Origin of the sequence: Micromonospora reichwaldensis, assembly GCF_031845925.1 — a bacterium.
Taxonomy (GTDB): Bacteria; Actinomycetota; Actinomycetes; order Mycobacteriales; family Micromonosporaceae; genus Micromonospora; species Micromonospora reichwaldensis.
Genome location: NZ_JAVRFL010000004.1, coordinates 112,350 through 167,291, shown reverse-complemented (window position 1 = coordinate 167,291; position 54,942 = coordinate 112,350). Strand labels below are relative to the sequence as shown.

Annotated in this window: 58 protein-coding genes and 1 riboswitch (2 of these 59 running past the window's edge); of the genes, 27 read left to right on the top strand and 31 right to left on the bottom strand. The window is 75.0% G+C overall.

The genetic code is table 11. From position 1 onward, the window contains the following. The 4 genes from RM555_RS04565 to RM555_RS04550 all read left to right on the top strand — a co-directional run. Positions 1-462 carry the 3' portion of a sigma-70 family RNA polymerase sigma factor gene (locus RM555_RS04565; protein WP_311410589.1) on the top strand. It extends 105 nt beyond the left edge of the window, so the window shows 462 of its 567 coding nt (coding positions 106-567); its start codon lies off the left edge, out of view; the stop codon is at positions 460-462. A gap of 87 nt (positions 463-549) precedes the next feature. Further along, on the top strand, positions 550-1,305 hold the full coding sequence (locus tag RM555_RS04560; protein ID WP_311410588.1) for a zf-HC2 domain-containing protein: 756 nt from the start codon (positions 550-552) through the stop codon (positions 1,303-1,305). A 51-nt stretch (positions 1,306-1,356) separates the two neighbouring features. Continuing rightward, positions 1,357-1,992, top strand: coding sequence for a copper resistance CopC family protein (locus RM555_RS04555; protein WP_311410587.1), 636 nt, complete (start codon positions 1,357-1,359; stop codon positions 1,990-1,992). An 81-nt stretch (positions 1,993-2,073) separates the two neighbouring features. Further along, a complete protein-coding gene (locus RM555_RS04550) occupies positions 2,074-4,218 on the top strand; it encodes a bifunctional copper resistance protein CopD/cytochrome c oxidase assembly protein (RefSeq protein ID WP_311410586.1) in 2,145 nt (714 codons plus the stop codon). Positions 4,219-4,251: 33 nt separating this feature from the next. Here the strand turns inward: RM555_RS04550 and RM555_RS04545 are convergent, their stop codons facing one another. The 6 genes from RM555_RS04545 to RM555_RS04520 all read right to left on the bottom strand — a co-directional run bounded on the left by RM555_RS04545 (position 4,252) and on the right by RM555_RS04520 (position 10,199). After that, positions 4,252-4,980: an ABC transporter ATP-binding protein gene (locus RM555_RS04545; protein ID WP_311410585.1), complete on the bottom strand. Its 729-nt coding sequence runs from the start codon at positions 4,978-4,980 to the stop codon at positions 4,252-4,254. Then, positions 4,977-6,032: an ABC transporter ATP-binding protein gene (locus RM555_RS04540; protein WP_311410584.1), complete on the bottom strand. Its 1,056-nt coding sequence runs from the start codon at positions 6,030-6,032 to the stop codon at positions 4,977-4,979. The genes RM555_RS04545 and RM555_RS04540 overlap by 4 nt, the downstream gene beginning before the upstream one ends. Next, positions 6,029-6,898, bottom strand: coding sequence for an ABC transporter permease (locus tag RM555_RS04535; RefSeq protein WP_311410583.1), 870 nt, complete (start codon positions 6,896-6,898; stop codon positions 6,029-6,031). The genes RM555_RS04540 and RM555_RS04535 overlap by 4 nt, the downstream gene beginning before the upstream one ends. Beyond that, positions 6,891-7,955: an ABC transporter permease gene (locus RM555_RS04530; RefSeq protein ID WP_311410582.1), complete on the bottom strand. Its 1,065-nt coding sequence runs from the start codon at positions 7,953-7,955 to the stop codon at positions 6,891-6,893. Before RM555_RS04530 ends, RM555_RS04535 begins: the two co-directional genes overlap by 8 nt. Then, complete coding sequence (locus tag RM555_RS04525) at positions 7,952-9,547, bottom strand: ABC transporter substrate-binding protein (RefSeq protein ID WP_311410581.1); 1,596 nt, start codon at positions 9,545-9,547, stop codon at positions 7,952-7,954. Before RM555_RS04525 ends, RM555_RS04530 begins: the two co-directional genes overlap by 4 nt. A 247-nt stretch (positions 9,548-9,794) precedes the next feature. Then, positions 9,795-10,199 (bottom strand): winged helix-turn-helix transcriptional regulator, encoded by a 405-nt coding sequence (locus RM555_RS04520; protein ID WP_311410580.1) that lies wholly within the window; start codon positions 10,197-10,199, stop codon positions 9,795-9,797. Positions 10,200-10,275: 76 nt separating this feature from the next. On the opposite strand from RM555_RS04520, the gene RM555_RS04515 reads away from it, so the two are divergent. Then, a complete protein-coding gene (locus RM555_RS04515; RefSeq protein WP_311410579.1) occupies positions 10,276-11,208 on the top strand; it encodes an NADP-dependent oxidoreductase in 933 nt (310 codons plus the stop codon). A 125-nt stretch (positions 11,209-11,333) separates the two neighbouring features. Here the strand turns inward: RM555_RS04515 and RM555_RS04510 are convergent, their stop codons facing one another. From RM555_RS04510 to RM555_RS04495, 4 genes are all read right to left on the bottom strand, one after another. Further along, positions 11,334-12,092, bottom strand: a complete 759-nt coding sequence (locus RM555_RS04510; RefSeq protein WP_311410578.1) for an SRPBCC family protein — start codon at positions 12,090-12,092, stop codon at positions 11,334-11,336. A 1-nt stretch (position 12,093) separates the two neighbouring features. Beyond that, positions 12,094-12,702 (bottom strand): ArsR/SmtB family transcription factor, encoded by a 609-nt coding sequence (locus RM555_RS04505; protein WP_311410577.1) that lies wholly within the window; start codon positions 12,700-12,702, stop codon positions 12,094-12,096. Between the two features lie 65 nt (positions 12,703-12,767). Beyond that, positions 12,768-14,876 carry a heavy metal translocating P-type ATPase gene (locus tag RM555_RS04500; protein ID WP_311410576.1) on the bottom strand — a complete coding sequence of 703 codons (2,109 nt, stop codon included), beginning with the start codon at positions 14,874-14,876 and terminating at the stop codon, positions 12,768-12,770. Positions 14,877-14,988: 112 nt separating this feature from the next. Continuing rightward, the gene (locus RM555_RS04495; protein WP_311410575.1) at positions 14,989-15,396 is read right to left on the bottom strand and encodes a four-helix bundle copper-binding protein; all 408 of its coding nucleotides are present in this window, start codon (positions 15,394-15,396) and stop codon (positions 14,989-14,991) included. 178 nt (positions 15,397-15,574) lie between these two features. Here RM555_RS04495 and yidD point away from each other — a divergent pair, with 178 nt between their 5' ends. The 4 genes from yidD to RM555_RS04475 all read left to right on the top strand — a co-directional run bounded on the left by yidD (position 15,575) and on the right by RM555_RS04475 (position 18,428). After that, a complete protein-coding gene (gene yidD, locus RM555_RS04490; protein ID WP_311410697.1) occupies positions 15,575-15,991 on the top strand; it encodes a membrane protein insertion efficiency factor YidD in 417 nt (138 codons plus the stop codon). 9 nt (positions 15,992-16,000) lie between these two features. Further along, positions 16,001-16,456, top strand: coding sequence for an ATP-binding protein (locus RM555_RS04485; protein WP_311410574.1), 456 nt, complete (start codon positions 16,001-16,003; stop codon positions 16,454-16,456). A 164-nt stretch (positions 16,457-16,620) separates the two neighbouring features. After that, positions 16,621-17,454, top strand: a complete 834-nt coding sequence (locus RM555_RS04480; protein WP_311410573.1) for an MEDS domain-containing protein — start codon at positions 16,621-16,623, stop codon at positions 17,452-17,454. 14 nt (positions 17,455-17,468) lie between these two features. Beyond that, the gene (locus RM555_RS04475) at positions 17,469-18,428 is read left to right on the top strand and encodes a sensor histidine kinase (protein ID WP_311410572.1); all 960 of its coding nucleotides are present in this window, start codon (positions 17,469-17,471) and stop codon (positions 18,426-18,428) included. On the opposite strand, the gene RM555_RS04470 is transcribed toward RM555_RS04475, so the two are convergent. After that, on the bottom strand, positions 18,388-19,245 hold the full coding sequence (locus RM555_RS04470; protein WP_311410571.1) for a cytochrome c oxidase assembly protein: 858 nt from the start codon (positions 19,243-19,245) through the stop codon (positions 18,388-18,390). The genes RM555_RS04475 and RM555_RS04470 overlap by 41 nt on opposite strands. Next, positions 19,242-19,727 carry a DUF2243 domain-containing protein gene (locus RM555_RS04465; protein ID WP_311410570.1) on the bottom strand — a complete coding sequence of 162 codons (486 nt, stop codon included), beginning with the start codon at positions 19,725-19,727 and terminating at the stop codon, positions 19,242-19,244. Before RM555_RS04465 ends, RM555_RS04470 begins: the two co-directional genes overlap by 4 nt. 209 nt (positions 19,728-19,936) lie before the next feature. Between RM555_RS04465 and RM555_RS04460 the strand changes: the two genes are divergently transcribed. From RM555_RS04460 to RM555_RS04450, 3 genes are all read left to right on the top strand, one after another. Next, entirely contained in the window at positions 19,937-21,175 is a 1,239-nt protein-coding gene (locus RM555_RS04460; protein WP_311410569.1) for a DUF2786 domain-containing protein, read from the top strand. Positions 21,176-21,273: 98 nt separating this feature from the next. After that, positions 21,274-21,642: a YciI family protein gene (locus tag RM555_RS04455; RefSeq protein ID WP_311410568.1), complete on the top strand. Its 369-nt coding sequence runs from the start codon at positions 21,274-21,276 to the stop codon at positions 21,640-21,642. Further along, entirely contained in the window at positions 21,639-22,910 is a 1,272-nt protein-coding gene (locus tag RM555_RS04450) for an RNA polymerase sigma factor (RefSeq protein WP_311410567.1), read from the top strand. The genes RM555_RS04455 and RM555_RS04450 overlap by 4 nt, the downstream gene beginning before the upstream one ends. Positions 22,911-23,000: 90 nt before the next feature. On the opposite strand, the gene RM555_RS04445 is transcribed toward RM555_RS04450, so the two are convergent. From RM555_RS04445 to RM555_RS04425, 5 genes are all read right to left on the bottom strand, one after another. Then, on the bottom strand, positions 23,001-23,498 hold the full coding sequence (locus RM555_RS04445; protein ID WP_311410566.1) for a hypothetical protein: 498 nt from the start codon (positions 23,496-23,498) through the stop codon (positions 23,001-23,003). Positions 23,499-23,681: 183 nt separating this feature from the next. Next, entirely contained in the window at positions 23,682-23,855 is a 174-nt protein-coding gene (locus tag RM555_RS04440) for a CsbD family protein (RefSeq protein ID WP_132231820.1), read from the bottom strand. A 162-nt stretch (positions 23,856-24,017) separates the two neighbouring features. Then, the gene (locus RM555_RS04435) at positions 24,018-26,270 is read right to left on the bottom strand and encodes a heavy metal translocating P-type ATPase (protein WP_311410565.1); all 2,253 of its coding nucleotides are present in this window, start codon (positions 26,268-26,270) and stop codon (positions 24,018-24,020) included. 8 nt (positions 26,271-26,278) lie between these two features. Then, entirely contained in the window at positions 26,279-27,277 is a 999-nt protein-coding gene (locus tag RM555_RS04430; protein ID WP_311410564.1) for a hypothetical protein, read from the bottom strand. 29 nt (positions 27,278-27,306) lie between these two features. Further along, a complete protein-coding gene (locus tag RM555_RS04425; RefSeq protein ID WP_311410563.1) occupies positions 27,307-27,516 on the bottom strand; it encodes a heavy-metal-associated domain-containing protein in 210 nt (69 codons plus the stop codon). A gap of 150 nt (positions 27,517-27,666) precedes the next feature. On the opposite strand from RM555_RS04425, the gene RM555_RS04420 reads away from it, so the two are divergent. The 3 genes from RM555_RS04420 to RM555_RS04410 all read left to right on the top strand — a co-directional run bounded on the left by RM555_RS04420 (position 27,667) and on the right by RM555_RS04410 (position 30,953). Then, on the top strand, positions 27,667-27,969 hold the full coding sequence (locus RM555_RS04420) for a metal-sensitive transcriptional regulator (RefSeq protein WP_132231828.1): 303 nt from the start codon (positions 27,667-27,669) through the stop codon (positions 27,967-27,969). Between the two features lie 316 nt (positions 27,970-28,285). Further along, positions 28,286-29,635 carry a YibE/F family protein gene (locus tag RM555_RS04415; RefSeq protein WP_311410562.1) on the top strand — a complete coding sequence of 450 codons (1,350 nt, stop codon included), beginning with the start codon at positions 28,286-28,288 and terminating at the stop codon, positions 29,633-29,635. Between the two features lie 166 nt (positions 29,636-29,801). Next, positions 29,802-29,933: riboswitch (cyclic di-AMP (ydaO/yuaA leader) on the top strand. A gap of 3 nt (positions 29,934-29,936) precedes the next feature. Further along, a complete protein-coding gene (locus RM555_RS04410; RefSeq protein WP_311410561.1) occupies positions 29,937-30,953 on the top strand; it encodes a coiled-coil domain-containing protein in 1,017 nt (338 codons plus the stop codon). Between the two features lie 98 nt (positions 30,954-31,051). On the opposite strand, the gene RM555_RS04405 is transcribed toward RM555_RS04410, so the two are convergent. Continuing rightward, positions 31,052-31,804 (bottom strand): carbonic anhydrase, encoded by a 753-nt coding sequence (locus RM555_RS04405; protein WP_311410560.1) that lies wholly within the window; start codon positions 31,802-31,804, stop codon positions 31,052-31,054. A 211-nt stretch (positions 31,805-32,015) separates the two neighbouring features. Here RM555_RS04405 and RM555_RS04400 point away from each other — a divergent pair, with 211 nt between their 5' ends. Both RM555_RS04400 and mycP read left to right on the top strand, forming a co-directional pair. Continuing rightward, positions 32,016-32,357 carry a helix-turn-helix transcriptional regulator gene (locus RM555_RS04400; RefSeq protein ID WP_311410559.1) on the top strand — a complete coding sequence of 114 codons (342 nt, stop codon included), beginning with the start codon at positions 32,016-32,018 and terminating at the stop codon, positions 32,355-32,357. Between the two features lie 53 nt (positions 32,358-32,410). Then, on the top strand, positions 32,411-33,658 hold the full coding sequence (gene mycP, locus RM555_RS04395; RefSeq protein WP_311410558.1) for a type VII secretion-associated serine protease mycosin: 1,248 nt from the start codon (positions 32,411-32,413) through the stop codon (positions 33,656-33,658). Positions 33,659-33,745: 87 nt separating this feature from the next. Here mycP and RM555_RS04390 read toward each other — a convergent pair whose 3' ends face one another. From RM555_RS04390 to eccCa, 10 genes are all read right to left on the bottom strand, one after another. Further along, entirely contained in the window at positions 33,746-35,071 is a 1,326-nt protein-coding gene (locus RM555_RS04390; RefSeq protein ID WP_311410557.1) for a WXG100 family type VII secretion target, read from the bottom strand. A gap of 16 nt (positions 35,072-35,087) precedes the next feature. Next, positions 35,088-35,669 carry a hypothetical protein gene (locus RM555_RS04385; RefSeq protein ID WP_311410556.1) on the bottom strand — a complete coding sequence of 194 codons (582 nt, stop codon included), beginning with the start codon at positions 35,667-35,669 and terminating at the stop codon, positions 35,088-35,090. Between the two features lie 33 nt (positions 35,670-35,702). Then, positions 35,703-37,118, bottom strand: a complete 1,416-nt coding sequence (locus RM555_RS04380; RefSeq protein WP_311410555.1) for a S8 family serine peptidase — start codon at positions 37,116-37,118, stop codon at positions 35,703-35,705. 82 nt (positions 37,119-37,200) lie between these two features. Then, positions 37,201-37,479, bottom strand: coding sequence for a WXG100 family type VII secretion target (locus RM555_RS04375; protein ID WP_101413905.1), 279 nt, complete (start codon positions 37,477-37,479; stop codon positions 37,201-37,203). A 28-nt stretch (positions 37,480-37,507) separates the two neighbouring features. Beyond that, positions 37,508-37,816, bottom strand: a complete 309-nt coding sequence (locus tag RM555_RS04370; RefSeq protein ID WP_089002280.1) for a WXG100 family type VII secretion target — start codon at positions 37,814-37,816, stop codon at positions 37,508-37,510. Between the two features lie 167 nt (positions 37,817-37,983). Further along, complete coding sequence (locus RM555_RS04365; protein ID WP_311410554.1) at positions 37,984-38,232, bottom strand: hypothetical protein; 249 nt, start codon at positions 38,230-38,232, stop codon at positions 37,984-37,986. A gap of 40 nt (positions 38,233-38,272) precedes the next feature. After that, positions 38,273-39,001, bottom strand: a complete 729-nt coding sequence (locus RM555_RS04360) for a hypothetical protein (protein ID WP_311410553.1) — start codon at positions 38,999-39,001, stop codon at positions 38,273-38,275. 31 nt (positions 39,002-39,032) lie between these two features. After that, on the bottom strand, positions 39,033-39,326 hold the full coding sequence (locus RM555_RS04355; protein ID WP_121396953.1) for a hypothetical protein: 294 nt from the start codon (positions 39,324-39,326) through the stop codon (positions 39,033-39,035). 16 nt (positions 39,327-39,342) lie between these two features. Beyond that, the gene (locus RM555_RS04350; RefSeq protein ID WP_311410552.1) at positions 39,343-39,765 is read right to left on the bottom strand and encodes a YbaB/EbfC family nucleoid-associated protein; all 423 of its coding nucleotides are present in this window, start codon (positions 39,763-39,765) and stop codon (positions 39,343-39,345) included. Between the two features lie 96 nt (positions 39,766-39,861). After that, the gene (eccCa, locus tag RM555_RS04345) at positions 39,862-43,824 is read right to left on the bottom strand and encodes a type VII secretion protein EccCa (RefSeq protein ID WP_311410551.1); all 3,963 of its coding nucleotides are present in this window, start codon (positions 43,822-43,824) and stop codon (positions 39,862-39,864) included. A gap of 168 nt (positions 43,825-43,992) precedes the next feature. Between eccCa and eccD the strand changes: the two genes are divergently transcribed. Further along, a complete protein-coding gene (eccD, locus tag RM555_RS04340; RefSeq protein ID WP_311410550.1) occupies positions 43,993-45,390 on the top strand; it encodes a type VII secretion integral membrane protein EccD in 1,398 nt (465 codons plus the stop codon). A 23-nt stretch (positions 45,391-45,413) separates the two neighbouring features. Here the strand turns inward: eccD and RM555_RS04335 are convergent, their stop codons facing one another. After that, complete coding sequence (locus tag RM555_RS04335) at positions 45,414-46,595, bottom strand: type VII secretion protein EccE (protein ID WP_311410549.1); 1,182 nt, start codon at positions 46,593-46,595, stop codon at positions 45,414-45,416. A 151-nt stretch (positions 46,596-46,746) separates the two neighbouring features. Between RM555_RS04335 and eccB the strand changes: the two genes are divergently transcribed. The 9 genes from eccB to RM555_RS04290 all read left to right on the top strand — a co-directional run bounded on the left by eccB (position 46,747) and on the right by RM555_RS04290 (position 54,199). Continuing rightward, a complete protein-coding gene (eccB, locus tag RM555_RS04330; RefSeq protein ID WP_311410548.1) occupies positions 46,747-48,288 on the top strand; it encodes a type VII secretion protein EccB in 1,542 nt (513 codons plus the stop codon). Positions 48,289-48,394: 106 nt separating this feature from the next. Further along, positions 48,395-48,763 (top strand): hypothetical protein, encoded by a 369-nt coding sequence (locus RM555_RS04325; protein WP_151456012.1) that lies wholly within the window; start codon positions 48,395-48,397, stop codon positions 48,761-48,763. Then, the gene (locus RM555_RS04320; RefSeq protein WP_311410547.1) at positions 48,756-49,994 is read left to right on the top strand and encodes a WXG100 family type VII secretion target; all 1,239 of its coding nucleotides are present in this window, start codon (positions 48,756-48,758) and stop codon (positions 49,992-49,994) included. Before RM555_RS04325 ends, RM555_RS04320 begins: the two co-directional genes overlap by 8 nt. 189 nt (positions 49,995-50,183) lie before the next feature. Beyond that, positions 50,184-50,582, top strand: coding sequence for a hypothetical protein (locus tag RM555_RS04315; RefSeq protein ID WP_311410546.1), 399 nt, complete (start codon positions 50,184-50,186; stop codon positions 50,580-50,582). Positions 50,583-50,813: 231 nt separating this feature from the next. Beyond that, on the top strand, positions 50,814-51,632 hold the full coding sequence (locus RM555_RS04310; protein ID WP_311410545.1) for a hypothetical protein: 819 nt from the start codon (positions 50,814-50,816) through the stop codon (positions 51,630-51,632). Between the two features lie 46 nt (positions 51,633-51,678). Continuing rightward, on the top strand, positions 51,679-52,011 hold the full coding sequence (locus tag RM555_RS04305; protein WP_311410544.1) for a YkvA family protein: 333 nt from the start codon (positions 51,679-51,681) through the stop codon (positions 52,009-52,011). A 31-nt stretch (positions 52,012-52,042) separates the two neighbouring features. Beyond that, on the top strand, positions 52,043-52,450 hold the full coding sequence (locus RM555_RS04300; RefSeq protein ID WP_132231872.1) for a pyridoxamine 5'-phosphate oxidase family protein: 408 nt from the start codon (positions 52,043-52,045) through the stop codon (positions 52,448-52,450). 298 nt (positions 52,451-52,748) lie between these two features. Then, positions 52,749-53,420 carry a C39 family peptidase gene (locus RM555_RS04295; protein WP_311410543.1) on the top strand — a complete coding sequence of 224 codons (672 nt, stop codon included), beginning with the start codon at positions 52,749-52,751 and terminating at the stop codon, positions 53,418-53,420. A 176-nt stretch (positions 53,421-53,596) separates the two neighbouring features. Further along, the gene (locus RM555_RS04290; protein WP_311410542.1) at positions 53,597-54,199 is read left to right on the top strand and encodes a hemerythrin domain-containing protein; all 603 of its coding nucleotides are present in this window, start codon (positions 53,597-53,599) and stop codon (positions 54,197-54,199) included. 133 nt (positions 54,200-54,332) lie between these two features. On the opposite strand, the gene RM555_RS04285 is transcribed toward RM555_RS04290, so the two are convergent. Together RM555_RS04285 and RM555_RS04280 are read right to left on the bottom strand one after the other, a co-directional pair. Continuing rightward, positions 54,333-54,569, bottom strand: a complete 237-nt coding sequence (locus tag RM555_RS04285; RefSeq protein ID WP_132231878.1) for a ferredoxin — start codon at positions 54,567-54,569, stop codon at positions 54,333-54,335. Between the two features lie 4 nt (positions 54,570-54,573). Beyond that, positions 54,574-54,942, bottom strand: the end of a protein-coding gene (locus RM555_RS04280) for a cytochrome P450 (protein ID WP_311410541.1). Its footprint extends 837 nt past the window's final position; the window shows 369 of its 1,206 coding nt (coding positions 838-1,206); its start codon lies beyond the right edge, outside the window; the stop codon is at positions 54,574-54,576.

The window sequence follows — 54,942 nt, the reverse complement described above, 5'->3', positions numbered from 1 at the left end:
TTCCTCGCCGCGCTGGTCACGCCCCGCGAGGCGGACGACCTGACCCAGGAGACCTTCCTGCGGGCGATGCGGTCGCTGCCGTCGTACGCCGGACGCTCCTCGACACGGACGTGGCTGCTCGCCATCGCCCGGCGGGTCGCGGCGGACCACGTGCGTACCGTCACGTCACGGCCGCGCACGGTGCCGATGCCCGACGGGTACGACGTCCCCGACCCGGCGCGCAGCGGCTTCGACCGGCAGGTCGTGCTCGAACGCCTCATCGCGGCGTTGCCGAGGGACCGGCGGGAGGCGTTCGTCGCCACCCAGGTGCTGGGCCTGTCCTACGCCGAGGCCGCGGAGGTGTGCGGCTGCCCGGTGGGCACCATCCGGTCCCGGGTGGCCCGGGCCCGGGAGGATCTGGTCGCCGCCGCGCACGGCTGGTCGGAGCCGGACGCGGGCCGGGGCGGCGACGCCACCGGCTGACCCACCCCGCCGCGCTGACCTGCGGGAAGGCCACGCCCCACGAAACTGCGCGGGAACCAACGACGGGTCCGGGACGACTACCGGTACATGGGGTGTGAGCAGTGGCGTGAGATGCTGTCGGCGCAGTTGGACGGGGAGGAGACCGCCGCCGAGCGGACAGCCGTGGCGGCCCACCTGGCCGGCTGCGCCGGCTGCCGGACGTGGTACGACCGGGCCACGGCGGTGACCCGCCGGGCGCGGCTGTCGGTCGCCGTCGCCGCTGACGACCGCACCGACGTCATCCTCGGCGCGCTGCCCACCCCGGCTCCGCGCCGCCGGCGGGAGCGGGTCGTGCTCACCCTGCGGGCGGTCCTGGGCCTGGTCGGGGCGCTGCAACTCGTGCTGGGCCTGGCGCAGATCGGACGCGGCACGGCGAGCGCCCACGCGCACGCGGCGACCGGCGGGCTGATCTCGGGGCACCTGTGGCACGAGTCGGCGGCGTGGAACGTCGCCGTGGGCGCGGGCTTCCTCTTCGTGGCCGCCCGGCGCACCCCGCCGACCGGGCTGGTGCCGATGTTGAGCGCCTTCGTCGGCATGCTGGCGCTGCTGTCGGTCAACGACCTGCTGACCGGGCGGGTGGACACCGCCCGGCTGGTCAGCCACGGCTTCCTGCTCGCGGGCTACGTCATCGTCGTCGCCCTGTCCCGCCCGGGGCTGCGCCCCGACGGCCCGGCGCGCCGCAGCCGCCCGGCCGAACCCCGCTGGAGCCTGCCCGCCGACGAGCCCACGGAGTCGCCGGGGCTGCGGCTGCTCCCGTCGCCGTATCCCGGCTCCGCCCGCGTCTCCGACCGCCGCGCGGCCTGACCGGTCACCAGCTGCCCGGCCGACCACCACCAACCAGGAGAAGCGCCAGACATGCACAACCCGTCCCGCCGCCCGACCCTCGCGGCCCTCGTCGCCGCCGCGCTGGCCGCCGCCGCGCTGCTGCTCGTACCGGCCGCCCCCGCCGCCGCGCACAACACGCTGCGGGCCGCCAGCCCCGCCGACGGCGACCGCCTGACGACGCCGCCGACGCGGGTCACGCTGGAGTTCGCGCAGCGGCTCGACCCGACCTTCACCACCATCGCGCTGACCGACGCGACCCGGCGGAAGATCCCCACCGGTGGGCCCACCGTCGACGGGACGAAGGGCACGGTGACCGTCGACGAGACGCTGGGTGAGGGCACCTACACCGTCGCCTACCGGATCGTCTCCGCCGACGGGCATCCGGTGCAGGGGTCGTACCGGTTCACCGTCGCCAGCGGCGGCGACACCGCCGGCGGGGCCACCACGGCGACCGGGGCGGTCACCGATCCGCCGGCTGCCACGCCGACCGCTGTCGCGGCCCCGTCCGCTGCCACCGCCCCGCCGGCCGCCGGGTCGGTCGGCCCCGCCGCCGCGTCCGGCTCCGGCGGCCTCGGGACGGGCGGCGTGCTGCTTGCCGCCGGGGTCCTGGTGGCCGCCCTCGGCGGGACCGCGCTGCTGCTGCGCCGGCGCCGCGAGACCCGCTGACCGGCAGCACCCCGACCCCCGACCCTCCGGCACCGCGCCCCGGGCGCGAACCGCCGCTCCCCGAACCCAAGGGACACCGACGTGCCAGACACCACCTCCCGCCCCGCCCAGCCCGCCCGGGGCCCGGGCGCCGACTCCGTGGCGACGACGGCGGCCGGTGCCGCCGGGCCGGTCGCGGGCCCGCCCCGCGCCGGCGTACGTCCCGGCTCCCGGGGGCGTGGCGCGTGGCTCGTACCCGTCGCGGCCGTGGCGTCGGCGGTGGCCGTACTCCTGCTCGGCCTGCGGGCCGGCGACGCGCTCGCGGTCGCGATCCCCGGGCTGCCGGACCCGGGGCCGGTCACGGCGTGGGCGCTGCCCGTGGTCCGGCTGCTCGCCGACGGCCTCGCCACCCTGACGGTCGGGATGCTGGTGACGGCGGCCTTCCTGCTGCCCGGCGACGGGCGGAGCGTCTCGGCGTACGGCTGGCTGCTGTTGCGCCGCGCGGGCACGGCGGCGGCGGGCTGGGCGGTGGCCGCGGTGACGCTGATCGTGCTGACGGTCTCGGACCTGCTCGGCGTCCCCGTGGACGGGCTCGGCGTCCCCACCGTGGTCAGCTTCGCCACCTCGATCTCGCAGGGACAGGCGCTGCTGCTCCAGGCGGGGCTGGCCCTGACGGTGGCGGTGCTGGCCCGGGTGGGGGTGTCGCGTGGGCTCGCCGCCGGGGCGGCGTTGGTCGCGCTGGTCGGGGTGCTGCCGCCGGCGTTCACCGGGCACGCCGCCGGGGCGGGCAACCACCAGATCGCGGTGTCCAGCCTCGCCCTGCACGTGCTGGCCGCCGCGCTCTGGGTCGGCGGGCTGGTGGCGCTGCTGATGGTCCGCCGCAGCCGGCAGCTCGCCGACGCCGCTGACCGGTACGGCCGCCTCGCCCTGGGCTGCTTCGTGGCCGTCGCGGTGAGCGGATCGGCCAACGCGGCCGTACGCCTCGGCGACGTGGCCCAGCTCTGGCAGTCCCGGTACGGCTGGCTGGTCGTCGGCAAGCTCGTCGCCCTGGCGGTCCTGGGCACCCTGGGCGCCGTGCACCGGTCGCGGACCCTGCCGGCCCTGCGCGCGGGTCGACGCGGCGCGTTCGCCCGGCTGGCCGCCGGCGAGGTGGTCGTGTTCGCCGCCACCGTCGGGCTGGCGGTGGCGTTGTCCCGCAGCCCCACCCCGGTGACGCAGGATCCGCTCGACGCCGATCCGATCACCGAGCTGCTCGGCTTCCCGATGCCCGCCGCGCCGACCCCGGAACGCCTGGTGGGCCAGCCGTTGCCGGACATGTTCTTCCTGACCCTCACGGTCCTCGGCATCGGCGGCTACCTGGCCGGGGTGTGGCGGCTGCACCGGGCCGGGCACCGCTGGCCGCTGGCTCGGACCGCGAGCTGGTCGGCCGGTCTGCTGCTGCTGGCCGCCGTCACCAACCTGGGCGTGGCCCGCTACGCGTACGTGCTGTTCAGCGCCCACATGGTGCAGCACATGGTGCTGTCGATGCTGGTGCCGATCCTGCTCGTCGGCGGCGCCCCGGTCACCCTCGCGCTGCGCGCCCTGCGTCGCCCCGCCGACCCGCAGGTCCGTGGTGCCCGGGAGTGGCTGCTGCTGGCGCTGCACAGCCGACCCGCGAGGCTGCTCACCCATCCCCTGGTCGCACTGGGCATCTACGCCGGCAGCCTCTTCGGCCTCTACCTCAGCGACCTGCTCGGCACGCTGATGCGCTCCCACCTCGGCCACCTGGCCATGCTCACGCACTTCGTGGTCGCCGGGTACCTGCTGTTCTGGGTGCTCATCGGGGTCGACCCGGGCCGGCCGAGGCTCCCCCACCCCATCCTGGTGATCATCCACCTCGCGGCGATGATGGCGCACGGCTTCTTCGGCCTCGTGCTGATGCAGACCACCAGCCTCATCGCCCCGGACTGGTACGTCGCCGTCCATCCCGACTGGGCGTCGTCACTGCTGGAGGACCAGCGGCTGGGCGCGGGCATCGCCTGGGCGTTCGGGGAGATCCCCGCCGCGATCGTGCTGGTCGTGCTGGTCCGCCAGTGGATCCGCGCCGACCGGCGGGAACAGGCCCGCCTCGACCGGGCCGCCGCCCGCGCCGAGGCCACCGGCGAGCCGGACGACCTGGCCCGCTACAACTCGTTCCTCGCCGCAGCCGGCCGCGCCGAGGCCACCGACTCCGACGGTTCCGCCGCGACGTCGGCCCGTACCCCGTAGACGTCGGCGCGCAGGCCGGAGGACGCGGGCCGGTCAGGGTTGCGACGGGGGCGGCGGCAGGTCGACCACCCTGGTGGCCCAGCGGGCCATCAGCGCCGGGTCGTGGGTGATGAGCAGGACCCCGGCGGCGTGCTCCCGTTGGTAGTCGGTGATGACGGCCGCGAGGTGCGCCTGGGTGGAGGCGTCGAGCATGGCGGTGGCCTCGTCGCAGAGCAGGTAGTCCGGCCGGTGCACGAGCGCGCGGGCGAGGCAGGCGCGTTGCAGTTGCCCGTCGCTGACGGCGTGGGGGCGGCGGGCGAGCAGGTCGGGCGTGAGGCCGACGAGGTCGGCCAGCTCCGCCGCGCGGGCCCGCGCCGGCGCCTCGGGCGTGCCGGTGGCGCGCAGCGGCTCGGCGATGATGTCGGCGAGGCCCAGCCGGGGGTCGGTGGCCGCGCGGGGGCTCTGGAACAGGATCGCGACGCGGGTACGGACGGCGGCGGGCAGCCGGTGCCGGGCGCCTGCCACCCGCTGACCGTCGAGGGTGACGTGGCCGGCCTCGGGGGCGTGCAGCAGGGCCAGCACCCGGGCGAGGGTGGACTTTCCGCTGCCCGAGGGCCCGCGCAGGCCGACCGTCTCGCCGGGGGCGACGCGCAGGTCGACGCCGTCGAGGACGCGCCGGCCACCGTAGGAGACCGTGACCTCGTGGGCCGCGAGCGCGGTGCTGGTCATGCCGACGGTGTCGGCCGTGCCGACGGTGTCGGTCGCTCCGGCGGTGCTGGTCATGCCGGCGCTCCGAGGGTCAGCGGGTGGTGACAGGCGATCCGGGCCGGGGTGCCCGCCGAGGGCGCGGGCGAGGTGCGGCAGACGTCGGTGGCGCGGTCGCAGCGCGGGGCGAAGGCGCAGCCGGGCGGCAGGTCGGTGAGCATCGGCGGATGGCCGGGGACCGGCCGGAACGCCCGCTCGGGCAGGGCGTCGAGCAGGCCGGCGGTGTAGGGGTGGGCGGGTGCCGCGAAGAGTTCGGCCGTCGGCCGCCGTTCCACGATCCGGCTGGCGTACATGACGGCGACCGTGTCGGCGATCCGGCGGGCGGCGGCCAGGTCGTGGGTGATGAGCAGGACGGCGCCGCCGGCGTCGCAGCGGCGGCGCAGCAGGTCGAGGGTGTGGTCGACCAGGGGCCGGTCGAGGCCCGTGGTGGGTTCGTCGGCGAGCAGCAGCGGCGGGTCGGGGGCGAGGGCGAGGGCGGTGGCCAGGCGTTGGGCCATGCCGCCGGAGAGCTCGTGGGGATAGCGGTCGAGGTCGGCGGGATCCAGCCCGACGTCGTCGGCGACGCGCTCGGCCGCCGCGGGCGCCTCGCGCCGGGTGCACCCGTGGGCGCGCAGGGTCTCCTCCAGCAGCCGCCGGCCCGTCCGTACGGGAGTCAGGGCGGTGGCGGGGCTCTGCGGGACCAGCCCGACCGCGCGGCCGCGTACGGCGCGGGCGAGGTGTCGCTCGGAGGAGTTCACCAGGTCGACCTGCGCCCCGGTGGGCGGGCGCAGGCGGGCGTGACCCGTGACGGTGGCGTTACCGGGGAGCAGGCCGAGCAGGGCGTGCGCGAGCACCGACTTGCCGCAGCCGGACTCCCCGACCACCGCCAGGAGTTCGCCCGGGTGGACGGTCAGGTGCAGGTCGGTGACGGCCTGCACGACGGCGTCGCGGAGCTGGAAGCGGACGGTCAGCCCGTCGACCTCCAACAGGCCCGGCCGACCGTCGGCGGCGGTTCCGGCCGGGGCGGCGCTGCCGGCGGCGTCGGCGGTGTCGGCGCTGCCGGCGGCGGTGGGCTCGCGGGTGGTGGTCACAGGTGCAGCTCCGCTCGTACGCGCGGGTCGAGGCGGTCGCGCCAGCGGCCGGTGAGGGCGGCCAGGGCCAGCGTGACGACGACGAGGAGCAGGCCGGGCACGATGCTGGCCCACCAGGCGCCGGTGAGCAGGGACCGCTGCCCGTCGTTGATCATGTTGCCGATCGAGGCCAGGTGCGGGGGCAGGCCCAGGCCGAGAAAGGACAGCGCGGTCTCGTGCCAGACGGCGTGCGGCACCATCAGCGTGGTGGCCAGCGCCAACCGGGGCAGCACGTGCGGGAGCAGGTGCCGGGTGATCACCCGGGCCCGGCTCGCGCCGCCGGAGATCGCGGCGTCGATGAACGGCCGGGTGCGCAGGCTGAGCAGCTCCGACCGGACGATGCGGGCGGTGGAGAGCCAGTGCGTCAGCCCGATCGACAGGATCACCGCGCCCAGGCTCGGACGCAGCATCGCGACGATGAAGATGCCCAGCAAAAGGTGCGGCAGCGCCGCGATGGTGTCGACCACCCGCATGAGCACGCGGTCGACCCAGCCGCCGAGGGTGCCGGCCACCGCGCCGACGAGGCCGCCGATCACGGTGGCGACGAACGCGGCGACCGCGCCGACGAGCAGCGAGACCCGCAGGCCGTAGAGACTGCGGTGGGCCACGTCGCGGCCCAGGTCGTCGGTGCCGGCCGGGTCCGCCCAGGAGGGCGCGAGCCGGGTACGGGCCAGGTCCACCGCGCTCTCGTCGAGCGGCCAGAGGACGGGGGCGAGGAGGCAGGCCAGGCCCGCGCCGACGAGCACGGCCCAGGCGACGGCGGCACCGACCCGGCCCGTACGCGGCTTCGGCCGCCGGACCCGGGCGGGCAGGGCGAGGTCAGTCATCGAGGCGTACCCGGGGATCGGCGGCGGCGTAGGCGAGGTCGGTGCCCAGGTTCGCGGCCAGCACCACGACGGTGGTGGCCAGGGTCGTGGCGGCCAGCAGCGGGAAGTCGCTGCCCAGCGCGCCCTGGACGGTGACCGCGCCGAGGCCGGGCAGGGAGAACACGGTCTCCACCAGGACGGCCCCGCCGATCAGCTCGGGCAGGTGGGTGCCGACGAGGGTGAGGAACGGCAGCAGGGCGGTACGCAGGGCGTGGCCGAACAGGACGGTGCGGCCCGGCAGCCCCCGCGCCCGGGCGGCGAGGACGTGGTCGTCGCGGAGGCTGTCGGCGACGGCGTCCCGGATGAACAGCACGAACCACGGCGTCTGGGCGATCGCCAGCACGCCCACCGGCAGGATCAGGTGCCGGGCCACGTCGGCGGGGTCGGTGCCGGTGGCGGTGATGTCGGTGAGCCCGCCCGCCGGCAGCCACCCGAGGGTGAGGGCGAACAGGGCGATCGCGGCCAGCCCGATCCAGAACACCGGCATCGACTGCACGGCGTACGCGGTGGCGCGCAGCGCCCGGTCGAACCAGCCGCCCCGCCGGTACGCGGCCAGCGTGCCCAGCAGCAGGCTCGCCACGAGGACGAGGGCGAGGGCGGCGCCGACGAGCAGCAGGGTCCAGCCGGCGCGGGCGGCGAGGACGGAGGTGACCGGTTCGTGGCGGCTGGTGGACCAGCCCAGGTCGCCCTGGAGCAGGTTGCCGACCCAGCGCAGGTACTGCACCGGCAGCGGGTCGTCGACGCCCCAGTTGGCGCGGATCTGCGCCAGGTTCTCCTCGGTGGCGGTGAACGCCGCCGCGCCCGCGTACTGCTGGGCGGGGTCGATCGGCGAGGCCGCGCCGAGGGCGAACATGCCGACGCTGGTGGCGGCGAGGATGGGCACGGCCACCAGCAACCGCCGGCGGACCACCTTGCCGGCTCCCGCCAGCCGCCGCGGCCGGCGCCGGGCGGTGGTCCTCGCCGGGGGCGGCGTGGCGGTCGGGGCGGGGGTCTTCGCTGTCGGGGCGGGCGTCGTCACGACTTCTTCGTCCAGGTGTGGATGTTCCACCAGAGGCTGTTGGCGACGTCGTGCTCGTGCGGCTCCACCCGGGGGGTCACCCCGGCGACCGCGTCCTTCACCACGTAGGTGTGCTGGAGGTAGGTGAGGAACACCCACGGCATGTCGGTGGCGAGCTGCTTCTGGAACGTGGCGTACGCGGCCTTGCGGGCGGCCGGGTCGGCGTTGGCGCGGCCGTCCTGCAACGCCTTGTCCACCACGGGCGACCGGTAGGAGCCGGGGTTGAAGAAGCCCTGGCCGGCGAAGGCGGAGCCGAACAGCTTGTAGGAGACGAAGTCCGGGTCGTACGGGGTGCCGTAGCCCATCACGAGCGCGTCGCTCTTCATCCGGGGGGTGATCGCGTCCCAGGTCAGCCCCTCGGGGGTGATCTTGATGCCGACCTTCTTCGCGTCGGCGGTCACCGCGAGGGCGAGTTCCTTGCGGAGGCTGTCCGTGGCCGGGTACATCAGCGCGAACGCCGCCTGCCGGCCGTCCTTGGCACGGATCCCGTCCGGGCCCGGCTTCCAGCCGGCGGCGTCGAGGGCGGCGGTCGCGGCGGCCGGGTCGGCGGCGGGCCTGCCCACGATCGACGGCTCGGCGAACTCCGACGTCGGCGGGACCGGCCCGAACGCGGGCTCGCCCGCCCCGCCGAGCAGCCCGGTGACCATCGCCGCGCGGTCCACCGCCGCGTTCAGTGCCCGCCGCACCGCGAGGTCGGCGGTGACCGGGTTGCCCATCGGCAGCATCACGCCCCGGTAGTCGGCGGTGGGCACCCGCTGCACCCGGTAGCCGGCCTGCCCGTCGAAGCCGGTGGTCAGCTTCGGCGCCAGCTCCGCCGCGTCGAACTCCCCCGCCCGCATCCGCTGCGCGCGTACGTTGTCGTCGGCGACGAACGCCACCACCACGCCGCCGTTGGCGGGCCTGCCGCCCCACCAGCTCTCGTTGGCCGCGAGCACGAGCCGGTCGCCCGGGGTCCACGACGTCACGCGGTACGGGCCGGTGCCCACCGGCTTGCGGTTGAACTCGGCCTTGTTGATGTCCTGCCCGGTCAGCGCCTTGGCCGGCACGATCCCGAGGGCCAGCCGCTGCGCGAAGGGCGCGTAGGCGTACTTCAGGGTGAACACCACGGTCGACGGGTCGGGCGCGGTGACCGAGGCGAGCATGTCCAGGTCGGAGCGGAGCGTGGAGTCGACCTTCGGGTCCAGCACCGCCTGGTAGGTGAAGACCACGTCCTGGGCGGTGAACGGGCTGCCGTCGTGGAACAGCACGCCGTCGCGCAGCTTCGCGGTGACCGTCCTGCCGTCCGCCGACACGGTCGGCAGTTCCCGGGCCAGCGCCGGCACCAGCTCGTTGCGGGCGTCGCGGGCGACCAGCCCGTCGAAGATCAGGGAGCCGCCGTCGACGCCGTAGTTCAGCACCGGGTTCAACGCGTCCGGCTCACCCGCCGTCGCCACGACGAGCGTGCCGGCGCCGGCCGCGCCCGTCGACGTGGTCGTCGGCGAGGAACAGCCGGCCACGGCGAGGACACCGGCGACGGCCACCGCCGCCACGCGCTTGGACACAGGCGTACCCATCACATGCTCCCGGGTCTGTTCTTCGCACGACCGCCCGGCGTCGTACCCGGGCCGGCGTCCTGATCTTGGCCGACGTGCCCGCGGCGGTCCACGGTCACGAGCGGGCGGACGCCCCGGCCATGGTCTGGATCGTCGCGCCCGGGGCTGCCGGCCACTAACGCCAGCATTCCGCAATTGCCAATCCCGTGCAACAAGCGCCGGACGGCCGTGTAGCCCAGGCCACACCCCGTCCAGGTCGGAGCGACGGTCAGCCGGCGTCGCCGCGGTCGTACGCGGCGCGGGCGCGATGGACCTGCTCGATGTGCGTCTCGGCCCAGTTCTTGATCGCCTGCTGGATCGGAAGCAGGGTACGGCCCAGCGCGGTGATCTCGTAATCGACGCGCACCGGCACCGACGGCGTGACGGTGCGGGTGAGGAGTCCGTCGCGCTCCAGCTTGCGCAGCGTCTGGGTCAGCATCTTCTGGCTGGCGCCGGGGATGGTGCGGCTCAGGTCGCTGTAGCGCAGGGGCCCGTCGGCGAGGGCGGCGAGGACCAGCGTCACCCACTTGTCGCTGAGCGTCGCCAGCAGCTGGTGGCCCGGGCACTGGGCGAGAAAGGCGTTGTACTCGTCGCGCTGGTGCTCCCGCAGCTGCGCGGCGCTCAGGGTCGCCATGACGGACCTCCGGGAGGGTTACGCACCTTCGGGTACCTACTTACCGCCGGAGAGTAGCAGCCCTAGCGTGAGCGGCATGAAGGCTGTTGCCGTACGCCGCTTCGGCGGCCCCGAGGTCCTGGAAGTCGTCGACGCACCCGTGCCGGAGGCCGGGCCCGGCCAGGTGCGTGTCCGCGTGGCCGCGGCGGCGGTCAACCGGATCGACCTGTCCACCCGCAGCGGTGCGCTCAGCGAGGCCGGCCTGCTCGCCCCCGCCCCGGTGGTGTGGCTCGGCTGGGACGTGGCCGGGCAGGTCGACCAGGTCGGTCCCGGCGTCGACCGGTTCGCCGCCGGGGACCAGGTGATCGGCCTGCGCGACGTGCTGTCGGCCGGTGGCGCCCAGGCGGAGTACGTCGTCCTGGACGACCGCGCGGTGGCCCCCGCGCCGGTCGGCGTCCCCGCCGCACGGGCCGCCACCCTGCCGCTCGCCGGACTCACGGCCGACCGGTCGCTCGCCCTCACGGGCCTGCGTGCCGGGCAGACGCTGCTCGTCACCGGCGCCGCGGGCGGTGTCGGCGGGTTGCTGCTCGAACTCGCCGCCATGCGGGGCGTGCGCACCGTGGCCGTCGCGGGCACGGACGACGAACCGCTCGTCCGCGACCTGGGCGCGACCTGGTTCGTGCCGCGTACGCGACGGCTCGCCGAGGCCGTACGCCGCGAGGTTCCCGGCGGCGTCGACGCGGTGGTCGACGCCGCGGTGGTCGGCGTCGCGGCGCACGAGGCGCTGCGGCCGGAGGGCACCTTCGTGGCCCTGGTCGCACCGTTCGCGCCGCCGCCCCTGCGGGCCACGCGCGTCGTCGTGCAGGAGGTGTTCGCCGACGGCGCACGGTTGACCGAACTGGCCGCGCTGGTGGGCGCGGGACGGCTCAGCCCACGCGTCGCGGACACCCTGCCGCTGGACCAGGTCGGCGTGGCCCACGACCGCCTCGCCGCGGGCGGCCTGCGCGGGCGCCTCGTCCTCACGCCCTGACCACACCCGGACGCCCGGCGGGGCCGGCCCGGCTCCCACCGGGCACAGCCTGCCGGGCGTCCGGATCGGCCCCCGTCCGACGGGCGTCCGGGCCGGTCGGGCCGCCCGGCGCTCTCGTCGTCGGGTCAGCCGACGGGCAGGGCGGCCAGCCAGTCCTGCCAGGCCCGCTCGGCCCGGGCCGGGTCCTGCCCGGGGGCGAAGACGTGGTGGCCGAGGACCAGGGCGTCGCCGCGGTCGGCACCGGAGTGCAGGAACCGGTAGAGCGCGTCGCCGGTGCGGACACCGACGTAGGTCGGCAGGCCGGCCAGGTCGACGACGCCCTCGATCGGCGGCAGCCCGGCGACGGTGCACCGGACGCGCTGCCCCTCGGCGAGTGGACCGGCCACGCCGAGGGCCTCGGCCACGACCGGCCACACCCGGTCCGCGCCGCCGACGCCCGGGCGGAAGGCCGAGACCGGGGTCGCGGTCCGGCCGGGGAAGTGGGCGAGGTACGCGGCCAGCGTCCCGAGGTACATGTCCCAGCCGATCCCCATGGCCTCGTACTCGGTCTCCCAGTCGTCCCCGAGGACGCCGCTCTGGACGAGCCGCAGGGTCGTGCTGCCCTGGTCGCGGCCCTCGATCAGGTATTCCATGGCCATGAACGTGCCGTCCGGGGCCGGTTCGGTGCGGTCGGCGAGCCGCTTGCCGGGCTCCCACGCGGTGATCGTCGACTCCTCGACGTGGCCGGCCATCGTCAGGCGGGTCCGGCCGCCCTCGCCCGGCTCGACCTCGGTGCGGCCCATGAACCAGGAGTCGATGCCCGGCCCGGTGGCGATGGCCTCCCACACCTGCTCGGGCGTGGCGGCCAGCTCGACGTCCTTGCGCAGCTCGAAGTGGTGTCCCATGTCAGTGCTCCTCGTTCGGGGTTCTGTCGTCGGGGTCGGCGCTGGGGTGCAGGGCGACCACCACCCGGTGCTCGCGCCCGCCGGGGGCGTCCTCGTCGTGGTACCTGCCGACCAGGGCGGTGACGGTGGCCGCCAGTTCCTCGGCGAAGGCCGCCCGGTCGGCCGCCGAGGCGAACCGGACGGTGCCGTCGACCGCGAAGGTCGCCACCCGCTGCTTCGCCCGCTCCGCGCCGGTGACGAGCGCGCCGACGTCCTGCACCAGGCGGGCGGCCAGCGCCAGCAGCCACCGCGCCGACAGCCGGTCCGGCGACTGCGCCGGGTCGGGCCGGACGGCGGAGAGGGCGGCGGGCGAGATCACGTACGACGCCGCGGTGGCCCGCATGACCCGCTCGGTCACGTTGCCCTTGCGGCGCTCCTCCACCAGCTCGACCAGGCCGTGCTGCTCCAGCGCCCGGAGGTGGTAGTTGACCTTCTGCCGGGGCAGGCCGACGCGGGCGGCGAGCATCGTCGCCGAGGCCGGCTCGGCGAGCGCGGCCAGCAGCCGGGCCCGCATCGGGTCCAGCGACGCCTCGGCCGCCGCCGGGTCCTCGATCACTGCGATGTCGAACATGGGCACAGCGTCCCACCGACAATTTTTCCTGTCAAGACAATCGGATTGGTCGGTGGAGTCGCCGCTCACTCCTCCCGAGGCCGCAGGCGTACGCGGCGCAGCAGTTGGGCGTTGAGCGCCACCACGATCGTCGAGGCGGACATCAGGATCGCCCCGACCGCCGGGCTGAGCGTCACCCCGGCCCACGCCAGCACGCCAGCCGCCAGCGGGAGGGCGACGACGTTGTAGCCGGCCGCCCAGCCCAGGTTCTGGAGCATCTTGCGGTACGAGGCCCGGGACAGCCGGATCACGCCGGTGACGCCCCGCGGGTCGGACGAGGCGAGCACCACCCCGGCGGACTCGATCGCCACGTCGGTGCCGGCGCCGATGGCGATGCCCACGTCGGCCCGGGCCAGGGCGGGGGCGTCGTTCACCCCGTCGCCGACCATCGCCACCCGCAGCCCGCGCCGTTGCAGGTCGGCCACGGCGTCGTCCTTGTCGGCGGGCAGCACCTCGGCGAAGACCTCGTCGACGCCGGGGCGGAAACCGAGGTCGGCGGCGACCGCCTCGGCGACCGGCCGGGCGTCACCGGTGATCATCACGATCTTGCCCACGCCCTGCTCCCGCAGCTCGGCGATCGCCTCGCGGGCCTCGGGGCGGACCTGGTCCTCCAGCGCCAGGGCGCCGAGGACGGTGGCCGTGTCGCCGTCGAGGCGCAGCAGGTGCAGCACCGCCGCGCCCCGGCGCGACCAGTCGCCCTGCCGGTCGGCCAGGTCGTCCGGCATCCGCGCGCCCAGCTCGCGCAGCAGGGCGGGACCCCCGACGGCGTACGCCGTGCCGTCGACCTCGGCGCGGACGCCGCGCCCGGTCAACGAGCGGAACCCCGTCGCCCGCCGGGCCACGCCGCGCCCGGCCCCGGCGGTCACGATGGCCCGGGCCAGCGGATGCTCGCTGTCCGCCTCCACCGCCGCCGCCAGGGCGAGCACCTCGTCCTCGCTGCCGCCCTGCGTGGCCGCCACCCCCGACACCACGTGCTCGCCCCGGGTCAGGGTGCCCGTCTTGTCGAACAGCACCGCGTCGACCGTGCGCATCCGCTCCAGCGCCAGCCGGTCCTTGACCAGGATCCCGCCCCTGGCCGCCACGGCGGTCGACAGCGCGATCACCAGCGGGATGGCCAGGCCCAGCGCGTGCGGGCAGGCGATCACCAGCACGGTGACGGTACGCACCACGGCCGCGCCGAGGTCGCCGAGCACGGCCCAGGTCACCAGGGTCGCCAGGGCCACCACGGTAGCGACGTAGAACAGCCAGGCGGCGAAGCGGTCGGCGAGCACCTGCGCGCGACCGCTGGACTGCTGGGCCTGGGCCACCAGGCGCTGGATGCCGGCCAGCGCGGTGTCCTCGCCGACCGCCTCGACGCGCACCCGGATCGCCGCGTCGGTGGCCACGGTGCCGGCGACCACCCGGTCCCCGACGCCCCGGGAGACCGGCCGCGACTCGCCGGTCACCATGGACTCGTCCAGCTCGGCGCCGCCCTCGACGATCCGGCCGTCGGCCGGCACCCGCGCGCCGGGCCGGACCAGCACCAGGTCGTCGACCCGCAGGTCCGCCACGGACACCCGCTCGACCCCGCCGTCGGCCGCCACCCGCTCGGCGTCGTCGGGCAGCAGCGCCGCCAGGGCGGACAGCGCGCCCTGCGCCTGCCCGATGGCCTTCATCTCCTGCCAGTGCCCGAGCAGCATGATCGTGACCAGGGCGGCGAGTTCCCACCAGAAGTCCAGGTCGAAGACGCCGAGCGCGGTGGCCGCCGAGGCGACGTACGCCACCGTGATGGCCATCGCGATGAGCAGCATCATGCCGGGCGCCCGGTCGCGCACCTCCCGTACGGCCCCGACCAGGAACGGCCAGCCGCCGTAGAGGAAGACGACGGTGCCGAGGACCGGGCCGACCCATGCCACGCCCGGGAACTCCAGCCGGTAGCCGAACCAGTCCATCACCATGTCGCTGGTCAGCACGATCGGCACCGTCAGTGCCAGGCTCAGCCAGAACTTCCGGCGGAACATCTCCGGGTCGTGCCCGGCGTGCTTGTCGTGCCCGGCGTGCCCGCCCGCGCCCGGAGCGTGCTGGCCGGCGTGCGTGTCGGAGGTACCCGTCGCGCGGGGTGGGTGGTCGTCGTGGTGGTGCGTCCCGTGGGGCATCTGCGCCTCCTCCTCCCGACCACCATACATACCCCCACCGGGTATTGGCCGGAGGATCGACACGGCGCCGGCACCCCCTGCGGGATGCCGGCGCCGTGTCGTCCGGGGACGGTCAGCTCATGGTGGCGAGCAGGTCCCGGCAGGCCCGCTCGCACGCGCGGCAGGCCTCGGCGCAGATCCGGCAGTGCTCGTGCATGCCCGCGTGGCCGGCGCACTCGTCGCCGCAGGACTTGCAGGCGGTGGCGCACGCCTCCAGCAGCGTGCGGCTGATGTTGGCGTCGTAGCCGGTGTGCCGGGACAGCACCCGGGCGGTCGTCGTGCAGATGTCCGCGCAGTCCAGGTTCGTCCGTACGCACTTCGTCAGCTCGGCGACCATGTCCTCGCTCAGGCAGGCGTCGGCGCAGGCGGTGCACGCCTGGGCGCAGGTGTTGAGCGCCTCGACGACGGCGGCCAGCTTGGCCCGGTCCAGGTTGATCGACTTCGGGTACGTCTCGAGCATCGGCATCGTGGTGCTTGGCACGGCGTTCTCCTCTCGGTCATTGCCTGAGCACTACCCGCGACCGTCGCCCGCCATGCGGCCACCGGCGGTACCGGTCGATTCCGCGTCCGGGGCGACACCGCGTCCGGGTCCCACCGGCCGGTCGGCTCCGGGGGCGACGGCGCGCCGGCCGTCGCGTTGGCCGATGATCGGGACCGTGATGTTCAGACGCCTCCGGGAGACGGCCCGCGAGAACCGCCGGCAGCAACGGCACATGTCGAAGTCGAAGAACCCCGACGGCTGCTGCGACTGCTGCGACCTGGGGCTGTTCTCCGCCCTGCTGACGCTCGGCGCGGCGACGGCGGCGGCGACCCGGGCGCCGGTGCTGGACCGGGCGGGGGTGGCGGTGATCCGGGGCTACCGCCGCTGGCTGTCGCCGCACTGGCCGGGACGGTGCCGCTTCACGCCGACCTGCGGGGCGTACGGGCTGACGGCGGTGGAACGGCACGGGTTGGCGGTGGGCGGACGGATGGCCGCCGAGCGGGTGCGTCGCTGCCGTCCGGGGGTGCCCCGGGGCACCCACGATCCGGTGCGCCGACCGATGCGCCCTGGAGTGAGCCGGCCGGAGATCGGGTAGAACGGAACCATGGGCCAGCTGAGCAGTTCCCCACCCCCGGCGCAGGCCGTTGAGCTGCGGCGGTGGACGTTGCAGGAGGCGGTGGACCTGCGTGCCCTGCGGGCGTCCCTGCACGAGGAACTGACCGGCGACGTGCTCGGTGAGGGCGAGGCCCTGGCGGAGGTCCCCGAGCTCGTCGCGCTGATCGCCACGGAGCTGGCGACGAACGCCCTGCGCCACGGGATCCCGCCGACCATCGTCCGGCTGCTCGCGACCGACGACTACCTCATCCTCGACGTCGCCGACCACGACCTGGGGTCCGTGCCGCAGCTCGCCGAGGCCCGGCCCGTCGGCGACGGCGGACGCGGCCTGGAGCTGGCCCGCGCCCTCTCCCTCGACGTCGGCTGGTACGCCACGGGCACCACCAAGAACATCTGGGCGTCCTTCCCCCGCACCGAGCGCCTCAGCGGCGCGCGGAGCGCCTGACCGGGCACCGGCCGACGCGGCCTCCGGGGGACGGAACGGCCGGCAGGCAGACCCACTCCGGGGCGACGAACCGGTCGGAAGCGTCCGCCCCCGGCATCCCGGCAGGTCGCGCGCCCGGCCCCCGTTCCAGGGCGGCCTACACTGGTCAGCGTGAGGCGACCAGCATGATCAACAATGAACGGCGGACCGCGCCGGGCAGTCACATCTGCTGGTCGTACGACGACCTGGAATCCCTCGCCGACCAGGCGGAGCGCCACCTCGCCGCGGGCCTCGCGGCCGGCGAGCGCTTCTGGTACGTGACACCGCGCCCCTCGGACCTGGTGGCCGAGCGGCTGCACGCGCTACCGAGCTTCACCGACGCGGTGCGCCGGGGCGCCGCCGCGGTGGTCCCCCTGGTCTCCACCTACTCGCCCGACCAGGTCGTCGACCCGGCGGCGCAGGTCGCCGCCTACGCGGCCGCCACGGACGAGGCGCTGGCCGCCGGCCACACCGGGCTGCGCGTGGTCGCGGAGGCCACCGAGCTGGTCCGCACCCCGGCCCAGCTCGACGTCTTCACCCGCTACGAGCACCGAATCGACCGCTACATGCGCACCCGGCCGTTCAAGGCCATGTGCGCCTACCACCGGCTCAACCTGGGCGACCGGGCGGTCACCGAGTTGGCCTGCATGCACCCGCAGACCAACGTCGAGGACCTGCTGTTCCGGTTGTACGCCGTGGCGCCCGCCGACGGGCACGCCGCGCTCGCCGGCGAGCTGGACATGTCGAACCACGACCTGTTCCGCACCGCCCTGGACCGCGCCGACCTGCGACCCACCGACGGTGAGCTGGTGCTGTCGGCGGCCGACCTGCGTTTCGTGGACCACCGCGCCCTGGCCCACCTGGCCGAGTACGCGCACCGCCGCGGCGCGACCGCCGTGCTGCGCACCCCCCGCTCGGCCGCGGCCCGCCTGGTGGAGCTGCTGGACCTGCCCGGCGTGCGGGTGGAGGTCACGCCATGAGGACGGGTCACGCCATGAGGACGGGTGCCGCCGCCCAGCACCACGGCTACTACCACGAGGCCGTGCGCTACGACTCCGATGACGAGCTGCTCGCCGTGGCGGTGCCGTTCCTGCTCGGCGGCGTCGAGGCGGGCGAGCCGACCTTCGTGGCCCTCGGCGAGCGCACCGGCGGGCTGGTCCGCTCGGCGCTGCCGGCCGGTTCCGGGGTCGAGTTCCTGCCCGGCGGCGACGTCTACGCCCGGCCCGCCGCCGCCATCCGCTCCTACCGCCAGCTCCTCGCCGAGCAGGTGGCCGCCGGCGCCGGGCAGATCCGGATCATCGGTGAGGTGCCCCCGGTCTCGTTCGGCGCGACCTGGGACTGGTGGGCCCGCTACGAGTCGGCGATAAACCACGCGTACGACGACTTCCCGCTGTGGAGCATGTGCGCGTACGACAACCGGATCACGCCGCCGGAGGTGCTGGCGGACGTGGCCCGGACGCACCCCCGGTTCGCCACCCCCGACGGGCGGCACGTGCCCAGCCCGACCTGGACGCCGCCGAGGGAATACCTGCGACAGGGCCCCCGGGTCGTGCCCGACCCCCTCCAGGCGCAGCCGCCGGCCGTGGAGTTGACGGACCCGACGGCGGCCGAGGCGCGTGCCGCCGTGCACAAGGTCGACCAGGGCCAGGTGCCGGTCGACGACGTGGAGGATCTGGTCGTCGCGGTGAGCGAGATCGTCACCAACGCGCTGCGCCACGGCAGGCCGCCGGTCCGACTGCGCGTGTGGGCCGGCGACGACCGTATCGTGGCGACGGTCAGCGACGGCGGCGACGGGCCGGGCGATCCGTTCTGCGGGCTGCTCCCCGTGTCCGACGGCGCCCCCGGCGGGCTCGGCCTCTGGATCACCTACCAGTCCTGCAACCACGTCACCTGGCAGCGCGACGAGGCCGGGTTCACGCTCCGGCTGACGGCCGGGAAGGCGTACACCGGCTGATCGGGACGACCTCGCCTCCGGGCGGGCGCGCGCCGGCGGAGGGTGCCGGTCGGCGGGGCCGACGCCGGTGGTACCAGGCGGCGAAGAGAGCGGTGGCGAGCAGCAGTTCGGCGACGTCGCCGCCGTAGTACATCAACCGGGCCGCCGCGCGCAGCGCGTCGACGTCCCGCTCGGGCAGCCCGGGGGGCAGGGTGGCGGCGTGCGCGTAGAGGTACTTCGCCAGCACGGCGTGCCCGGCCCCCGCCGCGAGCAGGGCGCCGGCCCGCACCGCCGGGCCCGGCCGGCGCGGCGCCGGGTCCGGGCCGGCCACCGACCAGGCGAACAGGTAGCCGGCGACCACGTAGTGCACGTGCAGGGCGTGGTGCAGCACGGGGTTCCGCTCGGCCGCCGCGTAGAGCGGCGTGAGCAGCACCAGCGCCAGCCCGCCGGTGGTCAGCAGTGCCGCCGTCACCGGATGGGCGAGCACGTGCACCGGCCGGGCCCGCAGGAACCGGCCCACCCGGCGGCCGGTCGCCGGCGGCACGACCCGCAGCAGCAGGGTCACCGGCGCGCCGAGGGCCAGCGCGAGCGGCGCGACCATGCCCAGCAGCAGGTGCTGGGCCATGTGCACGCGCGGGTCGCCGGGCCCGCCCGCCAGCGGGCCGAGGGCGACCGCGAGCACCGCGCAGCCGGCCAGCCAGGCGACCGTACGCCGGCGACGCCAGCCCCGCCGGTCCCGGGACACTGCCAGCAGGTAGCCGGCGGCGAGCAACGCGACCGCCGCGAGCGGCAGCGGGGCGGGCCCCGCGGCGGCACCGGTGTGCGCGAGCGCCGTCACCGGGCGTCGCGGCCGGAGCGGGACCGCACCCGCCAGGTCACCCACACGCCGAGCAGCAGCAGCGCCACCGCCGCCACGTTCCACACCACGTCGTACGGGAGCAGGTGCACCCCGTAGCGGATCTGGTGCAGCCGCAGCACCTTGTGGTCGACGATCCCGTCAAAGAGCTGGAACGCCCCGGCGCCGAGCAGGAATCCGCCCCAGGCGGCCCGGGGCACCAGGGCGCCCCGGCGGCGCAGGTCGGCGAACCAGAAGAAGCCGCCGACCAGGGCGAGCAGCTCGGCCGAGTGCAGCAGCCCGTCGGAGAGCAGCCCGACGGAGAGGGTGGACCGGTCGTAGAAGTGGTGCCAACCGAGGATCTGGTGGAAGACGATCTCGTCGACGGCAGCCATCACCGCCACCCCGATCACCGCGGCGGCGAGGACCGACCGGCGAAGATCAGGTGCGCCGGAGCCGTCGCCCGGCAACCACGGTCCCGCCATCCCAGCACCTCGCATCGCTCGACACCCCCGAACTACCCGGGACCGGCCGAACCATGCGGAAGTTCCCCGCCGCCGGGGCGGCCGGGCCGGGGCCTTCCGGTGGCACGGGTCACGACCGGCGGACGGCGGGCGGGCCCGGCGGTACCTTCGGCGGGCGGGCGACGATCGTTTCCCGGCGCGGAAGAAGCAGACCCCAGGAGGACACGGCCGTGCCGGACGCCGAGGAACTGGTCAACGACGCGCTCGCGGCGGTACGCGGCACCGACGTACGCCTCGCGGAGCGGCAGCTGGACCGGCTGATGATCGGGACGGGCGCCGCGGACGGCGCGGCGGCGGTGGACGCCGCGCTCCTGCGCCGCCTGGCGCGGGGCGTGGGGCGGCTGGCCCAGCGCGGCTGGCAGCCGGTGGACCTCGGCCGACTCGCCGCCCGCCGGCTCGACCCCCGGGCGGCCGGGCTGGTCACCGACGCGCTCGCCGCGCAGCGCCGCGAGCTGGCCGACCCGGTGCCGCCGTGGTGGGACGACCAGCTGCGCGACCTGGGCGCCGGGGTGTGGTGGGACGCCGACGAGGGCCACCTGGCCGCCTGGTCCGCCCGCGCCGGATGCGACCGGTTCACCGCGCTGCGGGCGGCGGTCGACGCGCTGGCCCTGATCGAGGGGCTTCCGCCGATCGCCGTGCTGCGCCCGCCGCCCGGCGCGCCCGGTACGGCCGTCGCGCGCGGCGGGTCGGGCAGCGGCTCCCGGATGCTCGACCGGGTGCGGGCGCTGCTGGCCAAGGCGGAGTCGACCACCTACCCGGCCGAGGCGGAGGCGCTGACCGGCAAGGCCCAGGAGCTGATCGCCCGGCACAGCATCGACCAGGCGCTGCTGGCGGGCGCCGCCGAGCCCGCCGACCGGCCCGGCGGGATGCGCCTCGGCACCGAGCCCCCGTACGCGGGCGCGAAGGCGCTGCTGGCGCAGGAGGTGGCGGCGGCGAACCGCTGCGAGGCCGTCTGGTCCGACGACCTCGGCTTCACCACCGTGCTGGGCTGGCCGGCCGACCTGGAGGCGGTCGAGCTGCTCTACACCTCGCTGCTGGTGCAGGCCACCACCGCGATGCTGCGCGGCCGGGGGGAACGGCGGGCCAGGAGCACCGGCCGGCGGACCCGGGACTACGACGAGTCCTTCCTCAACGCCTTCGCGCTGCGGATCGGCGAGCGGCTGCGGGCCGCCACCGACGCGGCCGACCGGGAGGCGACGGCGCAGGCCGGGCCGGAGCGGCTGCTGCCGGTGCTCGCCACCCGCGCCGAGGCGGTACGCGAACGCCTCGACACACTCTTCCCCGGCGTGGTCCGGGGGCGGCTCACGGTGCGCGACGCCGAGGGCTGGTCGTCGGGCACCTCCGCCGCCGACCGCGCCTCGCTCGGCGCCGGCCCCGCCCCGAAGCGCCAGGTACGCGGCCGGCGCTGAGATTCCGTACCGCCGGCTGTCGGAACCGGCGGGTCGGCTCCGACCCCTCACCGGAAACGCGCCACCATGGGCTCGGCCGAGGAAACGAGGAGCACCCGATGAAGTACATGCTGCTGATCTGGAACCGCCCGGGGTTCGTGGACGGGCTGTCGGAGCAGGAGCGCAGCGCGCTCTTCGGCGAGGTCGACGAACTCATGCGGGAACTGACCGAGTCGGGCGAGTTCCTCGGCGGCCAGGCCCTGGCCGACCCGTCGCAGGCGCGTACGGTCCGGCTGGCCGGTAACCGGCCGGAGGTGACCGACGGGCCGTACATGGAGAGCAAGGAACAGTTCGCCGGCTACCTGATGGTCGACTGCGACGGCCCCGAGCGGGCCACCGAGATCGCCGCCAGCTGGCCGGACGTGCGGCGGGGCTTCGGCGTGCTGGAGGTGCGGGCGATCATGGACGAGGCCGGGACGGAAATGTGAGCGGAGGCCACCTGGAGGACCTGCTGCGCGACCTGGCGCCGCAGGTCCTCGGCCTGCTCGTCCGCCGGCACGGCCAGTTCGACGCCGCCGAGGACGCCGTGCAGGAGGCGCTGCTCGCCGCCGCCGTGCAGTGGCCGCAACAGGGCGTGCCGGACAACCCCCGGGCGTGGTTGCTCACCGTCGCCACGCGCCGGCTGACCGACGAGTGGCGCAGCGAGCGCGCCCGGCGCAACCGGGAGGCCGCGCTGGCCGCCCGCGAGCCGGCGTACGCGACGGTCGCGCCGGCCGTCGACGAACAGCCACCGGCGGGGGACGACACGCTGGCCCTGCTGTTTCTCTGCTGCCATCCGGCGCTGGCCCGGTCGGCTCAGGTCGCGCTGACGCTACGGGCGGTCGGCGGCCTCACCACCGCGCAGATCGCGAGGGCGTACCTCGTGCCCGAGGCGACGATGAGCCAGCGCATCCGCCGGGCCAAGCAGCGGATCGAGGCCGCCGGGGCGCGGTTCACGATGCCCGCCCCCGGGGACCGGGACGAGCGGCTACGGGCCGTGCTCCAGGTGCTCTACCTGATCTTCAACGAGGGGTACACCGCGTCGAGCGGGCCGGACCTGCACCGGGCCGACCTGACCACCGAGGCGATCCGTCTGGCCCGGCTGGTGCACCGGCTGCTCCCGGGCGACGGCGAGGTGACGGGGCTGCTGGCGTTGATGCTGCTCACCGACGCGCACCGGGCCGCCCGCACCGGGCCGGCCGGGGAGCTGGTCCCGCTCGCCGAGCAGGACCGCGACCGCTGGGACCATGCCGCCATCGGCGAGGGGACCGCGCTGGTCACCGAGGCGTTGACCTGGTCACCGCCCGGCCCGTACCAGCTCCAGGCGGCGATCGCCGCCGTGCACGCCGAGGCCCCGTCCGCCGGGCGCACCGACTGGCGGCAGATCCTGGCGCTCTACCGGCTGCTCGCCCGGACCGCCCCGAGCCCGATGGTCACCCTGAACCAGGCCGTCGCGGTGGCCATGGTGGACGGTCCCCGCGCCGGCCTGGCCCTGCTCGCCCCGCTCGACGACGACGACCGCACGGCCGGGCACCACCGGCTCGCCGCCGTCCGCGCCCACCTGCTGGAGCTGGCCGGCGAACCGGGGCGGGCGCGGGCGGCGTACCTGGCTGCGGCCCGGGGGACGACGAGCCTGCCGGAGCAGCGCTACCTGGAGTTGCGGGCCGCCCGGCTGACGGGGACCGACAGGTCCCGGCAGCTACGGGAGCCGCGTTGACGGACGCCGGGCGGCGTGCGGCACGGGGGTGCATGCCGGCCGGCGTCCCGGGTCAGGCGTCGACGACGCCGGGCGACGTGCCCGTCGACCTCAGGCGCGGCACTCGCGGGTCAGCTTCGGTGGGATCGCGGTGAAGGTCGAGTCCATCCAGGCGGCCGGCCGGGACGCCCGGGAACCGGCGTCGATCCGGTCGGCGGTCTCCTGGATCAGGGCGCGGATCTCCGGGTCGGCGGCGCGACGGGCCTGCGCGCGTACGTCGTCCGCCAGCCCCGCCAGGTTGCGCCGGAGCTGGTCGGCGACCTGCTCACCGGTCAGGTCGCGGGTGACCGAGGCCGCCGAGTCGGTGGCGATCCTCCGGCTGCCGGCAAGGATGAGCTGGTCGACCTCGCGGCAGACCTCGACGGTGTTGGCGGCGGTCGTGGCGACCGGGGAGGGGCTCGGGGCGGCGCTCGCCGGGGCCGTCGGGCTCGCCGGGGCCGCGCCGGTCCGGGCGGTCTCCTCCCGCGCGGTGTCCTGGCAACCCACGGCCAGCACCCCGAGCGCCACCGTGGCGGCGGCGCGGCGCGCGTAGACGACGGATCGGGACACGGGACCTCCCGTTCGGGGTCTCGGCCTTCCCGGAGGTGACGGCACAGGTGCCGTCGGCGCCGGGCGGCGGGACGTCGACCTGCCAACGAGTGGCGCCTGCCGGGGGAAACGTCCGCCGGACGCGCCAGTACGCCCTCCGCCGGGTCGGCTGGTGACCGATCCGGCGGAGGGCGCGTACGCGGGTCAGCTCTTGAAGGCGTCCTTGATCTTCTCGCCGGCCTGCTTGAGCTTGGCGCTGGCCTGGTCGTTGCGCCCCTCGGCCTCGAGCCGCTCGTTGTCGGTGGCCCGGCCGGCGCCTTCCTTCAGCTTGCCGGCCGCGTCCTCGGTCGTGTTGTTGATCTTATCTTCGAAACCCATGTCAACCTCCGGATTGGCGGTGCCGGTACGCCTTTCGAATACCCCGCACCGCCACGGTCCAACCGTCCGGTCACCCACCGCCCGGCCGGCAGGCCGGCGGGCCGGCCACGATCCGTGCCGCCCGCCCCTGACGGACGGGGCCGGCGGCACGGCGCGGAGAGGTCAGGAGACCGGGCGGAAGCCCCGCAGCCGGAGGCTGTTGGCGACCACGAAGACCGAGGAGAAGGCCATCGCGGCGCCGGCGATCATCGGGTTCAGCAGGCCGGCGGCGGCCAGCGGCAGCGCCGCCACGTTGTAGGCGAAGGCCCAGAACAGGTTGCCCTTGATGATGCCGAGGGTGCGCCGGGCGAGCCGGATCGCGTCCACGGCGGCCATCAGGTCACCCCGGACCAGGGTCAGGTCGGACGCCTCGATCGCCACGTCCGTGCCGGTGCCCATCGCCAGGCCGAGGTCGGCCTGGGCCAGCGCGGCGGCGTCGTTGACCCCGTCGCCGACCATCGCCACCGCCCGCCCCTTGTCCTGGAGCCGCCGCACGACGTCGACCTTGTCGGCGGGCAGCACCTCGGCGACCACCTCGTCGATGCCCAACTCGGCGGCCACGGCGCGGGCGACGGTGGTGTTGTCGCCGGTCAGCAGCACCGGCGTCAGGCCGAGCGCGCGCAGCTGTGCGATCGCCGCCCGGCTCGTCGGTCGGACCACGTCGGCCACCGCGAGGACCCCGCGGGCCCGGCCGTCCCAGCCGGCCAGCACCGCCGTCCGCCCCTGGGCCTCCGCCGTGGCCGCCGCCCGCGCGACCTCCTCCGGTACGTCGAGGCCGTGCTCCCGCAGCAGCCGGGGCCGACCGATGAGCACCTCCCGGCCGTCGACCGTCCCGCTCACGCCGAGCCCCTCGGCGTTGGCGAACCCGGTCACCGGCGGCAGTACGCCCGCCTCGGCCGCGCCGGCGGCGACGGCCCGGGCGATCGGGTGCTCGGACGCGGACTCCAGCGCCCCGGCGAGCCGCAGCAGCTCCCCGCGCTCCTCGCCGGCCGCCGGGACCACGTCCACCAGCGTCATCCGGCCGGTGGTGACGGTGCCGGTCTTGTCCAGCACGACCGTGTCCACCTGCTTCGTGGACTCCAGCACCTCCGGCCCCTTGATCAGGACGCCGAGCTGCGCGCCCCGGCCGGTGCCGACCAGCAGGGCGGTCGGCGTGGCCAGCCCGAGGGCGCACGGGCAGGCGATGATCAGCACCGCCACGGCGGCGGTGAACGCGGCGGTGCCGCCCGACCCGTTGCCGAGCCACCAGCCGAGAGTGCCCACCGCGAGGGCGATCACGATCGGCACGAAGACGCCGGAGATCCGGTCGGCCAGCCGCTGCACCGCCGCCTTGCCGGTCTGCGCCTGCTCGACCAGCCGGGCCATCTGGGCCAGTTGGGTGTCGCCGCCGATGCGGGTGGCGGTGACCACCAGCCGGCCGCCCGCGTTGACGGTCGCGCCGACCACGGGCTCGCCCGGGCCGACCTCGACCGGGACGGACTCGCCGGTGAGCATGCTGGCGTCGACCGCCGAGGTGCCCTCGTCGACCACGCCGTCCGTGGCGATCTTCTCACCGGGCCGCACGACGAACCGGTCCCCCACCACGAGCTGGTCCACCGGGATCCGGGTCTCCGTGCCGCCGCGCAGCACGGCGACGTCCTTGGCGCCGAGTTCGAGCAGGGCCCGCAGGGCCGCGCCGGCGGTCCGCTTCGCCCGCGCCTCGAAGTAGCGGCCGGCGAGGATGAACACGGTCACCCCGGCCGCCGCCTCCAGGTAGATGTTGCCGGCGCCGTCGGAGCGGTTGATGGCGAGGCTGAACGGGTGGGTCATCCCCGGCGTCCCGGCGGTGCCGAGGAAGAGCGCCCAGACCGACCAGCCGAACGCCGCCAGGGTGCCGAGCGAGACCAGGGTGTCCATGGTCGCCGCGCCGTGCCGCAGGTTGATCCAGGCCGCCCGGTGGAAGGGCAGCCCGCCGTAGGCCACGACCGGGGCGGCCAGGGTGAGCGACAGCCACTGCCAGAAGTCGAACTGCCAGGCGGGCACCATCGCCAGCACGATCACCGGCACGGTGAGCACGGCCGAGACCCACAGCCGGGTACGCAGGCCACGCAGCTCGTCCACCGACTCGGCGGCCGGTTCGCCCCCGGCGGGCGTGGGCGGGGGCGGCAGGGCCGCCGTGTAGCCGGTCTTCTCCACCGTGGCGATCAGCTCGTCCGGGGTGACCTCGTCGGCGTACCGGACGGTGGCCTTCTCCGTGGCGTAGTTGACGGTGGCGGTCACCCCGTCCATCCGGTTCAGCTTCTTCTCGATCCGGGCGGCGCAGGAGGCGCAGGTCATCCCGCCGATCGCCAGCTCGATCTGGTTCGGTGCCGTCAGCAAAGGCTTGGTGGTCATCATGCTTCCCGTCAGTCGTGCCCGTGACCGGGGACGCCGTGGTCGGCGCCGGTGGTCGGGGAGCTCGTGGCGGCGGGCGTGCCCGCCGTCGGGGAGCTGGTCGCCGCCGGGACACCCGGCGCGGTCGGGCTGCCGGCGACGACGGTGAACTCGGCGGTACGCACCACGCCGCCGTGCTTGAAGTCCAGGTAGAGGCGGTAGGCCCCGGCCGACGGCATCTCCGCCGAGAAGCTCACCTCGGGGCCGGGCCGCGTCCGTCCGTCGCCCGGCTCGCCGTGCGGGTGCACGTGCAGGTACGCCAGGTCGCCCTGGCGCAGTGCCACCAGGTGGCCGTACGCGCCCAGGTAGGGCTCCAGGTCGGTGACCGGTGCGCCGGCGCGGCTCACGGTCAGGGTCAGCTCGGCGGTGCGGCCGGGCTCCGGGGCGCCGGCGAGCGTGACGGTGTAGCCGTCGACCGTGGTGCTGGTCGCCGGGGCTGGCAGGGGCCGCCCGGTCAGCGCGCCGGGGACGGTCACGTCGACGCCGAGCGTCAGCGCCTCGCCCCCGGTCGGGGTGAAGTCGGCGAACGCCCGCCAGACGCCGGGCCCGGCGAGCGGCGAGTCGACCCGCCAGGTGCCGTCCGGCGCCATCTCGGGGTGCACGTGCCGGAAGCCGGAGAGGTCGCGGCGGGCCACGATCAGGTGCATGCGCTTGTCGTGCGCCACGTCGTACGCGGTCACCGCCCGGCCGTCGGGACCGGTGACCTGGAAGGCGAACTGCCCGGCCGGGGCGTCCACCGGACGCAGGGTGTAGCCACGGTCGGAGACGAGCAGGCCGCCGGGCAGGTGCGCCGCCGCGCCGTTGTCGCCTCCGTGTCCGGCTCCGCCGTCCTCGCCGTGCCCCCCGCCGGCCTCGTGCGGGGCCTCGGCGGGCGGCGCCACGGGGTCGGCCACCCGGCCGACCCCGTACGTCGCGCCGAACACCACCGCGAGGCCGAGGGCGAAACCGCTCAGCTTCGTCGCCGTGTTCATGGTGTGCCTCGTTTTCCCCGTGCCCGATCTCAGGCGCCGACGAGGTCGTAACCGGCCTCGTCGACGGCGGAGCGCACGGTGTCGGTTTCCAACGGGCCCTCGCTGGTGACGGTGACCCGACCGGCAGTGACGTCGACCTGGACGTCGCTGACGCCCGGGATCGCGCCGACCTCGGTGCTGACCGCGGTGGCGCAGTGCCCACAGGTCATGCCCTGCACCTGGTACGTCGTGGTGATCATGGAACTCTCCTCTCGACGCCCCCAGCCTATACCCCCCAGGGGTAATTCGGAGGCGGACCGATGCCTGTGCCATGTACCGGTACCCGGTGGGGGTATCCCGGCCAGAAGCGAACGTACCATACCCCCGAGGGGTACGGTATCCTCGACCCCATGACCACACCGACGCCCACCCCGACCAGGGGTTACACCGCCACCAAGGATCAGCTGCTCGCGCGGCTGCGCCGCGTCGAGGGGCAGGTCCGTGGCATCGAGAAGATGGTCGACGAGGATCGCTACTGCATCGACGTGCTCACCCAGATCTCCGCGATCCAGGCCGCCCTGGACAAGGTCGCGCTGGGGCTGCTCGACGGGCACGCCCGGCACTGCATGCGCGAGGGCGCGGCCGAGGGCCGCGCCGACGAGATGGCCACGGAGATGATGGCCGCCGTCGGCCGCCTGATGAAGCGCGGCTGACCCGCCCCGGCGCCCGGCCCCGCGAGAAACGCGGGCCCCACGGCGACGCCATTCCTCCGACACCACCCGCACGACCTGCGCCCGGATGTCGGGGTGGCTACCATTCGGCCGGTGGCCCTCCGGATTCCGCACCGCCCGCCCCGCGCGCCCCGCCGGGCGGCGGCCCCGCCCACCCGCGACCGGGCGGGGGCCCAGGACCGCGGTACGTGACCGCAGCGCCTCCCGGAAGCGATCCCCGTCCCGGCCACGCGGCGACGGGTGAACCGACCGGCCCCGCCGGCACGTACCCCGCCCTGGATTCGTAGGGAGACACTCGATGGGCGCCGACCACACCCGTCCCGCTCCGTCCGCCCCGCCCGGGGTGCGGCGGATCCTCGTCGCGACGGTGGTGCCCCTCTTCGTCGCCACGCTGATCGCCGCCCTGGTGCTCTGGCCGTGGGACGCGCCCGACCCGGCGACCGGCACCGACGCACCCCGCTACCACGGCACAGTGACCCGGGTGGTGACGGAGCCGTGCCCGCCCGCCCCGGAGGCCCCGGAGGGGAGCCCCGACGCGCCGCAGGGCCCCTGCGGCACGGTCACCGTACGGGTGCAGGACGGCCCCGACGCCGGCCAGCAGGTGGAGACGCCGGTGCCCGCGGGCCCCGGCGCGCCGACCGTCGCCGTGGACGACGAGATCATCCTGGTCGAGCTCACCGACCCCGCCGACCCCACGGCCAGCACCTACAACATCGCCGAGCACCAGCGCGGCAAGCCGCTGGTCTGGCTGGTGGCGCTCTTCGCGGCCGCCATCGTCGCCTTCGGGCGGTGGCGCGGGCTGGCCGCGCTGGGCGGCCTGGCGGCGAGCTTCGCCATCCTGCTGACCTTCGTGCTGCCGGGCATCAGCGCCGGGAACCCGCCCCTGCTGGTCGCGGTCGTCGGCGCCGCTCTGATCATGTTCGTGGTGCTCTACCTGACCCACGGCGTGACGGCGCAGACCTCGGTCGCCGTGCTCGGCACGCTGGGCAGCCTGGTGCTGACCGGTGTCCTCGGCACGATCGCCACCGCCGCGACCCACCTGACCGGGTTCGGCTCCGAGGACGCCACCACGCTGTCGATGTACCAGGCCGACGTCGACCTGCACGGGCTGCTGCTGGCCGGGATCATCATCGGCTCCCTCGGCGTGCTGGACGACGTCACGGTGACCCAGGCCGCCACGGTCACCGAGCTGGCGCACGCCAACCCCGGGCTGTCCCGGACGCAGCTCTACCGGGCGGCGACCCGGGTCGGCCGGGCGCACATCGCCTCGACGGTGAACACCATCGTGCTGGCGTACGCCGGCGCCTCGCTGCCGGTGCTGCTCCTGCTGACCGCCGACTCGCGGGCGGTGACCCAACTTCTCACCAGCGAGTTCCTCGCCCAGGAGATCGTCCGCAGCGCGGTCGCCACCCTGGGCCTGATCGCCGCCGTGCCGCTGACCACCGCGCTGGCGGCCCTGGTGACCACGGCCGGCCGACGCGGCGGGGACGCCACCGACCGCGCCGCGCCCGCGACCGCGCCGACGCCCCGGCCGGCGACCGACCGGTCCGAGGCGCTGGAGGCCCTCAGCGGGCCGCGTGGAGACACGCCGGCCGCCACGCCCGCCGGATGGCCCGACGGGGGCAGAAGTACGGACACCGCATGGTGACGCTCCTCAGCGTGACCGAACAGGACGTCCGGGCTGATAAACGCATCACTGGTCACCGTCCGCCATTACGAAATAACGCATTTAGTCGGCTTAGGGACGTAGATCCCCGGGAGCGTTCTCGGGTAACCTCGCTGCCGGTCACCGCCGAAGGCGCGCAGCGGCGCCTGCGGTGCCGCCGCCCAATCGCCGCGAGGCGAACCGGGGACCCAGGTACGTGGGGTGAATCCGCGCCAGCGGTAGGGGCCACTTCCGCCCCGAACCCGTCAGCTAACCCGGTCGGCGGTCGACGGAAGGGAAAACTGTGACGGCACCCCTACGCCGCTGGTTGACGCCCGTGGTGGCCGTACTCGCCGCCCTGGCGGTCTTCGCCGGACCTCTCCCGGCGGCGGCCGCGCCCACCCCGCCCAAGCCCTCCGGGCACGGGGACGACGAGCCCAAGCTGCTCGACGACCTCATCGAGGCCCGGAACCGGTCCTTCGTGCAGGCCAAGGCGAAGCTGGCGAAATCGAAGAAGCGCCAGCTCGAACTGGCCCTGGAGGTCTCCCGGGCGCAGGCCGAGCTGAACGCGCTGGCCCCCCAGGTCAGCCAGATCGCCGCCCAGTCCTACCGCACCGGGCGGATCGGCGCGGTGTCCATGCTGCTGGACACCGCCAGCCCCGACTCGTTCGTCAAGCGCGCCGCCGCCCTCGACGAGCTCAATCTGGTCAACTCCAAGAAGCTCGCCGAGGTTAACGCGGTCAAGGACCGCGCCGAGCAGGCCAAGCTGGCGCTCGACACCGAGGTCCGCGAACAGCAGAAGCTGACAAACGAGATGGCGCGCGGCAAGCGGGAGGCGGAGAAGGCGCTCGCGCTGGTCGGCGGCAGAGGGCTGACCAGTGGCAAGGTGGTCGCCACCTCGCCGGTGGCGAAGATCGCGCCGGGACGGACGGCCGACGGCGACTGGACCCCGCTGTCAGCCACCGAGGACGACCCCACCACCTCCGGCCGCATCACCGCGCGCACCCTGCACATGTACAAGGAGGTCAAGCGGGCCGGCTTCAACCGGTTCGTCGGCTGTTACCGCCCCGGCGGGCCGTACGAGCACCCGAAGGGCCGGGCCTGCGACTGGTCGCTGCAGAAGAGCGGCTTCTCCCCCTGGCACAACGACGACACCTACATGTACGGCAACAACCTGACCGCGTTCCTGGTCCGCAACGCCGACCGGCTCGGCATCTACTACGTGATCTGGAACAGACAGATCTGGTTCCCGGCGACCGGCTGGAGTTCCTACAGCGGTCCGTCGAACCACACCGACCACGTCCACGTGTCACTGCTCTAGCCGGGACCACACGTACACAGAGGGCCGCCCCGCCGGACGCGGGAGCGGCCCTCTGCCGTCATGCGGGCCCGCCGCGACGACCTGCCGGGCGGGCGGAGTCAGGCGAGCGCGGCGCTGGCCGCCGCCTCCGGCGCGTCGGCCGTGCGGGCGGGCACCTCGGCCACCGTCCGCACCTCGCCGGCGGTCAGCCGGTACGACATGCCGACCACCCCGCAGCGGCCGGCGGCCACCTCCGCGGCGAGGACGGCGGAGCGGCCCAGCATCGCCTCGACGGTGTGCGCGATGTGGATGTCGACGATGCCGTCGATGTCGTCCACGCCCTCGGCGGCGGCCCGGCGCAGGCTGGGCACCACGGCGTCCACCACGGCGCACAGGTGCCCGACCGGCGGGGTGCCGGTGGCGTCCGCCGTACGCGCCGCCTGGACGGCTCCGCAGGAGTCGTGCCCGAGCACCACCACCAGCGGCGTGCCCAGGACCGTGACGGCGTACTCCACGCTGCCCAACACCTCGGGACCGATGGTGTGCCCGGCGGTGCGGACCACGAAGAGGTCACCGAGGCCGCGGTCGAAGATGATCTCGGCGGCGAGCCGGGAGTCGGAGCAACCGACGATCACCGCGAAGGGGTGCTGCCCGTCGGCGACCGCGGCGCGGTGCCCGGCGTCCTGGTTGGGGTGGCGCGGGGCGCCGGTCACGAACCGCCGGTTGCCGGCGTGCAGCTCGGCGAGCGCCTGCTCGGGACTCGCGGGGACGGCGAACGCGGTGCCGACGTCGGCCGGGACCCCGCCCGTGGCCGGCGCCGGGAGCGTCCGCTCCGGACCCGGTTGGCTTCCTGGCGATCCGGGACGACTCATCCCACACCTCGCTACCTCACGTGAACGGCCTGGTCACCCGGGCCGACGCTGGACGCGGGCTGCCACCACGGTCACACGCACTGCAAGATACGTCAAGGGATGCGTGATATGCATTTCATATGTTCGGCGGCCCCGGTGCGACGGCGGCCGGGCCTCCGCGCGTCCGTCGGCCGCGAGGGCACGCAGGAAAACACGAAGCAGGGGCCATACGATGGCGGGCATGGCGACGACAGGGGAGAACGGGAGCACCCGCAACTGGACCTTCCTCACCAACCACGGGCACGTGCTGCTCGCCATCGCCCGCAACCCCACCGCCCGGCTCCGCGACGTCGCCGACGAGGTGGGCGTCACCGAGCGGGCCGCGCAGGCGATCGTCGCCGACCTGGAGGCCGGTGGCTACCTGAACCGCACCCGGGTGGGCCGACGCAACGAGTACACGCTCAACCCCGCCGGGCGGTTCCGACACCCCGCCGAGGCGGACCGGCAGGTCGGCGCCCTCCTCGCCCTCTTCGCCGACGACCAGGAGCCGGCCGAGGCCACCGAGCGTTCCTGACGAGGGTCCGGGCGGCGGCACGCCGCTCCGGCCCGCGGCGGTAATCTCACCGCGTGCGCGAGAGTTTCCGACCGGGCGGGACCGGGCCGGCCCGCCGAGGCGGGCGCGGTGCCCGCGCGGTCCTCGGTGGAGCGGCCGCGGTCCTGCTCGGCACCGCCGTCGTCGCCCCGTCGCCCGCCTCGGCGGCGGTCCCCCGCTGCGGGCCCCCCGGCGTCGCCGCCCCCGCCGAGACGCCGTGGCCGCTGAGGAGACTCGAACCCTCGTCGGCCTGGCGGATCTCCCGGGGCGCCGGCGTCACGGTGGCGGTCATCGACTCCGGCGTCTCCGCCCTCCATCCCGCCCTGAAGGGCCAGGTCAAGGTGGGCCGGGACTTCAACGGCCTGCCGCAGCAGCAGGGCCGCTGCGACCTCGCCGGCCACGGCACCATCGTCGGCGGCATCATCGCCGGGAAGGAGGGCACCGGCGCGTCGTTCAGCGGCATCGCGCCGCAGGCCAGGATCCTCCCGGTACGCGTCCTGCCCGACACCCGGACCACCGTCGACGAGGGGCTGCCGGGGCAGATCGCCACGGCGATCCGGTGGTCGGTGCAGAACGGCGCCGACGTGATCAACCTGTCGCTGGTGACCCTGGACCGGAAGGATCTCGCCGACGCCGTCCGCTACGCCCTCGACGAGGGGGTGGTCGTGGTGGCCGCCGCCGGCAACCGCCAGGAGAACCAGCAGGACAGGCCCGCGTTCCCGGCCGCCTACCCGGGGGTGATCGCGGTCGCCGGGGTGGACGAGGAGGGCGGTCACGTGGGCAGCTCGGTCAGCGGGGACTACGTCGACCTCGCGGCGCCCGGGCTGAACATCCTCGGCCCGGCCCCCGGGGGCGAGGGCTTCCTCGCCGAGCCGCAGGGCGGCACCAGCTTCGCCGCCGCGTACGTCTCCGGGGTGGCCGCGCTGGTCCGGGCCGCCCACCCCGACCTCGACCCGGAGCAGGTCGCCGACCGGCTGATCCGCACGGCCGACAGCCCGCCCGAGGGGAAGAACGCCGAGGTCGGCCACGGGGTGGTGAATCCGTACCGCGCGGTGGCGACCGTGCTCGGCACCCGTACCGACCCGCCGGCCGGCGCGATGCCGGCACCACCCTCCACCGAGGACCCGCTCGCCTGGCAGGGCACCGTCGCGGTCTGGGCCGCCGCCGTCGGCGCGCTCGTCGCCGCGCTGCTGCTGTCCGTCAAGCCGATCCTGATCCGCGGGCGACGCCGGGGCTGGCGCCCGGGCCGCCGCCCGTCCGCAACGGACGCCACGACCGGCTGACGCCCTTCTCCCGTACCGCCCCGAACCCGCCCGGACAGCGTCGGGCGCCGCCCACCGGTGCGGTGGACGGCGCCCGGCGTGACTCCGTCAGCGCAGGATGCCCGGCGTACCGCCGCCGTCCGCGCCCCAGACGTCCTCGTCCTCCTCCAGCCAGGTGTTGCGAGGGGTCTCCTCCTCGCCGTAGCCGGCACCCATGCCGGCCATGCCACCGACGCCCCGCGCGCCCGCACCGACGCCCTTGGCGCCCACGCCGGCGGCACCCGCGCGCCCGCCGCCACGGCCGGCCCCACCGGCCGCACCGCCCATCATCGGGCCCATGCCACCCGCACCGAGCTTGCCGCCGGCGCCGAGCTTGCCACCGGCGCCCCGGCCGCCACCGCGATTGGCGCCGGCCGCGCCGCCGCCCATCATCGGGCCCATGTTGGGGCTGACCGGCCGGCCGAGCGAGCCGCCGCCCGGGATGACGCCCCCGCCGCCCAGCCCGCCACCGCCACCGCCGCCGAGCCCGGTGGTGCCGGGCAGGCTGCCGCCACCGCCACCGCCGCCGAGCGCGGGAACCGTCGGGGCGCCGGCACCGGCCAGGCCGCTGCCGTAGTCGTCGGCGAGGCTGCCCGTGCTCGGGTCGTAGCCACCGCTGGGGTCGTAACCACCGCTCGGGTCGTAGCCGCCGGTGGTCAGGCCGGGATGCGCGGTGGAGCCGATCCCGGTGGTCCCGGTCTCGGGTACGCCGGCCCCGCTGAGCGACGGCATGCCACCGCCCGGCATGCCACCGGTCGAGGGCATCCCGCCCATGCTGGGCGCGCCGCCGGTGCTGCCGGCACCGGGGCCGCCGCCGAGGTCCGGGGTCTGCACGTCCGGCGACTGGGTGGTGCCCGGCGTGGTCTGGCCGGGCGTGCCCGAGTCGATGGTCACGTATTCGCCGCTGACCTGGTTGTAGACCTTGGCCGCCTCGTCGGACTTGTCGTTGAGCCAGTCCGCGAGCGAGGTGAGCGGGTCGAGCAGGCCCAGGAAGTCGGGCTTGACCTTCATCTCGAAGAGGCCCGTGTCGATCACGATGCGGCCGTTGCGCGCCTCCAGCACGTCGTTGACGCAGCTCGCGGGGATGGGGAACTCGGCCTGCGCGGCGCTCAGCTTGTCGGCGGCGGTCTTCAGCGACTGGACGATGCCGTTGTGCTTCTCGGCGTCGTCGACGACCCGGCCCGTGTCCGTGGCGATCTGCTTGATGTGGGTCTTGAAGGACTCGTACGCCGGGCCCTTCCACACCTCACCGAGATCGGCGACGTTCGTCTCCAGGCTCTCCTTGACGGAGTTCAGGTTCTTCAGCAGCTGCTCCCAGCCCAGGGCGGCGCTGGTGACGTCGCCCGGCCTGCCCGCGACGACGATCTGCTGGCACATCTCTTCCCAGCTCGGCATCCTGTCACCCTCCCGATCAGCCGTTGGATCCGTTGGTGGCGGCTTGGCTGAAGGCGCGCTCCATCTCGGCGGCGGACATGGCGTTCGCCTTCTCCGCCGTCTCGTAGTTCTCCTTGACCTCGCGCAGCGCGTTGGCGGCCTGGTAGAGGTCCTCGGCGAGCTTGCGGACGCTCTGCTGCGTGGTGGTGAAGAGGCTGCCGTGCTTGCGGGCCAGGTCGCCCGCCCGGTCGAAGGCGCCGAGCGGGCTCGTCGCCCCGCCCCCCACGCCGTTCATGCCGCCCGACGCCGCCGCGCCGCCCATCCGGTCCTGGATCTCGACCATCGTGTACGACTGCTTGTTGAGAAACGAGGCGTGCGACTCCAACCACTCGATGGCCTTGTCCAGGCTGGACGCGTCCCACTCCGTGTTGTCGCCGCTCTCGCCCGACCCCGGCACCAGGCCGGAGGGGGTCTGCGCCCGGTTGACGTTGTCCATCGTGATGCCGCTGACGTGCACGGTGGGTGCCAGCGGGGTGATGGGCATGTACGGGGTGTCCACCCGGATCTCGTCCGGCTGGTCCGTCCTGTCCACCTGTGGGCTCGTCCGGTCGTCCGTCATCGGTTCCTCCCCGTCGCCGACTGACAATGTGGCTTACTGCTGGTGTCCGCCGGGGGTCGGCGGAGGTGGTGCCGGCGGCGCACCGTACGGGTGGGTTCCGCCGGTGGGCGTCGGGCCGTACCCGGGCGGGGGTCCCGCCTGGGGCGGTGCGGGCGTGCCCGGTGCCCCGCCGGGCGGCGGATAGCCCGGCGGTGGATAACCGGGCGGTGGATAGCCGGGCGGCGGGTATCCGGGCGGGCCGGGCCGGGCGACGGCCGCCTTCCGGCGGGACCGGCGCACCAGCACGATCACGAGGATCAGCAACGCGACGGGCACGAGCAGGCAGAGCGCCCCCTGCACCAGTGCGCCGGTGTCCTTCTTCATGCTGATCGACACCGCCGGCCCGTCGTCCTTCCGCGGTGTGGCCGCCCCCGCGGGCGGGGCGGCGCCGTCCGGGTCGCCGGCGAGCAGCGGGTGCGCGTCCACCGCCGGCACCGATCGCGTCAGCGCGGCGAGCGGATCGACCGCGCCGAAGCCGTGCTGGCTGTCGCGGCCGGCCGGGCCCAGGTCGCGGGCGGTGCGGATCAGCCGGTTGACCACGTTGGCCGCGTCGAGGTCCGGGTACTTGGCGCGGACCAGCGCCGCCACCCCGGAGGTGATGGCGGCGGCGTCGCTCGTGCCGCTGCCGATGCCGTAGCCGTTGGACGACACGGACGCGGACCGGGGAGAGATGATCTCCTGCATCGGCGCGGCGAGCACGGCCTCGCGACCGGTGGCGCTCTGCGCGAAGAACTCGCCGTTCTTCGCCAGCCCGGTCACCGCGATGACGCCGGGGATGTTGGCGGGGCTGGTGACGACGCGGTCGTTCTGCAGCCGGTTGCCGGCCGAGGCGATCAGCACGACGTCCTTGTCCAGGGCGTAGCGGACGGCGGCGATCTCGTCGGGTGTCGCCGCCGTGCCCGTCCCGACGGACATGTTGATCACGTCGGCGCCGGCGTCGGCCGCCCAGCGGATGCCCTTCGAGAGGTCTGCCGAATCGAAGGAGTCACCCATCGCGACGGGCAGGATCTTCGCCTCGGGGGCGATGCCCAGGTGCCGCATCGCGCCACCGCCCCGGGACGCGATGATCCCGGCCATCGCCGAACCGTGGGCCTTCCTGGCGTCGTCGTCGCGGCGACCGTCGGCCGCCGTCCCGGAACCGATGCCCTTGCCCGGCAGGATCTGCCCGCGCAGGTCCGGCAGGTTGGGGTTGACCCCGGTGTCGATGACCGCGACGGTCACGCCCCTGCCCTTGGTGAGCTTGTGTGCCTGCGGGATCTTCAGGGTGTCGAGGTACCACTGGAGGCCGCGCACCGTGTCGGCGCGGGCCGGGGCCGGCGCGGCCAGTGGACCGGAACCGGCGCCGACGACCACCGTCAGCGCCGCGACGGCCAGCCGGAGCTTGGACCGCGAAGGCTTGCCCGCACGCATGATTCTCCCAGGACCTATCGGCGCACAACGCGACGCGGCTCCGGCCCGGTCGAACCGGACCGGAGCCGCGTCGGCGACTGTGTCAGTTCCACGCCTTGGCGTTGCTCATCTCGGTGCTGACGTAGTTCTCGCGGGCGATGCCCACGGCGCCACCGATGTCGTTCAGGATCTTGTTGATGTCCCGGACGGCGGCGTCCCACTGCGCCTGGTGCTGCTCGTAGGCGGCACGGTCCTCGCCGTCCCACTGGAGCTTCGACAGCATCGAACGCAGCGTGTCCAGCTTCTCGTCGATGGTCTTCGAGATGGCCATCATCTGCTGGTTGCTGCTCTCGAGGACCGCGTAGTCGACCTTGATGCTCATGAGTTCCTCCTCTGCTCGTCTCGGCGGATCACGGGTTGAGTGCAGAGTGGAACTTGTCCAGCATCTGCTGCTGCTCTTCGTCGTTGACCTGGTGCGTCGTACCCGACTTGTCGAGCAGGTCGGCGATGTTGTCCATCGCCGTCAGCAGCTTGCCCGTGTCCTCGTTCCAGCGCTGCATGAGCGACTGGAAGCCGGTGGACGCCTGCCCCTTCCAGGCGATGGCCAGGTCGTCGACCACGTTCCACAGCTTCTTCAGCTCGCCGTCGACATCGCTGCGCGTGGAGCGCACGTCACCCGCGGCGGTATGCAGAGTCGCTGCTTCGACCTCGAACGCCATGCTTCACACCCTTCCGTCTTCTTGTGGCGGCGCAGTCGCCGCGTCCTCCCCCGCCGCAAGGCAATCACCCCACCGACGGACACTCAGCCAAGACCGTAGCGGACGGTGTCCTGCCCCGCAGCCCTGCCCCGAGTGGTCGTCCGACCGCCGCCGGAGCGGCCCCTGACCTAGGCGGAACGGGAGTACGAGCGCACGTGCAGCACCACTCCGACCACGAAGAGGAGGGCGAGCATCGATACGAGCACCCACTGCACCGCGTCGTCGGCGAGGGTGCCGAGGGCCAGCGCGAATGCCGCCACCCCGCTGAGCAGGACGAGTTCCATCGCCCTACGGGCCAGGCGCGACCGGGTGAGCTGCGCGACCAGCCCCAGGACGATGAAGACCGGGATGGTCGCCAGCGCGTATCCGAACAACATGCTCTGCCACACGGTGGCACCCACCTCTCGGCCCGGCCGCTCAGGCCCGGTAGAAGCCCGGGTCCTGCACCCAGTCGATCTGGATGTCCTGGATGTCGGGGTCGGCGTCGCCGGTCGCCCAGCCCGGACGGGAGTCCGAGACGAAGTTGTACTGGCTGTTACCGCGGAACGCCGACGCCACCGTGGAGAACAGCGCGCCGATGTCCGTGAAGATGAGCCCGAGGATCGCCGCGGTGGCGGTGAGGCCGGCCACCCCGATCGCCTGCGCCAGCGGCGCGGTCGCGGGGAACGCCTGGAGGGCCACGGCCGCGATGACCGCGATGAGGATCGGCACCAGCGCGCCGACCAGGGCGTCGATCGAGGCGTTGAAGTGGTCGCGGACGGCGGTCAGCGCCTCCTTGTTGGCGTTGAGCGCCTCCGCGAGCGCCCCGATCTCGGCGTTCAGCTTCTGCACGAAGGCGTCGAACGCGTCCCGGTCGTCGAAGTCCCACTCCTCGCTGGACGGGATCACGCTCTCCAGCGCCGCGCCGAACTGGTCGCCGCCCAGGAAGCGGGCCGCGTCGCCCCACTCCTTGATGGACTGGTTGACCTCGTCGTTGTCGAACGTCTCGAGGTGGATGATGGCGGCGGTCAGGAAGGCGGCGCCGACGAGCCACACCCAGTTGGCCCGGGCCGCCCCGGCCAGCGAGCGGACCGGCGCGGTCTGCGCGGCGACGCTGTGCGTCCCCACCACCGAGCCCGAGGAATTCGCGATCAGGATCTCCGGCATCGAGCCCTCCCTGCGTCCCGCACCCGCGAGGTCACTTGACCACCCAGGGCTGGTCCGACTTCTCCCAGTTGAGCGCGCTCTGTTCGAGGTTGGCGGCGGCCCGCTCCAGGTGCTCGACGCCGGTGCGCAGGTTGTCGAGGTGACCGTCGACGGCATCGTTGTGCGCGCTGACGGCGGACAGGCCGAGCAACGTCATGGACATGCCCGACAGCTTGACGCCCTCCAGCGCCCGCTGCGCGTTGCGCAGGTAGGCCATCGGGCCGTCGGCGGCCGCGAGCTTCTGCCCGGCCTTGCGGATGGCGTCGACGTCGACGACGTTGGCCACGGACCCTCTCCTCTCGTCAGCCGCGCAGCCGGCGCAGCGGGTCGTTGAGATCCACCCCGAACTGCTGGAACCACTCCTCGGGGGTGACCTTGCCCGCCTCGGCCCGCCGGACCAGGTCGGCACCGCCGAGCATCTCCTCCAGCAGCTCGCGCTGCCGCTCGGCGTGCGCGTCGTAGGCGGCGTCGATGGCGGCCTGGAGCGACTCGGCCAGGCTGAAGCTGTCCAGCCGCATCGCCCGGGCGTCGATCTCGATGTCGCCGACCTTCATGTCGCCGTCGACGGTGACCTGGACCAGGCCGTCCGGGCTCTCTCCGACGACCCGCAGCTCGGCGCGCTGCCGCTGGAAGTCCGCGAGCCGGCGCTGCTGCTCCTGCGCCTGACGCAGGATGCCCTCCAGGCCGGCCCCGCCCATCCCGCCGGGCGTCCACGATGTGCTCAAAACGGTCCTCTCGTCGGCTGCGACGCTCGTGCCGCAGGCTACCGGATGCCGTCACACCGGGGCGGTCCCGCCGACCGCCGCATCGGTGGGCGGACCTCAGGCCGGCTCCGACCAGGCCGTCTGGATGAGCTGCTGGCCGTCGCGGCGGCGCACCAGGGTGCCCCGGCCGGGCGGTTGCGGGCTCGGCCGCAGCGTGCCGAAGACCGCGCCCTCCTCCCGGTTGCCGGACATCAGCAGGCCGGGCTGGTCCAGCTCCCGCAGGCGTTGCAGGACCGGCTCGTAGAGCGCCCGGGCCACACCACCCGCGCGCCGGGTGACGATCAGGTGCAGGCCGATGTCGCGGGCCTGAGGCAGCAGCTCGTGCAGCGCGCTGAGCGGATTGTTCCCGCCCGAGGCGACCAGGTCGTAGTCGTCGACCAGGATGTAGAGGTCCGGCCCCTTCCACCAGCTGCGGTCGCGCAGCTGCGCGGTGGTGACGTCCGGGCCGGGCAGCCGGTTGGACAGCGCGCTGCGGATCGAGGCGAGCCCCTGCGCGAACACCTGGTTCGACGGCGCGTAGTCGAGCAGGTGGTCCCCCTCCACCGCGCCGAGCAGCCCGCGCCGGTAGTCGGCGATGACCAGCCGGGCCTGCGCCGGCGTGTACCGCTCCGTGATGCCCCGCGCGATCAGCCGCAGCAGGTTGGTCTTGCCGCACTCGGCGTCGCCGAAGACCGTCAGGTGCGGCTCGTTGGCGAGGTCGAGGTAGACCGGGGCCAGCGCCGACTCGTTGACGCCGATCGGCAGGCCCGGCGCCGAGCGGTCCACGACCCTGGCCAGCTCGCTGAGGGGCAGCCGGCGCGGCAGCAGCCGTACCTTCGGCGCCGGCTGGCCCTTCCATGCCTCCGCGACGTGCCGGGACAGGGCGATGGACGCCTCGGTCAGGTCGTCGATGTCGCGCCGGCCGTCGATCCGGGAGATCGCGGTCAGGAAGTGCAGCTTGTCGCGGGTCAGGCCGCGGCCGGGCGAGCCGGTCGGCACGTTCGCCGCCGCCCGCCGGTCGATCTCCGACTCGTTGGCGTCACCGAGACGCAGCTCCAGCTTCGTGCCGAGCAGATCCCGCATGTTGATCCGGATCTCCGCCCACCGCACGGCGGTCAGCACCACGTGCACGCCGAAGCCCAGGCCACGGTTGGCCAGCGTGGTGATCGTCTGCTCCAGCTCCTCGTACTCCTGGCGCAGGGTGTTCCAGCCGTCGACGACGAGGAAGACGTCGCCGAACGGGTCGTCGGCGAACTCCCCGGCCGCCCGGCGGCGGCGGTAGCTCGCCACCGAGTCGATGCCGTGCTGGGCGAACCGGTTCTCCCGCTCGTCCAGGACGGCCACCACCTCGGCCACCGTACGGCGTACCGCCTCGGTGTCCCGCCGCCCGGCCACGCCGGCCGTGTGCGGCAGCCCGTCCAGGCTGCGCAGCGCGCCGCCGCCGAAGTCCAGGCAGAAGAACTGCACCTCGCGCGGCGTGTGGGTGAGCGCGAGCGAGGCGAGCATGGAGCGCAGCATCGTGCTCTTGCCGCTGAGCGAGGCGCCGACGATCACCACGTTGCCGCCCGCGCCGGCCAGGTCCACGAGCATCGGGTCACGGCGCTGCTCGTACGGCCGGTCCACGATGCCCACCGGAGCGGCCAGCCGCCCGCGACCACGCCACGAGGCGGTGCAGAGGCCGTACCTGGGGTCGACGCTCAGCGGCGGCAGCAGCTCGCCCAGGCCCGGCGGCTCCGCCAGCGGCGGCAGCCAGACCTGGTGCGCCGGGCGGCCCCGCCCCTTCAGCCGGTCGATCAGCACGTCCAGCATCGCCACGGCCTTGCCGTCGGCGGGCTGCTCCGGCTCGGGCGCGTCCGGCACCGGCAGGGTCGGGTTCTGCACCGGTACGAAGTCCACCCCGTACCGGACGATCCGGCGCTGCACCAGCGCCCGCGACGACGCGGCGGCCTGCCCCGGGGCCCGGTACGGCCCGGACACGTACGCGGCCCGGAACCGCAGCATGGTGCTGGTGTCGGTCTTCAGGTAGCCGTGGCCGGGGGCGTTGGGCAGCTCGTACGCGTCCGGCACGCCGAGCACGATCCGGCTCTCCACCGCCGAGAAGGTACGCAGACCGATCCGGTACGACAGGTGGGTGTCGAGGCCGCGCAGCTTGCCCTCCTCCAGCCGCTGGCTGGCCAGCAGCAGGTGCACGCCGAGCGACCGGCCCAGCCGGCCGATCATCACGAAGAGGTCGATGAAGTCGGGCTTCGCGGCGAGCAGCTCGCTGAACTCGTCGCAGATGATGAGCAGGCTGGGCATCGGGTCCAGCGGCTCGCCGGCCGCGCGGGCCTTCTCGTAGTCGTAGCGGGAGACGTAGTTGCCGGCGGCCCGCAGCACCTCCTGGCGGCGGGTCATCTCGCCGGCCAGCGCGTCCTTCATGCGGTCGACCAGCGGCAGCTCGTCGGCCAGGTTGGTGATCACGGCGCTGGTGTGCGGCAGCGCGTCCAGCGAGGCGAAGGTGGCGCCGCCCTTGAAGTCGACCAGGACGAAGTTGAGCTCCTCGGAGGAGTGCGTCACCGCCAGCGCGCCGACGATCGTACGCAGCAGCTCGCTCTTGCCGGAGCCGGTCGCGCCGATGATCAGGCCGTGCGGGCCCATGCCCTCGTGCGCGGACTCCTTGAAGTCCAGCTCGACCACGTTGCCGTCCGGCCCGACGCCGAGCGGGATGCGCAGCCGGTCGCGGTGGCTGCGCGGGCGCCAGGTCTGCTGCACGTCGACCGCGGCGGCGTCGCCGACGCCGAGCAGGTCCGGCAGCTCCATGCTCTTCGCCAGCGGCTCCTCCGACGTGGTCTGCTGCTGCGACAGCCGGAAGGGGGCGATCTGCCGGGCCAGCCCCTCGGCGGCGGACTCGGTGAGCCGGTCCGGCCGGCCGAGGCGCGACGAGGAGGTGCCGCGGACCAGTTCGAGGGAGCTGCCGTCGCCCACGTCGAGGCAGAGCAGCCAGCGGCCGGCGTCCCGGGGCACGGTGCCGGACAGGTCGATCACGGTGGCGCCGAGCAGCCCCGGACCCATGAGCTGGCAGGCCGCCGAGACCTCGCCGCCGTCGATCACCACGACCAGGTGCGGCGCGGTGGTCAGCGGCTTCGCCTCGGGGGCGAAGCGGGGCCGGCCGGCCAGCTCGCCGGCGAGCGCCTCCTCGGCCTCGGCGAGGCTCGCGAAGACCATCCGGCGGGCGCCCGCCGCGTCGGTCCGGGCGCTGTGGTGGTTGTGCGGCAGCCACTTCACCCAGTCCCAGGACGGCTGCCGGTCGGGCGCGGCGACGATCGCGACGACCATGTCGTCCGGGGCGTGGAAGGTGGCGAGCTGGCCGAGCGCGGCCCGCGTCAGGTCGAGCACCGGCTCCCGGTCGCCGCGCAGCACCACCCGGCTGAACGCCCGTACGGAGAGCGCGGTCGGCAGGTCCGGCACGCTCGAGTGGGCGCGGACGAAGCGCCGCAGCGCGATGGCGCTCATCGGCTCCAGGTCCTCGACCGGCTTGGTCTCCGGCGGGACGATCTCCACGGCCAGGCGCTGCGGGCCGGTGGCGATCCGGGTCTCGCCGAAGTCGTCCTCGGTGATCCGCCGCTCCCACAGCCGGCGGGAGGCGGCGATCGACCAGAGCGCGTCCGGCTCCGGGTGCCGCCAGGCCATCGCCGCCCGCTGCTGCTCGGCGGCGCGCCGGGTGCGCTTGCGCATCTGGGCCAGGTAGCGCATGTAGTCGCGCCGGTCGGCGTTGAGTTCGGCCTTGTCGTTGTTGCCGTTGCTCAGCGACCCGAGCGCCATGCCCAGCATCGAGACACCGAAGAGGCCGCCGGCGATGTACGTCATCGTGCCGCCGCCCCGGCCGGCGTAGAGGAACGCCATGGCGCCCACGCCGCAGACCATCGGCAGGATCATCAGCAGCTGCCCCATCCCGCGCGGGGTGGGCTCGGGCAGCTCCGGAGGCGACTCCAGCAGCACCTCGCCCCGCGGCAGCGCAGGCCCCGGCTGACGCGGGAGCCGGCGGAACACCACCGTGCTCACGGCTGTCTCCTCCCCAGAAGCGGCCCTGATGAAGTTCGGCGAGCGACCGGAGTCGTCGGGTGGGCATCGTACGTGCCCGCCATCGTAGGTAATCTCCCGTGGGCGTCAGGAACCCGTGCGTCGGCGCCGCCGGCCAGGGGTGATCGTAGAGAGCGCGAGGAGGCCACTGTGGCGACGAAGACGGCGACCGGCGGCCTGAGCCGGATCACCATCGTGGCGCCCCGCACCCGGATGGACCTCGCGCTGCCGTCGGACGTACCGCTCGCCGACCTGCTGCCGACCCTGCTCCGTTACGCGGGTGAGGACCTGGCCGACGAGGGGGTGCGGCACGGCGGCTGGAGCCTGGCCCGGCTGGGCGGCCAGCCGTTGGACGGCGGCCGGACCGCGACGCAGCTCGGCATCCGCGACGGCGAGGTGCTCTACTTCAACCCCCGGTCGGCCACCGCGCCGGAGATCGTCTTCGACGACGTGGTCGACGCCGTCGCCACCGCCACCAACCAGCGCCCGGGCGCCTGGCAGGTCGGCACCACCCGTTCCTTCGCGGTGCTCTTCGCCGCCGCGGCGCTCGGCGCCGGCGCGCTGGCGGCGCTGTTCACCGGGCCGCCGCACCTGCCGGGCGCGCTGGCCGCGCTGGTCGTCGCGGTCGCCCTGGTGGTCTCCGCGGCCGTGTTGTCCCGGGCCGCCGCCGACAGCGCGACCGGGTCGGTGCTGGGGGTCGTCGGCCTGGCGTACGCGGGCGTCGGCGGCCTGCTGCTGCTCGCCGGCGACCGCCCGCTGACCGGGCTGGGCGCCCCGCACGTGCTCCTCGGCGCCACGGCGGTGGTGCTCTGCGCGGCGGTGGCCGCGCTGGCCGTCGGCGACCGGCTTCCGCTCTTCTTCGGCGCGGTCGCGGTCGGCGCGGGCACCGGCCTCGGCGCACTGGTCAGCCTGGCCTTCGACACCGACGCGCCGGCTGCGGCGGCCGTCGTCGCCGCGGTCGCGTTCGGCGCGGTGCCGGCGCTGCCGATGGCGGCGTACCGGCTGGCCCGGCTGCCGGTGCCGTCCATCCCGACCGGCCCCGACGACCTGAAGAGCGACACCGAGTCGGTGGACGGCCGGCAGGTCCTCCAGCTCAGCGAGCGGGCCGACGGGTTCCTGACGGGCCTGCTCTGGACGGTGTCGCTGCTGGTGCTCGGCGCCCAGGTCGTGCTCGCGCTGCACGGCAGCCTGCCGGCGGTACTGCTCTGCCTGGTGCTGGCCCTGCTGTCGCTGCTGCGGGCCCGGCCGTTCCTGGGCCGCGCCCAGCGCACCCCGGTGCTGCTCGCCGGCACGGCCGGGCTCGGCCTGACCGCCGCCGCCACCTTCGGCAACGGCTCGACGGCGGTACGCCTCGGCCTGATCCTCGGCGGCCTGGTGCTCGCGGCCGTGGTGAGCCTGATCTACGGGCTCACCGTGGCCGGCAAGCGGATCTCCCCGGTCTGGGGCCGGCTGCTCGACATCGTGGAGATCATGCTGATCATCGCGCTGGTCCCGCTGGCCTTCTGGGTCGTCGGCCTCTACGGCTGGATCGTCAACCTCCGCCCCTGACCCGCGCTCGGCGTCCCCGGTTGTCAGTCGGTCGGGTGCAGGGTCGTGATCGTGGTGCCGGCCGGGGCGGTGGCGTAGACGCCGGGGCCGTGCTGGCCGTCCACGGGGCGGGCCGGGGCGCCGGACCGGCGGGCCACCTCCCGTACCGCCTCGACCAGCGCCTCCACGTGGTCGTCGAGCGCCGCCACCCGGAGCATCGGCGGGGCGACGCGCCCGCCCGGCTGCACCACGACGGCCAGGGTGTGCGAGGGGGCGGACGTCGCCGTCACCGCGTCCACCAGCGGACCGAACGGCGCGTCGGCCCGGGGCCGCAGGACCAGGCAACGCTGGGTCCAGCCGCCGCCGCGCAGCCCCGTCCAGGTCTCCGCCGGCGGCGTCGGCGCCAGGTCCAGCCCGGCCGCCGAGACGACCGCCGCGCGCAGCTCGTCGCGGCTGAGGGGGCGGTGGTCGAGCCCGGCCGCGGTCAGCGCCTTGCCCAGCCGGCCGATGCCGGCGGAGAGCGTGCGGTGCACGCCGGGCATGCCGCCGCCCCGGCTGACGGTCTCGACGCGGGCGTCCCGCACGGAGAGCCGCAGCGCCAGCCAGACCGTCCGGTGGGCCGCGGGTGGCGCTCCCGGCGCCGGGTACCAGACGAGGGTGTGCGAGACGACCTGGGCGCGGGTGACCGGGCCGGTGAAGTCGGCGAGCACGCGCAGTGCCCGGTCCAGCACCGACGCCTCGACCGATCCGGCGGGCGCCCCGGCGTGGCCCTGCAACGCCACCGCCGCGAACCAGCCCTGCGCGTCCTGCCCGATGCCGAGGCGGGTGCCGCGGTCCGTGAGCTCGGTCACAGTCAGCTCCGGGGCCAGGGGCGCCAGCCTGGGGTCGGCCCCGCCGCCCGCCGCGAGGGTGCTCCTGGCCGCCTCCCGACGCCGCCGCAGCCGCCGGCGCAGCAGCAGGTCCTCGTACCACCAGCGGCCACCCCGGCGGGCGAAGACCGCGCCCACCACCGCCAGCGACAGCACCCCGACGGTGGCGGCCAGCCCGACCGGCCCGCCCAGCGCCGCCCAGACGGCCAGGGCGCAGAGTTCCAGCACCACGAGCTGCCCCACGGCCACGGGCCCGATCCGACCACGGTCGCGCCGGTCGGCCGGGACGACCGGCCGCTGGGCGACGCCGGACGGCTGCGGTGCCGGACGACCGGGTGGCGCCTGAACCTGCGTCATCGCTGACAGTCCCTTTCTGGACGGCGGAGCGTCCGCCGGATCGGGTCGGGCGCTGGTCCCGGTGACCCGTCGACGGCCCCTTATCGTAGGGAAGCCCGCGACACCGACTCGGACCTGCTCGTCGCGGACCCACCCCCGCCGGAGGTAAGTCATGCGGACCCGCCGCGACCAGGTGCAGGCGTACCGCTTCGTCACCCGCCGGATCGTCTCGGCGCTGCTGTCGGGCGACCCGGAGACCAGCAACCTGCCGATGCGGCGGCTCGGCATGGCGGTCTTCGGCAGCGTCATCGCCGCGGCCGTGGTGCTCGGTGGCGTCGGCGCGTACGGGCAGTTCACCGGCAACACGGCGCCGCTGGAGCCGAACACCCTGGTGATCGAGCGGGAGACCGGGGCGACGTACGTCTTCGTCGACGGGCAGCTGCACCCCACCCTCAACTACGCCTCGGCCCGACTGATCATCAACGAGCCGGCCCCGCAGGTCCGCACGATGTCCCAGGCCTCGATCCGGGACCGGCCCCGGGGTCGTACGGTCGGCATCGTCGGCGCTCCCGACGCGCTGCCGGACCGCAAGTCCCTGACGGGCCTGCCCTGGTCCGTCTGCGACGTCCCGGACCCGGCCGATCCCCGCCGCTCCGGCACCCGGGTGGTGATCGACCGCCCGCTGCCCGGTGGTGCGCCGCTCGGCGACCGGGCCGTGCTGGTGGAGGCCGACGGCCAGCGGCACCTGCTCACCGGCGACCGGCGGTTGCAGGTGACGGGCGGCGACTCCGCGCTCGCCGCGCTGCGGATGGCCAACGCGCCCCGCCTGCCCGTGGGGCAGCAGCTGCTCAACGCCGTGCCGGCCGGGCCGGTCATGCGGCAGCCGACGATCGCCGGCGAGGACGAGGCCAGCACCCTGACCGAGCGCCCGGCCAAGGTCGGTCAGGTCTTCCGGGCGGCGGGCCAGCACTACGTGCTCACCCGCGAGGGTCTCTCCGCGATCGGCGAGATCAGCGCGCTGCTGCTGCTGCGCGACGGCGGCCAGGTCACCGACATCACCCCGGCGCAGGCCGGCAAGCTGCTGACCGACCAGCGGGCGGAGGAGGCCGGGATGCCGCAGGCCCTGCCCGCGCTGCACCCGGTCACCGCGGGCCGGACGGCGGTCTGCGCGACCTACCGGGCGGGCACCGACGGCGGGCCGCCCACCACCACGCTGGAGGTCTTCGACCGGGTGCCGGCGGAGCTGGCCGCGCCCGGCGGGGTGCCCGTGCGGCAGAGCGCGCGCGACGGCGTGCGTACCGCCGAGGGCGTGCTGCTGCCCGGCGGCAAGGGCGTGCTCGTGCAGGCCACGCCCGGGTCCGGCGAGAGCGGTGCGGCCGCCCCCGGCGCCACCGTCCATCTGATCAGCGCCCAGGGCGTCCGCTACCCGCTCGGCGTCGGCGCCATGTCGGCGCTCGGCTACGAGGGGGTCACCCCGCTGGCCGTACCCGCGTCGCTGCTGGCCCTCGTGCCCACGGGGCCGACACTCTCGCGGGACGACGCGCTCGCCCACTTCGCGCCCGGCCCCGCGGCCCAGGCGCCCGGCCCGGCGAAGCCGGCGGACAGCCCCGCTCCGGCGAGATCCGGCGCGTCGGCGACGCCCTCCGACGAGCCCGCGTCCGACGCCCCGGTCTCGCCCGGCGCGTCGTCCCCCGGTCCGGGGACGGACGGCTGAGTACGCACCGGTGGATCGACGCCGGTAGCGGGTCGCCCGCGTCGCACCGGTCGACTAACCTGAGCGCTGCCAACGGTTATCGACGATGACGTACGGGGATGCTGCCATGACCGGGCGCACGACAGTCGACCTGCTGTCCCTGGAAGACTTCCACCAGAAGTTGGCCAACCGGCTGACCGAGGCGGAGAAGGCGTTGCGGAAGCTGAGCACGGAGATGCAGTGCCGGCCCCCGGCGCTGGGTTCGTTCGCCGACGCCACCGAGAATTCCCGCCGCTACTCCGAGATCCACCAGTCCTACGTGGACCAGGTCGACCGGCTGCGTGCGGCGGTGAAGGCCGCGCAGAGCGCCACCGCGACGATCCTGGCCAACTACCGCACCGCTGAGGAGCGCAACGCGGCCAACTCCGCCGACATCGCCGCCGCGCTGAACGGGGTGGACGACGCGTTGAAGCGGAAGGAGGATCCGCGTGTCTGAATACACCCAGCGCTACCAGCACGTCAGCCACCAGCAGCTCTACGACGCCGTGATGGCCGGCCAGCCGGGCCAGATCGACGGCGTCGCCGCGCAGTGGACGGCGCTCAAGGGCATGCTCGACGGGCTGTCCCGCGAGCTCAGCGGCGACCTCGACAAGCTCGCCAACACCTGGACGGGCTCGGCCTCGCAGGAGTTCCAGCGGCGGTTGACGCTCGTCACCGACTACGCCGACAAGCTCGGCGAGGGCATGGCGGACGTGAGCCGGGGCCTGACCCTGATGTCCGGCGAGCTGCGCACCGCCCGCGAGCAGGCGGAGAGTCCGGCCGAGACCGACGACCACGACCAGGCGCTCTCCGGCGCGGCCAAGGGCGCTGTGTTCGGTGTGCCGGGCATCGTGGTCGGCGGGCTGCTGGGGCACCAGCAGGACAAGGCCGAGCAGGAGAAGGCCCACCAGCGCATGGTCAACGTGGTGGCCGAGCTGGCCGCCGGCTACGACCTCTCGGCGTACGGCCGGCTCGTCCCGCCGCCGCCACCGCATCCGGACATCCCGGGCACGACCAGCCGCGATTCGACGCCCCCGCGCAGCGGCCCGGGCGCCAGCACGCCGACGGCCGCGCCGACCACCTCCGGCCTCGCCGGGCAGCCCGGCGGCGCCACCGTCGCGGCTCCCGACCGGCCGAGTTCCGGACCGGGCGGCGGCGCGCCCGGGACGATCGTCCCGGGCGCCGTCGGCGGCGGGCAGCCGGGCGGCGGCGTGACCGGGGGCGTTCCCGGCGGCGTCCCGGCCGGCACCTCCCTCGCCGGTGCCACGGTGCTGACCGGCACGCCCCCCACGACGGGTCCCGTCGGGCTGGGCGGCACCGCGACGGCCTCGGCCGGCGGGCCGGGCCTCCAGTTCGGACCGGCGGGCGGCGTGCTCGGCACCGGGGCCCTCGCCGCGAGCGGCAACGCACCGGCCTCGGCGGTCCGGTCCGCCGGCGGCACTCCGGTGGCGGACAACCGCTCCGCGACCGGGATGGGCCGGCGCTTCGACAACGGGGCACGACAGGGCGGCGACCGGGCCGCCAGCGGGACGGGACGCGGCGGGGCGGGCCGCCCCGGCGTCCTGGGCGGCACCCGTGGCGCGCACGACGACGACACCGACGGCCGCCTGACCTGGCTGACGGAGGACGACATGGTCTGGGGCGACGGCGCGGCCGCCGCTCCGCCCGTGCTCGGCACCGACAGCTGACGCGCACCAGCACGACGACGGCCCACCCGGCGGGCGTACCACCGGGTGGGCCGTCGCACGCGCGGCGTCGGTCCCGGCGGGCACGGTCGCACCCGGCCGACGATCCTTTTCGGACATCGTGGCGGCGGTCACCCGATCCCGGGTCGTCGGCGCGCTGCGCGGGCCCGGCCCGGGCGATAGGTTGGACGGGTGCCCTCCGTAGCGTCCGTCGACCCGTTCTGGTCGGTGACGCTGCGCTCCTTGCGTGAGCTGACCCGGCTGGCGGTCGCCGCGCTGGTGCTCGCCGTGGGCCTGGGAGGCGCGACCGCCGCACCGGCACCGTTCGCCGCCGGCCCGGCCGCCGTCACCGCCCCCGTTCCGGCCGCTGTCACGGCCGCCGGTCCGACCGTCGCGAGCGCCCCGCTCACCCCACCGCTGTCGCGCCGCGAGCCGGTGGCCGAGCAGATTCACGGCTTCGCCGCCCCGCCGGCGGTCCGGCGCGACGACACTCCGACCGACACCGCCGCCGTGGCGGTCGCCCGCCCGGACGGCCCCGCCCGCGACCCCGGCAGGGGCGTCCCCGCCCGGCGCGGTCCGCCCGCCGCCTGAACCGTCGGCCACCGGCTCCGCATCCGGGGCGACGGACGGCGACGGACCGCCGGCACGCGCGTCCGCCCGGGCCGCCGTGCCCCGGCCCCGTGCCCCCGGCGGCCACCCGTCGGTCCATCCCCGGAGCGGCCACCGCCGCGGTACGCCCGCACGCGCGCCCACGATGCCCACCCGCCCGCACGCCGGGCACAGACCCTGTCGATTCCCTCGATCGACCGCGAGGTGCTGACCATGGAAAACGTGTTCTCCTCCGTCCTGCTCGATGTGCCCCGGGCCGCCGTGATCTGGCTGAGCCTGCTCGGGGTCGTCGCCGTCACCGTGGCCGGCCTGGTGCTGCGTCCCGGCCGCCTCCGCTTCGACGCCGGCTCCCGCATCCGGCGCGCCGCGATGCCGAGCGAGCTGGAACGGGTCGAGGAGGAGCGCGAACGTTCCCGGTACGCGGGGGAGGTCTCGGTCGCCGCGGAACGGGCCGCCACCACCGCCGCCCGCCTGCGGGCCGAGTGGCTGACCGCGCAGGAGGAGGTCGAGGCGGCCTGGCAGGCGTACGAGGCCGCCGAGGCGGACGTCCACCGGCTGGCGGTCGCCGAGGCGATGCCCCTTCCGCGTACCGTCCGGACGCCCGCCGAGTACGCCGAGCGCGAGCGCTTCCTGCACCGGGCCGCCCTCGACGCGTACTGGCGCAAGGAGTTGTCGGTCGAACAGCTCAGTGACGTCTTCGCGCACCGCGACGGGTGGGACCCCCGGCTGCACCCGGTCGAGCAGGAACTGGTGCTGCGCCGGGCGGTACGGGACAACCTGCTCGCCCGGCAGCGGGCGGCCCGGGAGCGGGAGCAGGCCGCGTGGCGGGCGGCCGAGAACGCCGCCGAGGCGGCGCGCAGCCTGCGGGACGAGGCGTTCGCCGCGGTCAGCCGCCGCCCCGACGAGTCGCAGTCGCTGCTGCCGCTGGTCGAGGGGGCCGCAGTGGCGGAGCAGACCCGGGAGTTCCCGGCGCTGACCGGCCGCGAGGTGCCGTCGGTGGCCCGGGGCCGGGCGGCGGTTCCCGCGTACTGACCGGCATGGCCGGGCGGAACCGGTCCCGCTGGGCTAGCGTGACGGCATGTCCAGGGAGGCGTGGATCGTCGTCGGCGTCGTGGCGGTCGTCACGTTGGTCGGCGCGGTGGTGCTGGCCGTCCGCGTGATCCGCACCCGCCGCCTGCTCGGCACACTCGGGCTGAACGGCAAGCTCGCCTTCTACGGGGCGCTGCTCTACACCGTCCTGCCGATCGACCTGCTTCCCGACCCCATCTACCTGGACGACATGGCGGTGCTGACCGGGGCGCTGCTCTACCTGGGTCGGCTGGTCCGGCAGCGCCGCGCCGCGAGCACGCCGCTGCCCGGGGCACCCGACGCGCCGTCCGGCACCGACCGGGCGCACCGTCGCGTGCCATGATCGGTGCCGCACCGCGAGACAGGGGACGGACATGCCCGGCGACCATCGGTTGGCGCCCCACGACGAGCGGGTCGTGGCGTTCTGCCGGGAACGGCACCTGGCCACGTTGACCACCCTGCGCCCGGACGGCACCCCGCACGTCGTACCGGTGGGGGTCACCTTCGACGCGTCGACGGGGCTGGCCCGCGTGATCACCGGCGGCGCGTCCCGCAAGGCGCGGCACGTCGCCGCCGCCGGCCCCGGGGGCGCCCCGGTGGCCGTCTGCCACGTCGACGGGCGGCGCTGGCTCACCATCGAGGGGCGGGCCGTCGTGCGCTCCGACCGGCCGGCCGTCGCCGAGGCCGAGCGCCGGTACGCCGAGCGCTACCGGACGCCCCGCCCGAATCCGGACCGGGTGGTCATCGAGATCGCGGTGACGCGCCTGCTGGGCAGCCTGTGACCGGTTGACCGGTTCGTCCCCTCCCGCGCCACCCACGCATGCCTGACCGGTCCGGGTGTGACGCGGGGCATCCGTACGCCGGAATCCTGCCGCCCGTGGCCCGGTTGAACCTCGACGTGCGGCCGGTGCGCCCCCGGCCGTGGGCCCGGAATGCCCACCGGAGCAGGGCCGTTGCATCCCTGAGTACGCCCGTGGGCCGACCGCCCCGGGCCGTCGAATTCCCCGAGCCGAGCGCCTCTCCCGGTGCTGTGCGCCCCGGTCCCCCCCGGCGGCGTCGACCCCCGATTGGAGCCCGACCATGAATCCGATCGTCCAGAAGAGCGGTCTCTCCGTCGCCGGCCTGCTGGTGGCCGGCGGATGCCTCGCGGGTCCGGCGGTGACCGCCCAGGCGGCGCCGGCGGCGACCACCCCGGTCGGCGCGGTGCACACGGACGACCGCGCCGCCAAGAACGGCCGCGCCGACCGGCGTGCCGAGCGCGCCGTGGGCATCGAGTACCAGGCGCAGCCCAACTTCTACTACTGCGGCCCGGCCGCGACCCGCATCGCCCTGTCGGCGCTGGGCCGGGCGCTCCCCCAGGACGAGGTCGCGAAGAGGCTGGGCACCACCGAGGCCGGCACCGACTCGGCCCTGGACATCACCCGCGTGCTCAACGAGCTGACCGGCCGCGGGTACCGGACCACCGAGATCCCGGATCCGGTGGCCAAGCCGGAGCAGGTGGACCGGCTGCGGTCCGACGTCGTCGCGGCCCTCGACAAGGGCCGGCCGGTGGTGGCCAACATCAAGGGCACCGCGGTCGACACGGTCGGCAACCCGCACTCGTACGAGGGCGGGCACTACCTGACCCTGGTGGGCTACCGGGACGGCGGTGACCTGATCCGGATCGCCGACCCGGCCGCCCCCGAGGGCGAGTACTGGATGACCCTGGAGAAGGTCGCCAACTGGATCGCCGAGCGCGGCTACTCGTCCTGATCCGCCCCGCCGAGGGCCGGCCTCCTGCGGGGGCCGGCCCTCGGCGTGCCGGCGCGACGGCCGCCCGCCGGGCACGGGACGCGGGTCGGCGACACATTGATGATCGGTGGGTTCGGTGGGCGGTTCCCGGGTACCAGGCCCACAACCGACCGTTCCGCAACCGGTGAGGGGCAGACATGACCAACCCACAGGACATCAGGGGGGAGGACGTCGTGGACGTCCTGACCGCCGACCACCGTGAGGTCGAGGCACTCTTCGTGCAGTTGGAGAGCCGGCAGGGCACCCCCGAGCACCGCCGGCAACTGGCCGACGTGGTGATCGCCGAGCTGGTCCGGCACGCCGTCGCCGAGGAGATGCACGTCTATCCGACCGCCCGCAAGGCGCTGCCGGACGGCGACCAGATCGCCGAGCACGAGATCTCCGAGCACGCCGACGCCGAGCGGACCATGAAGGAGCTGGAGTCGGTCGACCCGTCCGACCCGCGCTTCGACGAGCTGCTGGCGCACCTGACGAGCACGATCCGGCACCACGTCAAGGACGAGGAGTCGGACCTCTTCCCCCGCCTGCGCGCCGCGGTCGCCACCGAGGAGATGGTCGAACTGGCCGGGAAGGTGGAGGCGACCAAGAAGACCGCCCCGACCCGGCCGCACCCGGCCGCGCCCGACCGGCCGCCGGCGAACCGGCTGCTCAACCCCGGCACCGGTCTGGTGGACCGGATGCGGGACGCGCTGAGCGGCCGCGTCACGTCGACGGCGGAGCTGGGCCAGAAGCAGCGCTGACCGCCCCCGCTCATGGTGGCCACGCCCGGCCCGGGGCGTGGCCACCGGCATGTCACCGGCCGGCGCGGAGGGCGACCATCGGGCGAGCCACGCGACCCGCCCGGCCCCAGGCCTCCGGCAGGACCCGCCCGGCTCAGGTCTCCGGGGCGATCCGGCGCAGGCCGTCCGCCTCGGACACGATGACCGCCTCCATCGGGCAGGAGTCCGCGGCGTCCACCAACGCGTCGTCCGGCGCCACCCGCTCGGCCAGCGGGCGGGCCAACCCGTCCACCAGCACGAAGTGCCTCGGCGCGGTGCCCGCACAGATCCCCGACCCGATGCACCGCGTCGGGTCCACGTGTACCCGCCACTGCTCGTCCGTCGCACTCATCTGTTCACCAACTCACCGGCATGGCGACGAGCCCCCGGACCAGCAGGCCGCTCTTCCAGGTCAGCTCGGATTCCGGCACGGCCAGCCTCAGGTCGGGCGTGCGGGCGATCAGCGTCTCCAGGACGACCTGGAGTTCCATCCGGGCGAGCTGCGCGCCGACGCAGTGGTGCACCCCGTGCCCGAAGCCGAGGTGCGGGTTGACCTGCCGGGTCAGGTCGAGCCGGTCCGCGTCGGCGAAGACCGTCTCGTCCCGGTTGGCCGACGGGATCGACACCACCACCGGCTCGCCGGCCCGTACCAGCACGCCGCCGACCTCGACGTCCTCCAGGGCGTAGCGGGCGAAGGCCGAGGACGCGCCGAGCGGCACGTACCG

Excerpts from the sequence above, each read along its gene's own strand:
- RM555_RS04405 (WP_311410560.1), bottom strand. The coding sequence starts at position 31,804 with ATGAGTCGTCCCGGATCGCCAGGAAGCCAACCGGGTCCGGAGCGGACG.
- RM555_RS04500 (WP_311410576.1), bottom strand. The coding sequence starts at position 14,876 with ATGCCCCACGGGACGCACCACCACGACGACCACCCACCCCGCGCGACG.
- RM555_RS04535 (WP_311410583.1), bottom strand. The coding sequence starts at position 6,898 with ATGACTGACCTCGCCCTGCCCGCCCGGGTCCGGCGGCCGAAGCCGCGT.
- RM555_RS04365 (WP_311410554.1), bottom strand. The coding sequence starts at position 38,232 with ATGTTGTTCGGATACGCGCTGGCGACCATCCCGGTCTTCATCGTCCTG.
- RM555_RS04310 (WP_311410545.1), top strand. The coding sequence starts at position 50,814 with ATGGAAAACGTGTTCTCCTCCGTCCTGCTCGATGTGCCCCGGGCCGCC.
- RM555_RS04455 (WP_311410568.1), top strand. The coding sequence starts at position 21,274 with ATGAAGTACATGCTGCTGATCTGGAACCGCCCGGGGTTCGTGGACGGG.
- RM555_RS04545 (WP_311410585.1), bottom strand. The coding sequence starts at position 4,980 with ATGACCAGCACCGCCGGAGCGACCGACACCGTCGGCACGGCCGACACC.
- RM555_RS04475 (WP_311410572.1), top strand. The coding sequence starts at position 17,469 with ATGAGGACGGGTGCCGCCGCCCAGCACCACGGCTACTACCACGAGGCC.
- RM555_RS04385 (WP_311410556.1), bottom strand. The coding sequence starts at position 35,669 with ATGACGGACGACCGGACGAGCCCACAGGTGGACAGGACGGACCAGCCG.
- RM555_RS04560 (WP_311410588.1), top strand. The coding sequence starts at position 550 with ATGGGGTGTGAGCAGTGGCGTGAGATGCTGTCGGCGCAGTTGGACGGG.
- RM555_RS04415 (WP_311410562.1), top strand. The coding sequence starts at position 28,286 with ATGGGCGCCGACCACACCCGTCCCGCTCCGTCCGCCCCGCCCGGGGTG.
- RM555_RS04510 (WP_311410578.1), bottom strand. The coding sequence starts at position 12,092 with ATGGGACACCACTTCGAGCTGCGCAAGGACGTCGAGCTGGCCGCCACG.
- RM555_RS04380 (WP_311410555.1), bottom strand. The coding sequence starts at position 37,118 with ATGCGTGCGGGCAAGCCTTCGCGGTCCAAGCTCCGGCTGGCCGTCGCG.
- RM555_RS04300 (WP_132231872.1), top strand. The coding sequence starts at position 52,043 with ATGCCCGGCGACCATCGGTTGGCGCCCCACGACGAGCGGGTCGTGGCG.
- RM555_RS04305 (WP_311410544.1), top strand. The coding sequence starts at position 51,679 with ATGTCCAGGGAGGCGTGGATCGTCGTCGGCGTCGTGGCGGTCGTCACG.
- RM555_RS04520 (WP_311410580.1), bottom strand. The coding sequence starts at position 10,199 with ATGGCGACCCTGAGCGCCGCGCAGCTGCGGGAGCACCAGCGCGACGAG.
- RM555_RS04295 (WP_311410543.1), top strand. The coding sequence starts at position 52,749 with ATGAATCCGATCGTCCAGAAGAGCGGTCTCTCCGTCGCCGGCCTGCTG.
- RM555_RS04290 (WP_311410542.1), top strand. The coding sequence starts at position 53,597 with ATGACCAACCCACAGGACATCAGGGGGGAGGACGTCGTGGACGTCCTG.
- RM555_RS04485 (WP_311410574.1), top strand. The coding sequence starts at position 16,001 with ATGGGCCAGCTGAGCAGTTCCCCACCCCCGGCGCAGGCCGTTGAGCTG.
- RM555_RS04555 (WP_311410587.1), top strand. The coding sequence starts at position 1,357 with ATGCACAACCCGTCCCGCCGCCCGACCCTCGCGGCCCTCGTCGCCGCC.
- RM555_RS04465 (WP_311410570.1), bottom strand. The coding sequence starts at position 19,727 with ATGGCGGGACCGTGGTTGCCGGGCGACGGCTCCGGCGCACCTGATCTT.
- RM555_RS04325 (WP_151456012.1), top strand. The coding sequence starts at position 48,395 with ATGACCGGGCGCACGACAGTCGACCTGCTGTCCCTGGAAGACTTCCAC.
- RM555_RS04375 (WP_101413905.1), bottom strand. The coding sequence starts at position 37,479 with ATGAGCATCAAGGTCGACTACGCGGTCCTCGAGAGCAGCAACCAGCAG.
- eccB (WP_311410548.1), top strand. The coding sequence starts at position 46,747 with ATGCGGACCCGCCGCGACCAGGTGCAGGCGTACCGCTTCGTCACCCGC.
- RM555_RS04360 (WP_311410553.1), bottom strand. The coding sequence starts at position 39,001 with ATGCCGGAGATCCTGATCGCGAATTCCTCGGGCTCGGTGGTGGGGACG.
- yidD (WP_311410697.1), top strand. The coding sequence starts at position 15,575 with ATGTTCAGACGCCTCCGGGAGACGGCCCGCGAGAACCGCCGGCAGCAA.
- RM555_RS04425 (WP_311410563.1), bottom strand. The coding sequence starts at position 27,516 with ATGATCACCACGACGTACCAGGTGCAGGGCATGACCTGTGGGCACTGC.
- RM555_RS04515 (WP_311410579.1), top strand. The coding sequence starts at position 10,276 with ATGAAGGCTGTTGCCGTACGCCGCTTCGGCGGCCCCGAGGTCCTGGAA.
- RM555_RS04505 (WP_311410577.1), bottom strand. The coding sequence starts at position 12,702 with ATGTTCGACATCGCAGTGATCGAGGACCCGGCGGCGGCCGAGGCGTCG.
- RM555_RS04420 (WP_132231828.1), top strand. The coding sequence starts at position 27,667 with ATGACCACACCGACGCCCACCCCGACCAGGGGTTACACCGCCACCAAG.
- RM555_RS04435 (WP_311410565.1), bottom strand. The coding sequence starts at position 26,270 with ATGATGACCACCAAGCCTTTGCTGACGGCACCGAACCAGATCGAGCTG.
- RM555_RS04430 (WP_311410564.1), bottom strand. The coding sequence starts at position 27,277 with ATGAACACGGCGACGAAGCTGAGCGGTTTCGCCCTCGGCCTCGCGGTG.
- RM555_RS04370 (WP_089002280.1), bottom strand. The coding sequence starts at position 37,816 with ATGGCGTTCGAGGTCGAAGCAGCGACTCTGCATACCGCCGCGGGTGAC.
- RM555_RS04400 (WP_311410559.1), top strand. The coding sequence starts at position 32,016 with ATGGCGGGCATGGCGACGACAGGGGAGAACGGGAGCACCCGCAACTGG.
- RM555_RS04285 (WP_132231878.1), bottom strand. The coding sequence starts at position 54,569 with ATGAGTGCGACGGACGAGCAGTGGCGGGTACACGTGGACCCGACGCGG.
- RM555_RS04480 (WP_311410573.1), top strand. The coding sequence starts at position 16,621 with ATGATCAACAATGAACGGCGGACCGCGCCGGGCAGTCACATCTGCTGG.
- RM555_RS04390 (WP_311410557.1), bottom strand. The coding sequence starts at position 35,071 with ATGCCGAGCTGGGAAGAGATGTGCCAGCAGATCGTCGTCGCGGGCAGG.
- RM555_RS04525 (WP_311410581.1), bottom strand. The coding sequence starts at position 9,547 with ATGGGTACGCCTGTGTCCAAGCGCGTGGCGGCGGTGGCCGTCGCCGGT.
- RM555_RS04335 (WP_311410549.1), bottom strand. The coding sequence starts at position 46,595 with ATGACGCAGGTTCAGGCGCCACCCGGTCGTCCGGCACCGCAGCCGTCC.
- RM555_RS04440 (WP_132231820.1), bottom strand. The coding sequence starts at position 23,855 with ATGGGTTTCGAAGATAAGATCAACAACACGACCGAGGACGCGGCCGGC.